Origin of the sequence: Citrobacter sp. S55_ASV_140, assembly GCF_018919505.1 — a bacterium.
In the GTDB taxonomy this organism is placed as follows: domain Bacteria; phylum Pseudomonadota; class Gammaproteobacteria; order Enterobacterales; family Enterobacteriaceae; genus Citrobacter; species Citrobacter werkmanii.
The window spans coordinates 1-41,684 of record NZ_JAHLQZ010000022.1 but is presented as its reverse complement, the minus strand read 5'-3'; the positions used below and the strand labels follow the sequence as shown (position 1 = coordinate 41,684).

Genomic DNA, 41,684 nt, shown 5'->3' with positions numbered 1-41,684 from the left:
GCTGGGCCTGGTTTCTGGCGCGTCTGGTGATTTCCGTCGTGGTGATGTCAGCGGTCCTGTTCGGGATGCTCTATATCATGCCGGACTGGTCGCAGGGAACGATGTTGTGGCGTTTACTGCGTCTGATGGCCGTCGTGGTGGCTGGGATTGCAGCTTACTTCGCCGCGCTTGCTGTGCTGGGCTTTAAAGTGAAAGAGTTTGTGCGCCGGACGGCGTAACCGATGATTGCCGGATGGCGGCGTTACGCCGGATCCGGCCTGCAGAACGCGCTGGCCTGAAAGCTGCGAGCGATCAGGCTGGCATTAAATAGAGAATTTTTTCCCGCCGCGGTGCGCAGCAGAGGTTTGACCGTTTGCGCCATACAGCGCCGGCTCCTGGTGCGGTTTCAGCACTTGAATCGCTTGTTGATTACGCTCAATTTGCCCTTCCAGCAGCCATCCGTTGTGCTGGTTGAGGTCGCGCAAATGCTGCGTTTTTTGAGTGATCGTCTGCCAGCGTTCAGCAATCTCATCGTTGGCGCTGCGCGTGGCGTCATGCTCCAGACGGCGCTGCTGCTCCAGATAATCAAGGGTTGCCAGCAAAGAGCTTTTTTCTTCTGTAATACGCTGTAGCTGGCTGCCGTTGATGTATCCGGCGGAAAGCTGCTGCTGCTCAGCATCCATTACCGTTTTCAGGTCATTGAGGACGGTTGTCATCTGATCAAGTATTTCTGACAAACGAGTCATACTTTATTTACTCTGTAAGTAGCTCTGTGCCTCGCGAATGAGCGAGTCGGCAATTTTTCCGGTATCCATTTTCAACTCACCGTTACGGATCGCGGTTTTTAATGCTTCGACGCGTTCCATATTGATGTCATTGGTGCCGGGCTGCATCAGTTTGGCCTGGGCGTCGCTCAGCATAACGCTGGTGCTGGTGGTCGCGGTGGTTTTTTCCTTCCGCGCTTTTTGTACCGGCGCATCGCTGGTTTCACGTGGCTGAACGGTACTGACTGGCTTCAATGGTGAGGTACGATCAATGCTCATTTTGTTTATCCTCATCGAGGGGGTACGCTATAGCGGCCCGCTGTAATCATTGGTTGTTTATCTATCGGCACACGCTAAAAAATCTTTAACCTATTATAGGTTAATAAGAATATTCCCATCAGAATCGACGATGCCGCTCACCACCTGGCCGGAAATCATCCGCACTCGCGCATTCTGTGCGACGGCGGCATTGTTCAGCGCTTTACCTTCGGCATTCACCCGAAAGCCATCGCCATTGGCGATAACCAGTACGCGTTGGCCAGCTTTGATCCGCCAGGCCTGGCGCAACATTGAAAGCTGTATCGGCTGACCGGGAACCAGATCGCGCAGACTCACCGCGTCCTGCACCTGATTCAAATCTAACACGGCGCGCGGCGGCAGTTGGTCCAGCCGGCCTCGCTTTAACGTCACGCTGGTCGGGGTTAGCGCGCTGCCCCGGGCGACGGGCGCGGCGGCAACCACGTAGTTTCCCGTGGCCTGCACATTCACCTGCAAATAACGTTTCTCGTTGGCGCAGCGGGCCAGCACGTTCACATTCCCCCACAGTTTCGCGTTGCCTGACACGCTTAATGCGGGTTGCTCGCAACTGGGCAGTAGGTTAGGCGACGTACGGATAGTGACGACCACCTCATCGCTAAACCCGGCCAGACGTTGGGAAAACCATGCCGTCAGCTGTGAATTCAGGTCTTGCGCCAGCGTCATAGGGCTGAACAGCAGTGCTGCCACAACTATTCCACGTTTAAACGTTTGCATCAAAACCTCGCGCTTTTTCAGGTAGTGGCAGGATTTTACCTGTGTGACGCAGTCATCAACGCAACAAATAGCGACGCATTTTGCGTTTATTCCGGCGATAACGCGCGCGTAATGGGATTTAAGCTGTCGGCTGAATTTTGTCATTTGCGGAGGAGATATGCTCGATAAGCTCGACGCCGCCTTACGTTTTCAACAGGAAGCGCTGAATTTGCGCGCCCAGCGCCAGGAAATATTGGCCGCCAACATTGCCAATGCCGACACGCCGGGGTATCAGGCGCGCGATCTGGATTTCGCCAGTGAATTGAAAAAAGTCATGGTGCGTGGACGGGAACAAACCGGCGGCGTCTCGTTGACGCTGACCTCTGCACAACATATTCCGGCCCAAACCGCTTCTGCTCCCGCTACGGAATTGCTCTATCGCATTCCTGACCAGCCGTCTCTGGATGGTAATACGGTGGATATGGACCGGGAACGTACGCAATTTGCAGACAACAGCCTCAAATATCAAATGGGGCTGACCGCGTTGGGCGGACAAATCAAAGGCATGATGAACGTGCTGCAAGGAGGGAACTAATTCGTGGCGCTGTTAAATATTTTTGATATCGCAGGCTCTGCGCTGACGGCGCAGTCTAAGCGTCTGAACGTGGCGGCCAGCAACATGGCGAATGCGGATAGCGTCACCGGACCCGACGGTCAGCCGTATCGCGCCAAGCAGGTTGTTTTTCAGGTTGATGCCGCGCCAGGGGCGGCTACAGGCGGCGTAAAAGTGGCTGACGTTATTGAAAGCCAGGCGCCGGATAAGCTGGTGTATGAGCCGGGTAATCCGCTGGCCGATGCGAACGGCTACGTAAAAATGCCGAATGTGGACGTCGTCGGCGAGATGGTCAACACCATGTCCGCTTCGCGTAGCTACCAGGCAAACGTCGAAGTGCTCAACACCGTGAAAAGCTTGATGCTCAAAACGCTTACGTTAGGCCAGTAAAGGAGACGCACATGTCTGTTGCTGTAACCATGAATGACCCGAGCAATGCAGGCGTTAAAGCCGCTACCGGGAATAGCTCCCTGACGGGCAGTAATGCCGCTGACCTGCAAAGCAGTTTTCTGACGCTGCTGGTCGCACAGTTGAAAAACCAGGACCCAACCAACCCGCTGCAAAACAACGAACTGACCACCCAACTGGCGCAAATCAGCACCGTGAGTGGGATTGAGAAACTGAACACCACGCTGGGGTCTATTTCCGGGCAGATCGACAACAGTCAGTCGCTGCAGGCCAGTACGTTGATTGGTCACGGCGTCATGATCCCAGGCACCACCATCCTGACCGGTAAAGGTACGGAAGAGGGCGCGAAAACCACCACCACGCCGTTTGGCGTTGAGCTGCAGCAGCCAGCAGATAAGGTCACTGCAACGATTACCGATAAAGACGGCAAAGTGATACGCACTATTGATATCGGCGGCTTGAAAGCAGGAGTTCATACCTTTACCTGGGACGGCACCATGACCGATGGCACGGATGCGCCAAGCGGTTCTTATAACGTCTCAATTGCTGCCAGCAATGGCGGAACGCAACTGGTGGCACAGCCGCTTCAGTTTGCGCTGGTGCAGGGTGTTATTCGCAGTAACGGCGGTAATACGCTGGACCTGGGCACCTATGGAACCACCACCCTCGACGAAGTACGGCAAATAATCTAAGCCCTCACACTTATCAGGAGTAAGTCATGGCCTTTTCTCAAGCGGTCAGCGGTCTGAACGCTGCAGCGACCAACCTCGATGTCATTGGTAATAACATCGCCAACTCCGCTACCTACGGTTTTAAATCTGGTACGGCTTCTTTTGCCGATATGTTCGCCGGTTCTAAAGTGGGCCTGGGGGTTAAAGTTGCGGGTATTACTCAGGACTTTACCGATGGTACTACCACCAATACCGGACGCGGACTGGATGTGGCTATCAGCCAGAACGGATTTTTCCGTATGGTAGACAGCAACGGCTCTGTATTCTACAGCCGTAACGGTCAGTTCAAGCTCGATGAAAACCGCAATATCGTTAACATGCAGGGGCTGCAACTGACAGGTTATCCTGCTACCGGTACACCGCCGACAATACAGCAAGGTGCTAACCCGGCACCGATCACTATTCCGAATACGCTGATGGCGGCGAAAACCACGACTACCGCGTCAATGCAGATCAACCTGAACTCCACTGACAAGGTGCCAAGCAAAACGCCGTTTAATCCAAACGATGCGGATTCCTACAACAAAAAAGGCACTGTTACCGTTTTCGATAGTCAGGGTAACGCCCATGACATGAATATTTTTTATGTCAAAAACGCGCAGAGCAACACCTGGGAAATTCACACTCAGGATGCCTCAACCGGCGACCCCGCAAAATCAGCCGGGTTTATGCAGTTTAACGAAAATGGTGCGTTTTTAGGGATTAGCGCTACGGCAACCGGTACGCCAGCAGGAACGGACATCAACATCGAAACAGGGCAAATTAACGGTGCAGATACCGCAAAATTCTCCCTGAGCTTCCTGAACTCCATGCAGCAGAACACCGGTGCCAACAACATCGTCGCCACGAATCAGAACGGCTACAAGCCGGGCGATCTGGTGAGCTACCAGATTAACAATGACGGTACCGTGGTCGGTAATTACTCCAACGAACAGCAACAGGTACTGGGCCAGATCGTGCTGGCAAACTTTGCCAACAATGAAGGTCTGGCGTCTCAGGGCGACAACGTCTGGGCGGCTACACAGGCTTCCGGCGTGGCGCTGCTGGGTACCGCAGGCGAAGGTAACTTCGGCAAACTGACCAACGGCGCGCTGGAAGCCTCAAACGTGGATTTGAGTAAAGAACTGGTGAATATGATCGTCGCTCAGCGTAACTATCAGTCGAACGCGCAGACCATCAAAACCCAGGATCAGATCCTCAACACGCTGGTCAACCTGCGCTAAGCGCCTGACGGGATGGCTTAATGGATCACGCAATTTATACCGCTATGGGCGCGGCCAGTCAGACGCTGAATCAACAGGCGGTGACGGCCAGCAACCTGGCAAACGCCTCCACGCCGGGCTTTCGTGCGCAGCTCAATGCGCTGCGTGCGGTTCCCGTTGAAGGTTTGTCTTTACCGACGCGTACGCTGGTGGTGGCCTCCACGCCGGGGGCCGACATGACGCCGGGCCAGATGGACTATACCTCACGCCCGCTGGACGTGGCGTTGCAACAGGACGGCTGGTTGGCTGTCCAGACCGCAGACGGTAGCGAAGGATATACCCGTAATGGCGCCATTCAGGTAAGCCCTACGGGTGAACTCACTATTCAGGGGCATCCGGTAATCGGTGAAGCCGGGCCGATAGCCGTACCGGAAGGTTCCGAAGTCACCATTGCGGCTGACGGGACGATCTCGGCGCTTAACCCAGGCGATCCTGCCAATACGGTTGCGCCCGTTGGGCGTCTGAAGCTGGTGAAGGCGACGGGGAATGAAGTGCAACGTGGTGATGACGGTATGTTTCGTCTGACTCAGGCCGCACAGGCTACCCGTGGCGCGACGTTACAGGCCGATCCGAGCATCCGCGTTATGTCGGGCGTGCTGGAAGGTAGTAACGTCAAGCCGGTTGCCGCGATGAGCGACATGATTGCCAACGCCCGCCGTTTTGAAATGCAGATGAAGATTATCAGTAGCGTGGATGATAACGCGGGCCGCGCTAACCAACTGCTGTCGATGAGTTAACACAGGACATTTTATGATCAGTTCATTATGGATCGCCAAAACCGGCCTGGATGCGCAGCAAACCAACATGGATGTGATTGCCAACAACCTGGCAAACGTCAGCACCAACGGATTTAAGCGTCAACGTGCGGTGTTTGAAGATCTGTTGTATCAGACGATTCGCCAGCCTGGCGCCCAGTCTTCTGAACAAACCACACTGCCGTCCGGTTTGCAGATTGGTACCGGTGTGCGTCCGGTTGCGACCGAGCGTTTACACAGCCAGGGTAACCTGTCGCAGACTAACAACAGTAAAGACGTGGCAATTAAAGGTCAGGGCTTTTTCCAGGTCATGCTGCCTGATGGTACGTCAGCTTATACCCGTGACGGTTCTTTCCAGGTGGATCAGAACGGTCAGTTAGTGACGGCGGGTGGTTTTCAGGTTCAGCCTGCCATTACCATCCCGGCTAACGCGCTCAGCATCACCATTGGACGTGACGGTATTGTCAGTGTGACCCAGCAGGGTCAGGCTGCGCCTGTTCAGGTCGGGCAGCTTAACCTGACCACCTTTATGAACGACACCGGCCTGGAAAGTATTGGTGAGAATCTGTACACCGAAACGCAGTCATCTGGCGCGCCGAATGAGAGCACGCCGGGGCTGAACGGCGCGGGTCTGCTGTACCAGGGTTATGTTGAAACCTCTAACGTCAATGTGGCGGAAGAACTGGTAAACATGATCCAGGTTCAGCGCGCTTACGAAATCAACAGTAAAGCGGTATCGACCACCGATCAGATGCTGCAAAAACTGACGCAACTCTAAAGTGGAGTCCGGTGGGGTGAGAACCTCACCGGCACACTGATTTTGAAGATGACCGCAATGCGAAAATACGCGCTTCACCCATACCCAATTTTAGCTCTGCTGGTGGTTTCACTGACAGGGTGCGCCTGGATCCCAGCCACGCCGCTCGTGCAGGGCGCGACGTCTGCTCAACCGGTTCCAGGCCCGACGCCGGTGGCGAATGGCTCAATCTTCCAGTCGGCACAGCCGATTAACTACGGTTATCAGCCGCTCTTCGAAGACCGCCGTCCGCGCAATATTGGCGATACGCTGACCATCGTATTGCAGGAAAACGTCAGCGCGAGCAAAAGCTCCTCGGCAAACGCCAGCCGCGACGGCAAGACCAACTTTGGTTTTGATACCGTACCGCGCTACCTGCAAGGGCTGTTTGGTAACGAACGTGCCGACGTAGAAGCCTCCGGTGGGAACACTTTTAACGGTAAAGGCGGCGCGAACGCCAGCAATACCTTCAGCGGTACGTTGACCGTAACGGTCGATCAGGTCCTGGTGAATGGCAATTTACATGTCGTGGGTGAAAAACAGATCGCCATTAATCAGGGCACTGAGTTCATTCGCTTCTCCGGGGTCGTTAACCCGCGCACCATCAGTGGCAGCAACTCCGTACCGTCAACTCAGGTTGCGGATGCGCGTATTGAGTACGTCGGCAACGGCTACATCAATGAAGCGCAAAATATGGGCTGGTTGCAGCGTTTCTTCCTTAACTTGTCGCCGATGTAAGCGAGGTACCCGGTGTTTAAATCTCTTGTTGGAATGGTACTGGTACTGGCAACCGCCTTTGCGCATGCCGACCGTATTCGTGACCTGACCAGCGTGCAGGGCGTGCGGGAAAACTCGTTGATAGGTTACGGGCTGGTGGTCGGGCTGGATGGTACCGGTGACCAGACCACACAGACGCCGTTTACGACGCAAACGCTCAATAACATGCTGTCGCAGTTGGGGATCACCGTACCAACCGGCACCAATATGCAGCTGAAAAACGTGGCGGCGGTGATGGTTACCGCGCAGTTCCCGGCTTTTGGTCGCCAGGGGCAAACCATTGACGTGGTGGTCTCTTCCATGGGGAACGCCAAAAGCCTGCGCGGCGGAACGCTGCTGATGACCCCGCTGAAAGGGGTCGATAGCCAGGTATATGCCTTGGCGCAGGGGAATATTCTGGTTGGCGGTGCGGGCGCGGCTGCGGGTGGCAGTAGCGTGCAAGTTAACCAGCTCAATGGCGGACGCATCACCAACGGCGCGACCATCGAACGTGAGTTGCCCAGCCAGTTCGGCGGCGGCAACACTATTAATCTGCAGCTCAATAATGAAGATTTCACTATGGCGCAGCAGATTACCGACACCATTAACCGCTCGCGTGGCTTTGGCAGCGCGACGGCGCTGGATGCCCGGACCATACAAGTGCGTGTGCCAAGCGGCAACAGTTCACAGGTACGCTTCCTTGCCGACATCCAGAATATGGAGGTGAACGTCACGCCGCAGGACGCGAAGGTCATTATCAACTCGCGTACGGGATCTGTAGTCATGAACCGTGAAGTCACGCTGGATAGCTGTGCCGTGGCGCAGGGTAACTTGTCGATTACGGTAAACCGCCAGGCAAACGTCAGCCAGCCGGATACGCCGTTTGGCGGCGGACAGACCGTAGTGACGCCACAAACGCAGATCGATCTGCGCCAGAGCGGCGGCTCGCTGCAAAGCGTACGTTCCAGCGCCAATCTGAACAACGTCGTGCGCGCGCTGAATGCGCTGGGGGCGACGCCGATGGATCTGATGTCCATTCTGCAATCGATGCAGAGCGCGGGTTGCTTACGCGCCAAACTGGAAATCATCTGATGATTGGCGACAGCAAACTGCTGACCAGCGCCGCCTGGGATGCGCAAGCACTGAACGAACTGAAAGCGAAAGCGGGTCAGGATCCGGCGGCGAATATTCGCCCCGTGGCCCGTCAGGTTGAAGGGATGTTCGTGCAGATGATGCTGAAAAGCATGCGTGAAGCGTTGCCGAAAGATGGCGTGTTTAGCAGCGATTCAACGCGTTTGTATACCAGCATGTATGACCAACAAATTGCGCAGCAGATGACCGCAGGCAAAGGTCTGGGACTGGCTGAAATGATGGTTAAGCAGATGACGCAAGGACAAGCGCAACCTGCTGATGATGCGCCACAGGTGCCGATGAAGTTTCCGCTGGAAACGGTGACCAGCTATCAAAACCAGGCGCTGACGCAACTGGTGCGCAAAGCCATCCCGAGGACGACGGAAAGTAATGATGAGCCGCTGTCGGGCGACAGTAAAGACTTCCTCGCCCAGCTGTCGCTGCCGGCAAAACTGGCGAGTCAGCAAAGCGGCGTTCCGCATCATCTCATTCTGGCGCAGGCGGCGCTGGAGTCCGGATGGGGCCAGCGGCAAATTCGCCGGGAAAACGGCGAACCGAGTTTCAACATTTTTGGCGTGAAGGCTTCGGGAGGCTGGAAGGGACCAACGACCGAAATCACCACCACCGAATATGAAAACGGCGAGGCGAAAAAGGTGAAAGCCAGATTCCGCGTCTATAGCTCTTACCTTGAGGCGCTGTCGGATTATGTCGGGCTGATTTCCCGTAACCCGCGCTATGCGGCGGTGACCGCAGCTGCAACCGCTGAGCAGGGCGCGCAGGCTCTGCAAAATGCCGGTTACGCTACCGACCCTAACTATGCGCGGAAATTAACCAGCATGATCCAGCAGTTGAAATCGATGAGTGAAAAGGTGAGCAAAACCTACAGCACGAACATCGATAATCTCTTTTAAATAGCTCAAGTCTACCGACCTGCTGCCGATAATAACGAGTATTGAAGGATTACAAGGAACCTCCATGTCCAGCTTGATTAATAACGCGATGAGTGGACTCAGCGCAGCGCAGGCCGCGTTGAACACTGCCAGTAATAACATCTCCAGCTATAACGTCGCCGGATATACCCGACAAACGACAATTATGGCGCAAGCGAACAGCACGCTGGGTGCGGGGGGCTGGGTAGGCAATGGCGTCTATGTTTCTGGTGTGCAGCGCGAGTATGACTCGTTTATCACCAATCAGCTGCGGGCAGCGCAAAACCAGAGCAGCGGTCTGACGACCCGTTATGAGCAAATGTCGAAAATCGACAACCTGTTGTCCAGCAAAACCAGTTCGATTTCGACCTCAATGCAGGACTTTTTTACCAGCCTGCAAACGCTGGTCAGTAACGCCGAAGATCCGGCGGCACGCCAGGCGCTGATCGGTAAAGCTGACGGTTTGGTGAATCAGTTTAAAACGACCGATCAGTATCTGCGCGATCAGGATAAGCAGGTTAATACCGCTATCAAAGCCAGCGTCGATCAGATCAACAACTACTCGAAACAAATCGCCAGCCTTAACGACCAGATTTCTCGTCTGACCGGTGTTGGGGCGGGGGCCTCCCCTAACGATCTGCTCGATCAGCGCGATCAACTGGTCAGTGAACTGAACCAGCTTGTCGGCGTGGAAGTCAGCGTTCAGGACGGCGGCACTTACAACGTAACCATGGCGAACGGTTATTCATTGGTGCAGGGCAGCAATGCGCGCCAACTGGCGGCAGTGCCTTCCAGTGACGATCCTTCGCGTACAACCGTTGCGTATGTGGATGGCGTTGCCGGAGCGGTTGAGATCCCTGAGAAACTGCTGAATACCGGTTCATTGGGTGGACTGCTCACCTTCCGTTCGCAGGAACTGGATCAAACGCGTAACACGCTGGGCCAACTGGCGCTGGCGTTTGCCGATGCGTTTAACACCCAGCATAAAGAAGGTTTTGATGCTAACGGCGATGCGGGTAAAGATTTCTTTGCTATCGGCAGCCCGTCCGTACTGAGTAACGCTAAAAATACCGGTAAAGCAGAATTAAGTGCTGAAGTTGATGACAGTTCGAAAGTGCAGGCTACCGACTATAAAGTTGTGTTTAGCGGCGGCAAATGGCAGGTGACGCGTCTGGCCGATAACACCACGTTTGAAGCTAAACCTGATGCGAACGGTAAACTGGATATTGATGGTCTGAAGGTAACGGTTAAGGCTAATCCAACCGGCGCTAACGATAACGACAGCTTTATTCTGAAACCCGTGAGCAACGCTATCGTTGATATGAAAGTCATGGTGACTGACGAGTCGAAAATCGCCATGGCGTCAGAGAAAAGCACTGATCCTGCTGCAGATACAGGTGCAAGCGATAACCGTAACGGTCAGAAACTGCTGGATCTGCAAACCAAGGCAACTGTTGGTAATAAAACCTTTAATGACGCTTACGCCACCCTGGTGAGTGACGTGGGCAACAAAACGGCGACGCTGAAAACCAGCAGTACCACGCAAAACAATGTGGTCAAGCAGCTTTATAACCAGCAGCAGTCGATTTCCGGGGTAAACCTCGACGAAGAATACGGTAATTTGCAGCGTTATCAGCAGTATTACCTGGCTAACGCACAGGTATTGCAAACTGCGAATGCGCTGTTTGATGCATTGATTAATATTCGCTAAGGGAGAGGGACACAATGCGTATCAGCACCCAGATGATGTACCAGCAGAACATGCGTGGCATCACTAACTCTCAGGCTGAATGGATGAAGTTCGGCGAGCAGATGTCGACCGGCAAACGTGTGATCAGCCCGTCTGACGATCCGATTGCCGCGTCGCAAGCCGTAGTGCTTTCTCAGGCTCAGGCGCAGAACAGCCAGTACACGCTGGCGCGCACCTTCGCGACGCAGAAAGTCTCGCTGGAAGAGAACGTACTGAGCCAGGTAACAACGGCTATTCAGGCTGCGCAGGAGAAAATTGTTTATGCCGGTAACGGTACATTAAGTGATGATGACCGTGCATCGTTGGCCACTGATTTGCAGGGTATCCGCGATCAACTGATGAACCTGGCGAACAGCACCGACGGTAATGGGCGCTACATTTTTGGCGGATATAAAACCGAATCGGCCCCGTTTGCCCAGGCTGATGGTTCCTATAGCGGTGGAACAACAAATGTGACCCAGCAGGTTGATGCTTCCCGTACCATGGTCATTGGTCACACGGGCGACAAAATCTTCGCCAGCCTGACCAGCAACGCCGTACCGGAACCACCGGGTAGCACCCAGGAAAAGAACCTGTTCAAAATGCTGGACAGCGCGATTGAAGAGCTAAAAATTCCTATTGCGGGTGATGATGTGGCAAAGGATAAGGCCGCAGCAGCTATCGATAAAACCAATCGTGGCTTGAAAAACTCACTGAATAACGTGCTTTCCGTTCGCGCAGAATTGGGTACCCAACTGAGTGAACTGAGCTCACTGGATTCACTGGGAGCCGATCGTGCGTTAGGCCAAACCCAACAGATGAGCAACCTGGTGGATGTCGACTGGAATGCGGCGATTTCGTCCTACGTCATGCAGCAGGCCGCACTTCAGGCTTCTTATAAAGCATTTACCGATATGCAGGGAATGTCGTTGTTCCAGCTTAATCGGTAATATCTCTTTTTGAACATATCTTGAAACTGGGTATGTTTGTCTGCCCGCTCCCTTAACACCCAGGAGCGGGCATTTTTTTAGGCTACTGTTGTTTTGCTAAGCGACAGATTTCCCGTCAGCCTTATTACCAGCGCAAGCGCACCGCTGATGGTTGCCAGCGTCACCACACCTTCCCAGTTTGCCAGCGCATAGACCTGACTCCCGAGAACGGAACCCAGCGCCATACCAATGAACACCATAGTAAACAGCAGCGCATTCAGACGGCCCCGGGCCTGAGGCTCCAGGCCATAAACCAGGTTCTGGTGGGCAACCAGGCTGGATTGCAATCCGAGATCAAAACCGACCGCCGAAACAGCAATCAGCAGCCACTGCCCCTGTACTGGCAGGGCGGGTAACAAGAACATCAGTGCGAAAGAGACGGTTACCAGCAAAGCACCTAACTGCGTCACTTTTGCTGCGCCCACTTTATCGGCCAGATGACCCGCCAACGGCGCGGCAAGCGCACCGGCGGCTCCCGCGATACCAAACGCGCCCGCCATCGCGCTACCCATGTGATAATGTTCAGATAACATCACCGCCAGCGTGGACCAGAAAGCGCTGAAGGCTATGGACAGAAAGCCCTGTGCCAGCGCCGCGCGGCGCAATGTGGGATACCGTTGCCAGAGCTGCGCCATAGAGAACATCAATGACGGGTAGCTCAGTGTGGAATGGGCCGTAAAACGAGGCAGCGCCTTCCACATAATTACGGTAATCATGGCAATACTGGCGGCGGCAAGTTGGTACATCTCACGCCAGCCAAACGCTTCACCCACCAGTCCGCTGACGGTACGCGAGAGTAAAATCCCCAACAGCAGACCAGTCATCACCGTGCCCACCGTTTTTCCCTGTTTGCCTTCCGGCGCCAGAATAGCCGCCGCGGGAACGATATCCTGCGCCATTGTTGCCGCCATGCCCATCAACAGGCTCACTATTAGCAGTGAATGTAACTGCCCGGTAAAGCTGCATGCCAGAAGCAGTACGGCAAGAGAGATACTTTTCAGCAGGATTAATGTCCGGCGGTCATAACGATCGCCCAATGGCAATAAAAACAGAATACCCAGCGCGTATCCCGCCTGGGTCAGCGTCGGAACCAGCCCCATGCCGGTAATACTTAAGTTCAGATCCTGACCCATTAAAGGCAGAAGGGGCTGGGCATAGTAGATAGCGGCAACGCTGAATCCGGCTCCTAATGCCAGAACGAAAATGACCCAACGGGAAAGTGCGGTGTGTGTGTTCACAAATGATTCCTCAATCACAGGATGTGCGGCTATTTTTATCCTTCTGCGGGTGGTGCGGTAGCGAGCGCAGTGGTAAAACAGTTATACGTCAGGCGTATGAAGAAACTGGTAATGATAAAAACTGAACGTATAGATAGGGTGGAATTGATGCGCACGTTTGTGCGCATCGTTGAAGCAGGATCGCTTTCGGCAGCGGCAAAACAGATGGGGACAACGCAAGCGACGGTAAGCCGACGGTTGCAATCCCTGGAAACTCTGCTGGGTGTGAAACTGATCATGCGTACCACGCATGCGATGAAATTAACCGACGATGGAGAGCGCGGTTACCAGCACGCCAAAAATATCATCGATGCCTGGCTGGCGCTGGAAGATGGACTTAATGTCACGGAAGATGAACCGGTGGGGACGTTGCGCGTACGGGCGCCGCATGCGTTTGGACAGCAACAGCTTCTTGAGCCGCTGTTGCAGTTTCTTTCGCGCTATCCACAGTTATCGGTGGAGTGGATGCTTAACGACAAAACCGTTGATTTCTTGAGCGATAATATTGATTGCGCGATTCGGGTTGGCGCGGAAGTCGATCCGGCCACGGTTTCGGTTTTACTGGCTGAAGTTCCCCGTAGCATGGTGGTGAGTCCTGTATTGCTGGAGCAATATGGCGAAATTTCGCACCCTGAGCAGTTATCCGCGCTGCCGTGGATTGCAGTGAACACGTTTTTTCAGCATAGCGTTTCGTTGCTACACCAGGCGCGTAATGAACCTGTCACGCTGACTATTTCACCCAGATTAAGTACTGACAGTATTTATGTGGCAAGAAATGCCGCGCTGGCCGGGCTGGGGGTGACGATTGTTTCCAGCTGGATGGTTGAAGAAGATATCGCCAACGGACGTTTAGTTATGCTGCTACCCGAGTGGCGGGCAGCCTCGTTGCCGGTGCATCTGGTTTATCCCTGGGCGCGTTACTATCCGACACGGTTGCGCAAATTTTTAGCGTTAATGAAGGATGTGATGCCGCAATTAACCGGGATGAAACGCGTAGAGCCGATATAAAAAAGCCGACCCTAAGGTCGGCTTTGAGGTTGATTATGACTTATTCAACCGGCTGCGGGCGTGTTGCCGGCGCAGTGGCCTGATGCGTGGCGCTGTGTCCACCGGCGGCGCCTTTGCCTTCAAAGGCGAATGGCGGGCGCTGCCAGTCGCTATGACGCGGCGCTTCTGGCACATAATCCGGCGCGGGAGCGCGGGTCATCGGCGCAGTCGCATGGCTGTGAAGGTGCTCGGCGTCAACGCTTGTTGCGACAACGTCAGACTTAACGACTTCAGCTTCTACAACCGGCGCAGCAACAACTTCCTGCGGCGCAGCGACTTCTTCCACAACAGGTGCTGCTTGCGCGACTTCTTCAACCACCTCCGGCTTGGAGACGATGATTTCCGCAGGCTCTTCAGCCGGGGTTTCAGCGACCGGTTGAGCTTCAGCGGCGATCTCTTCAGCTACAGGTGCGTCAGATTCAGCGATAATTTGCGGTTGTTCTTCAACCGGGGTCGCAATGACTTCCGGATGCGTGGTTTCAACAACGGCAATCTGAGGTTCCGCTACAACTTCCTCTGGCTGCACGGCTTCAACCGGCGCAGGAGTGTCCGCAATGTGCTCAACGGCAGCCGCAGCAACCTGAGGCTCTACTGCGACAGAGGCAGTTTGCTCCTGGTGAATTTCCTGCTCGCGTTGTTCTTCAACCTGCTGATCCTGCGGACGAACGACAGGGTAGCTGATCCATACTTTACCGGACGCCAATTCAGGAGAAGCACAGGCGACGGTCAGCGGCATTGGCGACTGAGCCGGATAACGCTCGTCACGATAACGACGACGACGCTGTCCACTTACGCGCAGATGGCGAGGGGAACGGCGGGAACGACGTGGCATACCGTTGGAGTCACGCGCTTCGCTGTTGTCTTCCTGCTCAGGTGCGACAACGGCTGGCAGATCAACTTTCGCCAGTTCGGTACGCGGAGTCGGTACGGACTGCTCAACGGCTTGAGCGACAACGACCTCAGCTGCCGCAGCGGTAGTTGCCACTTCGGCTTCAACCGCCGTGCTGTCTGTATAACGCACTTTCTGGTTCAACTGACGCTGTTTACGACGGGTCTGAGGCTGACGTACGCGCTCTTCCTGCTCGGTATCCTGCGCTTGTTGTTCAGCCAGGTTCAGCTCTTTAACTTCCTGCTGCGCCTGACGCTTGTCATCGTTGCGGCGGCGGTTGCGCTCGCGACGCGGGGTCTGCTGCTCATCACCTGATTTCGCTTTGTCAGCGACATCACTGGATTGCTGGCGATTATCGCGCGCTTCCGCATTTTGCTGCTGGGCCTGACGACGGTTACGACGATTGTCATCGCGATTTTCGCCGTTTTCCGCACGTTCGTTACGGTTGTCACGATCGCCACGGTTATCGCGGTTATCACGACGATCGTTACGATCGCGACGATTATTTTGACGTGGTTTACGGCGGTCCTGCTGACGTTCCGTCTTCTCTTCAGCTTTCGGTGCAGGTTGTTCAACCGGCTTCGCTTCTTCGTTACCGCCGAAGATAGACTTCAGTGCGCTGAAGAAACGGCTAATCAAACCAGGCTGAGAGGCTGTTGCTGCGGTGGCAGCAGCAGCTTTAGGCGCTACGGCTTTAACAGCGGGTTCTTGCACGGTTGGTGCTGGCGGCACGTCTGGCATAGCAAAGGTCGCGAGTGCCGGTTGCTCTGGCTGTTTACGCTCGACATACTCTTGTTCTGACGGCAGTTCCATTGCTTCTTCGTGCAGCTTCGGCAGCAAGTAGCTCAGGGTTGGCGTTTCTTCGCCTTTGCGGACGCGCAGCACGGAATAGTGCGGGGTTTCCATCTGATCGTTTGGCACGATTACACAGCGCACGCCATTCTGACGCGTCTCGATGGCGTTGACCGCAGTACGCTTTTCGTTGAGCAGATAAGAGGCAATCGGCACAGGAACGATAGCGTGAACTTCCTGGGTATTCTCTTTCAGCGCTTCTTCTTCAATCAGACGCAGAATAGACAGCGACAGAGATTCGTTGTCACGCACGGTACCGGTGCCGGAGCAGCGCGGGCAGACGTGATGGCTGGACTCACCCAGAGACGGGCTCAGACGCTGGCGGGACATCTCCAGCAGGCCGAAGCGAGAAATATGGCTGATCTGAATACGCGCTCGGTCCTGACGCACGGCTTCACGCAGGCGGTTTTCAACCGCACGCTGGTGGCGAACCGGCGTCATATCGATAAAGTCGATGACAATCAGGCCGCCGAGGTCGCGCAGACGCAGCTGACGCGCAATTTCATCGGCTGCTTCCAGGTTGGTGTTGAATGCGGTTTCTTCGATGTCGCCGCCGCGGGTCGCGCGTGCGGAGTTGATATCGATAGCGGTAAGGGCTTCAGTGCTGTCGATGACGATGGAGCCGCCGGACGGCAGACGCACTTCGCGCTGGAATGCAGACTCAATCTGAGATTCAATTTGATAGTGGCTGAACAGCGGAATTTCACCGGTGTACAGTTTGATTTTGCTGCTGAAATCCGGACGACCCAGCGCGGCGATGTGCTGACGCGCCATCTCCATGACTTTCGGGTTATCAATGAGGATTTCGCCAATATCCTGACGTAAATAGTCACGGAATGCGCGGACGATGACGTTGCTTTCCTGGTGAATCAGGAACGGAGCAGGGCGGCTGTCGGCGGCTTTTTGAATGGCTTCCCAGTGTTTCAGGCGGAAGCTCAGGTCCCATTGCAGCGCTTCGGCGGATTTGCCGACACCTGCGGTACGCACAATAAGCCCCATACCATCAGGCAGTTCCAGGCTTGCCAGCGCTTCTTTTAATTCGGTGCGGTCGTCGCCTTCAATACGACGGGAGATGCCGCCCGCGCGCGGGTTGTTCGGCATCAGAACCAGATAACTACCCGCCAGGCTGATAAAGGTGGTCAGCGCAGCGCCTTTATTGCCGCGTTCTTCTTTATCGATCTGAACAATGACTTCCTGACCTTCACGCAACACATCTTTAATGTTGGGACGACCATGGGAGTTGTAGTTAGCGGGGAAGTATTCGCGGGCAATTTCTTTTAACGGAAGGAAACCGTGACGTTCAGCGCCGTAATCAACAAAAGCAGCTTCCAGACTCGGTTCAATACGGGTAATTTTCCCTTTATAGATGTTGGCTTTTTTCTGTTCGTGTCCAGGACTTTCGATATCCAGATCGTACAGACGTTGCCCATCTACAAGGGCGACACGCAACTCTTCCTGCTGAGTCGCGTTAATTAACATTCTTTTCATCGTAACTTACTCATTATTCTTACATTGACGACTAAGCTGCGGGCAGAGTAATGCCTTTCCGGGTGTGAACCGATGGCCTCGTGTCTATTCGCGTCGCCAACCTCACGGTTATCGTCAGCTCAAAGAGGCGCAGAGTGTCGGTTGCCTGTATTTCATACGGAAACACAGCGCAATTATCAGGGGAACAGTCTGGGTGTTACTCTCCAGAAAAGCTTCCTTATTACCGGTAAGGACTGCAACCCGCAGCCCGCTAACTGCCTGAAAGATCAATACGTCTTACGCCATTGCTGCGTTGATGATCGGTCGGGCAAAATTGGGTCATTCCGGAAAAGGTCTTGTTTTAACAAGATTCAACACGGAGACAACCTCATTATTCCACTGCTAACCTTGTTATAGCAAGATGACTTTTGCCATTTATCACCCGGTTACTCACAGTTTTTTCACTTCCGCGTAGTGATTGGTTTAATAACCACCAAATCGGTTATGTCAAACTTAAGTAATAGGGTATAGCAGTTAATATAAGCATAGAAAAATGTGTGGCGCGAATCTTGATGGCTATTTAAAATCGGCCCCCATGAAAACAGAGACTCCAGCCGTAAAAACAGTTGCTATCACTGCCGACGAAGCAGGGCAACGCATCGACAACTTTTTACGCACTCAACTCAAGGGTGTGCCGAAAAGTATGATTTATCGCATTTTGCGTAAAGGCGAAGTGCGGGTGAATAAAAAGCGCATTAAACCCGAGTACAAACTCGAAGATGGGGACATCGTGCGTATTCCACCTGTGCGTGTCGCTGAACGTGAAGAAGAGACTATTTCCCCAAATCTGCAGAAGGTTGCGGCGCTGACTGATGTCATTTTATATGAAGATGATCATATTCTGGTGCTTAACAAACCTTCAGGAACGGCCGTACATGGCGGAAGCGGATTAAGCTTTGGTGTTATTGAAGGTTTACGCGCGTTACGTCCGGAAGCGCGTTTCCTCGAACTGGTGCATCGCCTGGACCGCGATACCTCCGGTGTGCTGCTGGTTGCTAAAAAACGCTCAGCCTTACGTTCGTTGCATGAACAGCTGCGTGAAAAAGGGATGCAAAAAGACTACCTGGCGCTGGTGAGAGGCCAGTGGCAGTCGCATGTCAAAACCGTGCAGGCGCCGCTGTTGAAGAACATTTTGCAAAGCGGCGAGCGTATCGTGCGGGTGAATCAGGAAGGCAAACCGTCGGAAACACGCTTTAAGGTGGAAGAGCGCTATGCGTTTGCCACGCTTGTGCGCTGTAGCCCGGTCACAGGGCGCACGCACCAGATCCGTGTGCATACCCAATATGCCGGGCATCCGATAGCCTTTGACGATCGCTATGGCGACCGTGAGTTCGATAAACAACTCGCGGATACCGGACTGAACAGGCTGTTCCTTCATGCCGCGGCGTTGAAATTCACCCATCCGGGGACGGGCGAAGTGATGCGTGTTGAAGCGCCGATGGATAAACAGTTGAAGCGCTGCCTTGAGGTGTTACGTAGTAAAGCCTGATGCGCGTTGCTTATCAGGCCTGCAATCGCGTTATGCGCCGTAGGCCTGATAAGACGCATCGCGTCGCCATCAGGTGGATTAACTAGGCGTTCAGCGGGTTCATCTCTTCCCGGCGCAGCATTTGACACAATGCGATCAGCGGCAGGCCGATCAGCGTATTGGGGTCGCGACCCTCGAGACGCTCAAAGAGAGCAATACCTAACCCCTCACTTTTAAAACTGCCGGCACAATGTAGCGGGCGTTCTTTGCGCAGGTAATCATCAATTTCCGTTTCGCTTAAATGCCGAAAATGAACGTCGAACGGCTCGACCTCAGTTTGTAAATGTCCGGTAGCTGAATTATAAAGCGCCAGTCCGGTGTAAAACGTCACAATATTGCCACGGGCTTTGAGTAATTGTTGGCGCGCATTTTCTTCTGTTAATGGTTTGCCGGTTATTTCACCATCAAGAACACAAATTTGATCGGAGCCAATAATCAGATGCGCTGGATAACGTTGGGCGAGAGATTGCGCTTTTTGTTGCGCCAGTCGCGAGACTAAATGGCGTGGCGCTTCGCCGGGTAACGGCGTTTCATCCACCTCAGGAGCCGCGCATTCAAACGGAATTGCCAGTTTTTCAAGTAAAGCGCGACGCCAGGGAGAGGTCGAGGCAAGTATAAGTTGAGGCATATTTTTCCCCTCGCATATAGCGTATTGATGAGAGCCATTTTAAACTATGGACTTCGTCCTACAAGCTGGCTGTATTGGCTTGTCTTGAGCGATTTTAAGTCGATGACCCGCAATGTGTGCGAATTATTGGCAAAAGGCAACCTCAGGCTGCCTTTTTCTTTGACTATATGACGTTACAAAGTTAATATGCGCGCCCTATGCAAAAGGTAAAATTACCCCTGACTCTTGATCCGGTTCGTACGGCTCAAAAACGCCTCGATTATGAAGGTATCTATACTTCTGATCTGGTTGAGCGCGTCGCCGATTCTGTGGTCAGTGTGGACAGTGATGTGGAATGCTCCATGTCGTTCGCTATCGATAACCAGCGCCTTGCCGTGATAACCGGTGATGCGAAAGTGTCGGTTACGCTCGAATGTCAGCGTTGCGGGAAACCGTTCCCACTTCATGTTCACACAACATATTGTTTTAGTCCTGTCCGTTCTGACGAACAGGCTGAAGCACTCCCGGAAGCGTATGAGCCGATTGAGGTTAACGAATTCGGTGAAATCGATCTGCTTGCAATGGTTGAAGATGAGATTATCCTCTCCTTGCCGGTAGTTCCGGTGCATGATTCTGAACACTGTGAAGTGTCCGAGGCGGACATGGTCTTTGGCGAATTGCCTGATGAAGCGCAAAAACCAAACCCATTTGCCGTATTAGCCAGCTTAAAGCGTAAGTAATTGAGGAGTAAGGTCCATGGCCGTACAACAGAATAAACCAACCCGTTCCAAACGTGGCATGCGTCGTTCTCATGACGCTCTGACCGCAGTCACCAGCCTGTCTGTAGACAAAACTTCTGGTGAACAACACCTGCGTCACCACATCACTGCCGACGGTTTCTACCGTGGCCGTAAGGTAATCGCTAAGTAATCACGCATGACTCAATGGATTTCCCGCTTCGGTGAGAAAGACAGAGAGCGCACGCGTGATGAAGCTTAGTGAGGCTTTCCCCGGGTAACTGGGGAAACACCTAACCGGGCAGCGACGATACCTTGACACATCTAACCCTGGCGTTAGATGTCATGGGGGGAGATTTTGGCCCTACCGTGACAGTGCCTGCAGCATTGCAGGCACTGAATTCTAATTCGCAACTCACACTTCTTTTAGTCGGGGATCCCGATACAATCACGCCATTACTTGCCAAAGCTGACTTCGAACAACGTTCACGTCTGCAGATTGTCCCTGCTCAGTCAGTTATTGCCAGTGATGCCCGGCCCTCGCAGGCTATTCGCGCCAGTCGTGGAAGCTCAATGCGTGTTGCCCTGGAGCTCGTGAAAGAAGGTCGAGCGCAAGCCTGTGTGAGTGCTGGTAATACCGGCGCGCTAATGGGACTTGCGAAGTTATTGCTCAAACCCCTTGAGGGTATTGAGCGTCCTGCGTTGGTGACGGTTTTACCGCATCAGCAAAAGGGCAAAACGGTGGTGCTGGATTTAGGCGCCAACGTGGATTGTGATAGCACGATGTTGGTGCAATTTGCCGTTATGGGTTCCGTGCTGGCAGAAGAAGTCGTTGGGATTGCTAATCCTCGCGTTGCGTTGCTCAACATCGGCGAAGAAGAAACTAAAGGTCTCGACAGTATTCGGGATGCTTCTGCGGTGCTAAAAACAATCCCTTCCATTAACTATATAGGCTATCTTGAAGCCAATGAGTTATTGACTGGTAAAACTGATGTACTGGTCTGTGACGGCTTTACAGGTAATGTCACATTAAAGACGATGGAAGGTGTTGTCAGAATGTTCCTTTCACTGCTGAAATCTCAGGGTGAGGGCAAAAAACGGTCGTGGTGGCTGCTTTTATTAAAACGTTGGTTACAAAAAAGCCTGACAAGGCGATTTAGTCACCTCAACCCCGACCAGTATAATGGCGCCTGTCTGTTAGGATTGCGCGGCACGGTGATTAAGAGTCATGGTGCGGCTAATCAGCGAGCATTTGAGGTCGCGATTGAACAGGCAGTGCAGGCGGTGCAGCGACAAGTTCCTCAGCGAATTGCCGCTCGCCTGGAATCTGTATACCCAGCTGGATTCGAACTGCTGGACGGTGGCGAAAGCGCAAACTCACGACCGCACAGATAATAGCGCGTTTGTGAAAGCTGTCAGCGTACCAGCGTTTTGCTCGTGGCGGTATATAACCAAAAAGTGACTGAGCGTACATGTATACGAAGATTATTGGTACCGGCAGCTATCTGCCTGAACAAGTGCGTACTAACGCCGATTTGGAAAAAATGGTCGAGACATCTGATGAGTGGATCGTCACTCGCACAGGTATCCGTGAACGCCACATCGCAGCGCCAAATGAAACAGTTGCGACGATGGGCTTTGCCGCCGCAAACCGTGCGCTGGAAATGGCGGGCATCGACAAAGAAGAAATTGGTCTGATTGTGGTTGCCACCACATCATCCACACACGCATTTCCAAGCGCGGCATGCCAGATCCAAAGTATGCTGGGGATCAAAGGCTGTCCGGCGTTTGACGTTGCGGCCGCTTGTGCCGGTTTTACCTATGCCCTGAGCGTTGCCGATCAGTACGTTAAGTCTGGCGCAGTGAAGCATGCGCTGGTCGTTGGATCTGATGTTCTTGCTCGTACTTGTGATCCAACCGATCGTGGAACGATCATTATCTTTGGTGACGGCGCGGGCGCGGTGGTACTGAGCGCATCCGAAGAGCCGGGTATTCTCTCCACGCATCTGCATGCTGATGGTCGTTACGGTGAGTTGTTGACGCTGCCTAACGCCGATCGCGTAAATCCGGATAACCCGATCCACCTGACGATGGCGGGTAACGAAGTATTTAAAGTCGCGGTGACCGAGCTTGCCCACATCGTTGATGAAACGCTGGAAGCCAATAATCTCGACCGTTCTGCGCTGGACTGGCTGGTGCCGCATCAGGCAAACCTGCGCATTATCAGCGCGACAGCGAAAAAGCTGGGCATGTCGATGGATAATGTCGTCGTTACACTGGACAGACATGGCAATACGTCCGCGGCTTCCGTACCGTGCGCACTGGACGAAGCCGTCCGCGACGGGCGTATCAAAGCCGGGCAGTTGATATTGCTTGAAGCCTTCGGGGGTGGATTCACCTGGGGCTCCGCGCTGGTTCGTTTCTAGTATAAGGATTTTAACATGACGCAATTTGCATTTGTGTTTCCGGGGCAGGGTTCCCAGACCGTTGGGATGTTGTCTGAAATGGCAGCAAGCTACCCAATTGTTGAAGAAACTTTTGCTGAAGCATCAGCTGCGCTGGGCTATGATCTGTGGGCGCTGACTCAGCAAGGTCCGGCAGAAGAACTGAATAAAACCTGGCAGACGCAGCCAGCGCTATTGGCTGCATCTGTCGCGCTGTATCGCGTATGGCAGCAGCAGGGGGGTAAAACACCTGCGCTGATGGCAGGTCATAGCCTGGGCGAATATTCTGCGCTGGTATGTGCGGGTGTAATTGATTTTGCCGATGCCGTCCGTCTGGTTGAACTGCGCGGCAAATTCATGCAGGAAGCCGTACCGGAAGGTACTGGCGGCATGTCTGCGATTATTGGTCTGGACGATGCCTCTATCGCTAAAGCGTGTGAAGAGTCTGCTGAAGGGCAGGTCGTTTCTCCGGTTAACTTCAACTCGCCGGGTCAGGTGGTTATCGCCGGGCATAAAGAAGCCGTAGAACGTGCAGGTGCTGCTTGTAAAGCCGCTGGCGCCAAGCGTGCGCTGCCGTTGCCGGTCAGCGTGCCTTCTCACTGCGCGCTGATGAAGCCTGCCGCTGAGAAATTGGCCGTTGAATTGCAAAAAATCACTTTCAACGCGCCGACTGTTCCAGTTGTGAACAACGTCGACGTGAAGTGTGAAACTACCGCAGACGCGATTCGCGATGCGCTGGTTCGTCAACTGTACAGCCCGGTTCAGTGGACCAAAACCGTTGAATTTATGGCATCTCAGGGCGTAGAGCACCTGTATGAAGTGGGGCCAGGTAAAGTTCTCACCGGTTTGACGAAACGTATTGTTGACACCCTGACCGCTTCGGCACTGAATGAGCCGGCGGCGCTGTCTGCGGCGCTAGAGCAATAAAAGAGGAAGCCCATGAATTTTGAAGGAAAAATCGCGCTGGTAACCGGTGCAAGCCGTGGAATTGGCCGCGCAATTGCTGAAACACTCGTTGCCCGTGGCGCGAAAGTTATCGGGACTGCAACCAGTGAAAGTGGTGCGCAGGCCATTAGCGATTACTTAGGTGCAAATGGTAAAGGTCTGATGTTGAATGTGACCGATCCGGCATCTATCGAATCTGTTCTGGAAAATATTCGCGCAGAATTTGGTGAAGTCGATATTCTGGTCAATAATGCCGGGATTACTCGTGATAACCTGTTAATGCGCATGAAAGATGACGAGTGGAACGATATTATCGAAACCAACCTGTCATCTGTTTTCCGTCTGTCAAAAGCGGTAATGCGAGCTATGATGAAAAAGCGTCATGGGCGTATTATCACTATCGGTTCTGTGGTTGGTACCATGGGAAATGCGGGTCAGGCTAACTACGCTGCGGCGAAAGCAGGTCTGATCGGCTTCAGTAAATCACTGGCGCGCGAAGTTGCGTCCCGTGGTATTACTGTAAACGTTGTTGCTCCGGGCTTTATTGAAACGGACATGACGCGTGCGCTGTCTGATGATCAGCGTGCGGGTATACTGGCGCAGGTTCCTGCGGGTCGCCTTGGTGGCGCTCAGGAAATCGCCAGTGCGGTTGCATTTTTAGCTTCTGACGAAGCAAGTTACATCACAGGTGAGACTTTGCACGTCAACGGCGGGATGTACATGGTTTAACCACGATTGAAAAATATTTGCGTTATTAGGGGGAATGGCCTCAAAATAACGTAAAATCGTGGTAAGACCTGCCGGGATTTAGTTGCAAATTTTTCAACATTTTATACACTACGAAAACCATCGCGAAAGCGAGTTTTGATAGGAAATTTAAGAGTATGAGCACTATCGAAGAACGCGTTAAGAAAATTATCGGCGAACAGCTGGGCGTTAAGCAGGAAGAAGTTACCAACAATGCTTCCTTCGTTGAAGACCTGGGCGCAGATTCTCTTGACACCGTTGAGCTGGTAATGGCTCTGGAAGAAGAGTTTGATACTGAGATTCCGGACGAAGAAGCTGAGAAAATCACTACCGTTCAGGCTGCCATTGATTACATCAACGGCCACCAGGCGTAAGTGAACATCTCCAGGCGGTCATTCGACCGCCTGAGTTTTATCTTTTTATCCCACTTGAATTATTTTCCCTCCCTGGAGGACAACCGTGTCTAAGCGTCGTGTAGTTGTGACCGGACTGGGCATGTTGTCTCCTGTCGGCAATACCGTAGAGTCTACCTGGAAAGCTCTCCTTGCCGGTCAGAGTGGCATCAGCCTGATCGACCATTTCGATACTAGCGCCTATGCAACGAAATTTGCTGGCTTAGTAAAGGATTTTAACTGTGAAGACATTATCTCGCGCAAAGAACAGCGCAAGATGGATGCCTTCATTCAATATGGAATTGTCGCTGGCGTTCAGGCCATGCAGGATTCTGGCCTCGAAATTACGGAAGAGAACGCTCACCGTATTGGCGCCGCTATTGGCTCCGGTATTGGCGGTCTCGGTCTGATCGAAGAAAACCATACCTCTTTGGTAAACGGTGGACCGCGTAAGATCAGCCCGTTCTTCGTTCCGTCGACGATTGTTAACATGGTGGCTGGTCACCTGACCATCATGTACGGCCTGCAAGGGCCCAGCATCTCCATCGCGACCGCCTGTACTTCAGGCGTACATAACATCGGTCATGCCGCACGTATCATTGCATACGGTGATGCAGACGCGATGGTTGCGGGTGGTGCTGAAAAAGCCAGTACACCGCTTGGCGTGGGTGGTTTTGGCGCGGCACGCGCGCTGTCTACGCGTAATGATAACCCGCAAGCGGCAAGCCGCCCGTGGGATAAAGAGCGTGATGGCTTCGTGTTGGGCGACGGCGCAGGCATGGTGGTACTGGAAGAGTACGAGCATGCGAAAGCGCGCGGCGCGAAAATCTATGCTGAAGTCGTTGGTTTTGGCATGAGCAGTGATGCTTACCACATGACGTCACCACCGGAAAACGGTGCAGGCGCTGCGCTGGCAATGGTCAACGCACTACGCGATGCGGCTATCGAAGCGGGTCAGATCGGCTATGTCAACGCGCATGGTACGTCTACGCCTGCAGGCGATAAAGCTGAAACCCAGGCAGTGAAATCTGTCTTTGGCGATGCGGCGAGCCGTGTGATGGTAAGCTCAACCAAATCCATGACCGGTCACCTGTTAGGCGCTGCGGGCGCGGTAGAGTCTATTTTCTCTATCCTGGCGCTGCGCGACCAGGCTATTCCGCCAACCATCAACCTGGATAACCCGGATGAAGGTTGCGACCTGGACTTCGTTCCTCACGAAGCGCGTCAGGTGAGTGGTTTGGAATATACTCTGTGTAACTCCTTCGGCTTCGGTGGTACCAACGGTTCTTTGATCTTTAAAAAGATTTAAGTCTCGTCAGGTGATGCGTTAGCATCGAAATAAAACTGAAAAGGTCCGCTTGTCGGGCCTTTTTTTATTCGGTTTTTCGCCCTTGTCCTGTGTTACTCATCCTGCCAAACTAGCGGACCAGATATAAGGAGCCTCCATGTTCTTAATTAATGGCTGCGAGCAAAATCTGCTGGCCGTAAGCGATCGAGCGACCCAATTTGGCGATGGTTGTTTTACTACCGCGCGAATTATCGACGGCGAAATTTGCCTCTTTGCAGCGCATCTTGCGCGTTTACAAGACGCTTGCCAAAAGTTGCTGATCGCTTTTGAACAGTGGTCAGAACTGCAAGATGAAATGAAAATGCTGGCTCAAGGACACGCGCGTGGCGTATTGAAAGTCATTATTAGCCGCGGTAGCGGCGGTCGGGGATACAGCGGCGCAAATTGTCACAACGCCACCCGTATTCTCTCTGTTTCAGCCTGGCCCGAACATTACGATCGTTGGCGCCATGAAGGGATTACGCTGGCGTTAAGCCCAGTGCGTCTGGGGCGTAACCCTATGCTTGCCGGACTTAAGCATCTGAATCGCCTGGAGCAGGTATTGATTCGCTCTCATCTTGAGCAGACGGATGCCGATGAAGCGCTGGTTCTTGACAGCGAGGGATGGGTTACGGAATGCTGTGCGGCTAATTTGTTCTGGCGTAAAGGTAATGTGGTTTACACTCCCCGGTTGGATCAGGCCGGAGTGAACGGCATTATGCGACAATTCTGTATCCGTATGCTGGCACAATCACCGTTCAGTCTTGTCGAAGTGTATGCCGGGTTGGAGGAGATTATGCAAGCCGATGAAATCGTCGTCTGTAACGCATTAATGCCGGTTATTCCCGTGCGTACCTGTGGCGACACGATGTTGTCTTCACGTTTGTTATTCGATTTTTTAGCCCCACTTTGTGAGCACCCGAATTAGTCATGAAAAAACTGTTACTCGTTGTCCTGTTATTGCTGGTTGTGCTGGGCATTGCCGCGGGCGTAGGCATGTGGAAAGTTCGCCATCTGGCGGACAGTAAGTTATTGATTAAAGAAGAGACCATTTTTACGCTGAAAGCGGGTACAGGCCGCCTGGCCCTCGGTGAACAGCTGTATGCGGATAAGGTTATCAATCGTCCGCGTGTCTTCCAGTGGCTGCTGCGTGTGGAGCCTGACCTGTCGCATTTTAAGGCGGGTACCTATCGCCTGACGCCCGACATGACGGTGCGAGAAATGCTGCTATTGCTGGAAAGCGGTAAAGAGGCCCAGTTCCCGTTACGTCTGGTGGAAGGGATGCGCCTGAGTGATTACCTCAAACAACTGCGCGATGCGCCCTATATCAAACATACGCTGAGCGACGATAACTACGAGACTGTCGCTCAGGCGCTGAAGCTGGAAAACCCGCAGTGGGTGGAAGGCTGGTTCTGGCCCGATACCTGGATGTATACCGCCAATACGACCGACGTAGCACTGCTAAAACGTGCGCATCAAAAGATGGTTAAAGCGGTGGATACTGTCTGGGAAGGGCGCGCTGATGGTTTGCCTTATCAGGATAAAAATCAGCTAGTGACAATGGCCTCGATTATTGAAAAAGAAACTGCGGTTGCCAGCGAGCGCGACCAGGTGGCCTCGGTCTTTATTAACCGCTTACGTATTGGCATGCGTTTACAAACCGATCCGACGGTGATTTACGGCATGGGGACACGGTATAATGGCAAATTGTCGCGTGTGGATTTAGAAACGCCAACCGCCTATAACACCTACACCATCACCGGGCTGCCGCCTGGCCCGATTGCCATGCCGGGAGAGGCCTCGTTGCAGGCTGCCGCACATCCGGCAAAAACGCCGTATCTCTATTTCGTGGCAGATGGTAAAGGCGGCCACACATTTAACACCAATCTTGTCAGCCATAACCGGTCAGTACAGGATTACCTGAAAGTGCTTAAGGAAAAAAATGGGCAGTAACTATATCGTCATCGAGGGCCTGGAAGGCGCCGGAAAAACCACTGCGCGTAATGTGGTGGTAGAGACACTTGAGCAACTCGGTATTCGTGACATGGTTTTTACCCGCGAGCCTGGTGGAACGCAGCTCGCTGAGAAACTAAGAAGTCTGGTGCTGGACATTAAGTCGGTAGGTGACGAGGTCATTACCGACAAAGCCGAAGTCCTGATGTTTTACGCCGCGCGCGTACAGTTGGTCGAAACCGTTATTAAACCTGCTCTGGCGAGAGGCGCATGGGTCATTGGCGATCGTCACGACCTGTCGACCCAGGCGTATCAGGGCGGTGGCCGCGGTATCGATCAAAACATGCTGGCAACGCTGCGTGATGCGGTACTCGGAGATTTTCGCCCGGACCTGACGCTCTATCTGGATGTCACTCCAGAAGTCGGATTGAAGCGTGCGCGTGCGCGTGGCGAACTGGACCGTATTGAACAGGAATCTTTCGATTTCTTTAATCGTACCCGAGCGCGCTATCTTGAACTGGCTGCCAAAGATGCCAGCATTCGTACTATTGACGCTACGCAGCCGCTGGAGGCAGTGATGGCTGATATTCGCAATACCATTACTCAGTGGGTGAAGGAGCAGGGCGCATGAAATGGTACCCATGGTTACGACCTGATTTTGAAAAACTGGTAGCGAGCTACCAGACGGGTCGTGGTCACCATGCGTTACTGATTCAGGCGTTACCCGGCATGGGCGACGATGCGCTGATTTACGCGCTCAGTCGCTATTTAATGTGTCAGCAGCCGGAAGGACATAAAAGCTGCGGACACTGCCGCGGATGTCAGCTGATGCAGGCGGGGACCCATCCGGACTACTATTCGCTGCTGCCGGAAAAAGGCAAAAGCACGCTGGGCGTTGATGCGGTACGTGAAGTCAGTGAGAAACTGTACGAGCATTCACGCCTGGGCGGGGCGAAAGTGGTGTGGATCCCGGATGCCGCCCAGTTAACCGATGCCGCCGCTAATGCGTTACTGAAAACGCTGGAAGAGCCTCCGGCGCAGACCTGGTTCTTCCTCGCCAGTCGCGAACCTGCGCGTTTATTGGCCACACTGCGTAGCCGCTGTCGGTTACATCACCTTGCACCACCGGCAGAGTCATACGCTATCTCCTGGCTTACCCGTGAAGTGACGGCGTCACCGGAAGCATTGTTGAGCGCATTACGTCTGAGTGCGGGGTCGCCTGGCGCGGCATTAACGTTGCTACAGGCTGAAAGCTGGACGCACCGCACAGATTTCCTCGCCGCGCTGGCGAACACCCTGCAATCAGGCGACTGGTATATCCTGTTAGCGGCGCTCAACCACGATCAGGCTGCCGCTCGTTTACACTGGCTGGCCACGCTGTTGACGGATGCCTTAAAGCGTTCTTATGGGATTTCCCATTTAACCAATCCTGATGCTCAGGATCTCATCTCTTCTATCGCCGAGCGGTTATCCGTCGCCCAGATACAGGCGATACTCGGTGATGTTTGTCATTGTCGTCAGCAGTTGCTGAACGTGACGGGCATAAACCGTGAACTGGTCTTAACCGATCTTATTCTCCGTATTGAGCATTACCTGCAACCAGGCACCGTACTGCCTGTTCCTCATCTTTGAGAGAGACATTATGTTTTTAGTCGACTCACACTGCCATCTTGATGGCCTGGATTATCAATCTCTGCATAAGGACGTGGACGACGTGTTGGCGAAAGCGGCCGCACGCGATGTAAAATTTTGTCTTGCCGTCGCGACCACCCTGCCGGGATACCGCAGTATGCGTGAACTGGTTGGCCAACGTGACAACGTGGTTTTCTCCTGCGGTGTGCATCCGTTAAATCAGGATGAAACCTATGATGTTGAAGACCTGCGTCGTTTGGCCGCCGAAGACGGTGTGGTAGCGATGGGAGAAACCGGGCTGGATTATTTTTACACGCCGGAAACGAAGGTGCGCCAGCAGGAATCTTTCATCCACCATATTCAGATTGGCCGCGAGTTACAGAAACCGGTTATCGTGCATACCCGTGATGCCCGAGCCGATACATTATCAATTCTGCGCGAAGAAAAGGTGACGGATTGCGGCGGCGTACTACACTGTTTTACAGAGGACAGAGAAACGGCGGGCAAATTGCTGGATCTCGGCTTTTATATCTCGTTTTCCGGCATCGTCACGTTCCGTAATGCTGACCAACTGCGTGATGCTGCTCGTTATGTTCCTCTGGATCGTTTGTTAGTTGAGACGGATTCTCCGTACCTTGCGCCGGTGCCGCATCGTGGAAAAGAGAACCAACCTGCCATGACGCGTGACGTTGCGGAGTATATGGCCGTAGTGAAAGGTGTTGCCGTGGAAGAACTGGCGCAGGCAACCACTGATAACTTTGCCCGCCTGTTTCACATCGATGCTTCTCGCCTGCAATCAGTCCGTTAACTGACTTTTTTTAAAGCTCGTAATTAATAACTAAAGCGAGTAAAGTTCATCGCCACAAAATGGGCGGTGAATAACCACTTAGACACATTCAGAAACTCATTTTATCGGAATGTGCGAATTTTGCGGCCATTCACAACTGAATTGTGATAGCCGTCAAACAAATACAGACTGAATTATTTTACTCTGTGTAATAAATAAAGAGCACTTAGATGCTCTGTCCACGGCGAGGCTCTCCCCCCTTGCCAATGCGTGAGAACGTAGAATACACAAAATCATTCAAGCGGCATCAAGGCGGCAAGTGAGTGAATGACAGGAGCTTACTCGAGTAAGTGACTGGAGTGAATGAGCGCAGCCAACGCTGAGGCGGTATGAAGGATGAAGTGTATAAGCACAAATACTCAGGAGCACTCCTAATTATGTTTAAGAATGCATTTGCTAACCTGCAAAAGGTCGGTAAATCGCTGATGCTGCCGGTATCCGTACTCCCGATTGCAGGTATCCTGCTGGGTGTCGGTTCCGCTAACTTCAGCTGGCTGCCAGCCGTTGTATCGCACGTAATGGCAGAAGCAGGCGGTTCTGTTTTTGCGAACATGCCGCTGATCTTTGCCATCGGTGTTGCGTTAGGCTTCACCAACAATGACGGCGTATCTGCACTGGCATCCGTTGTTGCCTACGGCATCATGGTTAAAACCATGGCTGTTGTTGCGCCGCTGGTTCTGCATTTACCTGCTGAAGAGATCGCCGCTAAACACCTTGCTGATACGGGTGTTCTCGGGGGGATTATCTCCGGTGCGATTGCAGCGTATATGTTCAACCGTTTCTACCGTATCAAATTGCCTGAGTATCTCGGCTTCTTTGCGGGTAAGCGCTTCGTTCCTATTATTTCTGGTCTGGCTGCCATCTTCACAGGCGTGGTTCTGTCCTTCATTTGGCCGCCGATCGGTACTGCTATTCAGACGTTCTCCCAGTGGGCTGCATACCAGAACCCGGTAGTGGCGTTCGGTATCTATGGCTTCATTGAACGCTGCCTGGTGCCGTTTGGTCTGCACCATATCTGGAACGTTCCTTTCCAGATGCAGATCGGTGAGTACACCAACGCTGCAGGCCAGGTGTTCCACGGCGATATCCCTCGCTATATGGCGGGCGACCCGACTGCGGGCAAACTGTCCGGTGGTTTCCTGTTCAAAATGTACGGTCTGCCAGCTGCCGCTATCGCTATCTGGCACTCTGCTAAACCAGAAAACCGCGCGAAAGTGGGCGGTATTATGATCTCCGCGGCGCTGACCTCGTTCCTGACCGGTATTACCGAGCCGATCGAGTTCTCCTTCATGTTCGTGGCGCCGATCCTGTACATCATCCACGCGATTCTGGCTGGTCTGGCATTCCCGATCTGTATCCTGCTGGGTATGCGCGACGGGACATCGTTCTCTCACGGTCTGATCGACTTTATCGTTCTGTCCGGTAACAGCAGCAAACTGTGGCTGTTCCCGATTGTCGGTATCGGTTATGCGATTGTTTACTACACCATCTTCCGTGTGCTGATCAAAGCGCTGGATCTGAAAACGCCAGGTCGCGAAGATGCGACCGAAGACAGCAAAGCGGGTGCGTCCGGCGAAATGGCTCCGGCTCTGGTTGCTGCATTCGGTGGTAAAGAAAACATCACTAACCTCGATGCGTGCATTACTCGTCTGCGCGTTAGCGTGGCTGACGTTGCCAAAGTGGATCAGGCTGGCCTGAAGAAACTGGGTGCGGCGGGCGTCGTGGTTGCTGGTTCCGGTGTTCAGGCGATCTTCGGTACCAAGTCCGATAACCTGAAAACTGAAATGGATGAGTACATCCGTAACAGCTAAGCAGTAAGACGTTGGGGAGAACTAAGGCAGCCTGCGGGCTGCCTTTTTTATTGTCTTAATTGGCCTGAACGCGAATAGGCGCAGTGGCGGCGAACAGCCATGGACGGGCTTCTGCGTTTACGCGTGGGGACAATGTCTCTCTGACCTGCTGGTGGTAATCATCAATCCACTGTTTCTCAGCATCGCTCAGCAGATGCAGTTCCACAAGGTTCAAATCAATCGGCACCAGCGTCAGCGTTGAGAAACGGCAGAAGCCCGGACGGCTGTTGATAATCTCCACCTGATTCTCAATGCGGATCCCATATTGCCCGGCCAGATAATAACCCGGTTCGATGGTGATGATATTGCCCGCCACCAGAGGCCAGGGGTTAACTTTTTTGGCAATGCGATGAGGTTGTTCATGGATAAGCAACTGATGGCCTACGCCGTGCCCGGTTCCATGATCAAAATCCAGTCCCAAATCCCACAACGCCCGCCGACTAAAGGCATCCAGTTGATGGCCCTGAGTACCGCTGGGGAACTGCAGTGAAATAAGTGACAAGAAGCCTTTCAACACGGCGGTGTAGTGCAAGCGTCGCTGCGGATCCTGTGGGCCAAATGCCAGGGTGCGCGTCGTATCCGTTGTACCATTATGATACTGACCACCGGAATCATTCAGGTACATGGCCTGCGAGGTAATTGGCGTATTGGTTTTTTCGCTGGAGTGGTAATGACACATCGCCGCATTGCTGGCAGAGGCTGAAATCGTGCTGAAACTCTGCTCGATAAATCCCGGCTGCTGCTGGCGAAACTCCAGCTGTTTAGCCTGTGCTTCCAGTTCGGTGATTGGATTGCCCGCCGCTTCGCGTAAAGGGACCTCATGCGCCAGCCATGCGAGGAAGTTAACCCAGGCTGCGCCATCCTGTTCATGGCATTCCCGATAGCCTGCCAGTTCAACGTCATTTTTGTGCGCTTTCATTAACGTAATAGGGTCGGGGGCCCACAGGACGTGGCCGCCATGTTCTTCTATGGCAAAACGCAATGCCACCGGAGCGTAGTCTTTATCGACCAGAAAGCGCTTCCCATTTGCCAACTGCTGGCAGCGAGCCAGGAAGCTCTCTTGCGGGGCCAGCGTAAGCGTATCCAACAGCGATGCGGGGAGTTGCTGTGTTTTATTACTATCGACAAACCATTCCAGTTCGCCGCTGCGATGGAGCAGGGCAAATGAGAACGGCACCGGAACCATAGCAAGATCCGAACCACGGACATTAAGCAGCCAGGCAATGTTGTCCGGCAGCGTAATCGCCAGCACATCGGCCTGATGTTGAGTGAGTTGCTCCACGACGCGGGCACGTTTCTGTGCGCAACTCTCACCGCTGATTTCGAGGGGCATTTCGCGAATGATGCCGCAAGGCGCTGCCGGACGATCTAACCATATCTGGTCGAAGGGATCCTGCTCCAGAGGTACCAGCTCGCAGTGGGTAGCCGACAGCGCTTCAAACTGGCTGTTAACCATCAGCAGCGGCTCAAAGCCGATACGTGTACCCGCTGCAACGTGAGACTGCAAATAGTCTGCCAGCGGTTCGTCGTGTAAATGGTGAATTTCAAAATCATCCAGCGAGACTTCATTGCGCACCTGGACCTGATAGCGCCCATCGACAAATATTAATGCGCGGTCGCGCAGGACCAGCGCGAGTCCCGCTGAACCGCTAAAACCAGTCAGCCAGGCCAACTTATTATCATGCGGCGTACAATCTTCACTTTGGTGAGCGTCGGCGCGCGGGACAATCATACCATCCAGCCCCTGCGCTATCAGCAGGTTACGCAGGGCGGAAAGAGGGGTTGAGTTGTGCATAGTTACCTCAGGCCTTAACGGAACGGCGGTTCGTTGAACGTACGTAATTTACGGGAGTGCAGTCGATCGCCTTCGGCGCGAAGACGATCGATAGCCCGGATACCTATTTGCAGATGCTCGGAAATGGCGCCTTCATAAAAACGGTTGGCCTGACCAGGCAGTTTAATCTCGCCGTGCAGCGGTTTGTCGGAAACGCAAAGCAATGTGCCGTAGGGGACGCGGAAGCGGTAGCCCTGGGCGGCGATAGTGGCGCTTTCCATATCGATAGCTACCGCACGGCTGAGGTTAAAGCGCAGCGCAGAGGCGGAGTAACGTAATTCCCAGTTTCGATCGTCGGTGGTGACAACGGTACCGGTACGCAGGCGCTGTTTGACCTCTTCGCCGGGCATGCCGCTGACCTCTTTGGTCGCGTCATACAGCGCGCGTTGCACTTCAGCGATGCTCGGAATCGGAATATCCGGTGGGAGTACAGCATCCAGCACGTGGTCATCACGCAAATAAGCGTGGGCCAGAACATAATCGCCAATTGCCTGACTTTCACGCAGGCCGCCACAGTGCCCAATCATCAGCCAGACATCAGGGCGCAATACGGCGAGATGATCGCAAATAGTTTTGGCGTTAGACGGGCCGACGCCGATATTCACCAGCGTGATCCCCTGACCATCAGCGGTAATTAAATGCCAGGCGGGCATCTGGTGTTTCTTCCAGGCGAGATCGGAGATGGCTTCTTCTGGCGCTTCGGTTTCGGCGGTGATCCAGATCCCGCCCGCGCATGACAGCGCGATATACGGACTGTCCGGGTCGAGGATCTGGCTGCAGCCCCAGCGTACGAACTCATCGACATAGCGGGTGTAGTTGGTGAACAGCACAAAGGGCTGGAAATGTTCAACCGGCGTGCCCGTGTAATGACGCAGTCGCGCCAGCGAAAAATCCACGCGTCGGGCATCGAAGTGAGACAGCGGAGAAAATTCCGCCGGATGAAAAATCCCGTCCGCCGTTTCGTCACCAATCTGCGACAATTCAGTGGTGGGGAAATGGCGCGTTAATCCGGCGCTCATCGAGCGATCCAACGTCAGTTCTGAACCGTCAATCACATAGGGATAGGGGATTTCATGCTGCGATGGCTCAACGGAGATATGCGCATCATAATCCTGATACAGCAGCGTGAGCTGTTCTTCAAGATAAGGACGAAAGAGCGACGGACGGGTAATGGTGGTGGTATAGCAACCCGCATGGGTAAAACGGCCATAGGCGCGCGTTTTTGGCGGATTAGTGGCGCTGCCATCCCAGGTGACACGAAGTGACGGGTAGACAAAAAGACCGTTCTGGCGGGCGATTACGTCAGGGAGGGTCCCTGTTTCAATATACTTACCAATGGCGCTACGCAGTGATTTAACCGACTGTTCGTACAGCGCGTCCAGTTTATCCAGTGCCTGAGCCGGGGTCAGGCTGGCGCCCTTATTGTTCATGTCTGTCTCCTTGTTCCACAGATATACCGCTCTCCCGATAGTATGTCACAGGAATGTGAAACAAAAGTCAGACGTTAAGGAAGATGGTGCGAAGACCGGATGGCCCTCGCACCGGGGGTTTAACCGTGCTGCTTATCCCGCATCAACAGCGCGGTAGTGGCGGAGATAAGACAACCCGCCATCAGATAAATAGCTACGCTGTGCCAGTCTCCGCCTGAAAATGTCACCAGTGCCGCCGCAATAAAGGGGGTAAAACCGCCGCCAACCACGCTGGCCACCTGATAACCAACGCCTGCGCCGCTATAGCGATAGCTTGCGCCAAATAAACCGGTAAACATAGGCTGCTGTACGCAGACCACCATATCGTGTGCGATGTTGGCCAGCATAATCGCGAAGAACACGATCCAAAAAATAGACTGGGCCTCCAGCGCCATAAAGAATGGGAAGGCGCTTAGCGTCCCGACCAGTGCCCCGGTAATGTAGACGCGACGACGACCAAAGCGGTCGGCAAGCCACGCAAAGCAGGGGATGGTCAGACAGCTCAGCCCGCCGACCAGCAATCCGATATTCAGAAACAGCTCGCGTGGCAGGCCGAGGTTTTGTGTCGAGTAGTTAAGAGCAAATGCGGTGACGATATACATCGTCAGCAGTTCACACAGGCGCAGGGCGATAATTTTTAAGAATGCGCCCGGATGTCGGATTAAAGCCTCAATGACCGGAAGCCGCTTTTTCTCGGGCTGTGGCGCCTGTTGCTGCTGTTCGAACTCGGCCGATTCATCCATTCTGTTACGCATCCACAATGCGCCTAATACCAGCACGATGCTGAACAAGAACGGAATACGCCAGCCCCAACTGAGGAACTGCTCATCGGTAGTTTGAGAGCTAATCAGCGAGACCAGGCCGGTAGAAAGCAGCAGACCGACGCCGTACCCGACCTGTACACCGCTGCTATAAAAGGCTTTTTTATTTTTCGGCGCACTTTCGACGGAGAGCAACGCGGCTCCGCCCCATTCACCACCCACGGCGAAGCCCTGAATGGCGCGCAGCGTCACCAGTAGAACAGGGGCCCACCAGCCAATGGTGTCAAAGGAAGGAATAATGCCAATCAGCGCCGTGGCGATCCCCATCATCCAGACGGTGAGCATCAGCATACGTTTACGCCCAAGACGATCGCCGAAGTGGCCGAAGATGACCCCGCCTAGCGGGCGGAACAGAAATCCGACGCCAAAGGTAGCGAAGGCGGCAAGTGTTCCCATCGCCGGACTGACCTGCGGAAAGAACTCGCGGTTAAAGACTAACGCAGCGGTGATGCCATAGAGCAGAAAATCATACCAGTCGACCACGGCGCCCGCGGAGCTACCAAGCGCAGCGCGTCGGGCACGGTTGAGCGAAGAGGCGTCCTGTTGGGGACCCGTGGAGGTGAGGGTGGAATCCATAGTTATCCTGTCTGTACTGTCTTTTAATTATTAGTATTTGAGTTGGGTTACACACATTGCAGCCGATAGATTACCGGACGTTATGAGATTACCGCGACAGGCATGAAGAGGAAACGATTATATCCCTCGCAGAGGGCAACATGAATAATTAGACGAATGAGAAAATTGAAAAGCAAAAAGCCTGCTCGAAAGCAGGCTTTTCAAATTTGGCTCCTCTGACTGGACTCGAACCAGTGACATACGGATTAACAGTCCGCCGTTCTACCGACTGAACTACAGAGGAATCGTGTGAACGAGGCGCATATTAGCGAGGGTGATGAGGGTTGTCAAAGGACGAAATACAATTGTGCGTTCGTTTGCTGACAAAATCAGCAAAGCGGCGAACTTTCCGCCTTTTTATGCTTTTGCCCCATTCTGGTGCGTATCTACCTTTTCCAGGGCAGCCACAGTCATCTGTATAAGCGTACAAAAAATGTCGTGCTTCACTTTGCTCCTTACCTGACGCGGCGTCAGCGTAAAACGCCGCTGCAGACGAAACTGGCAAGTATCTTGCAATCCTGATTACATGACTGCCAGCACGGGTTCTGGTATTCCGACAGGAGGCAAAATGAACTTCAGACGACTGAAATATTTCGTAAAAATCGTCGATATTGGTAGCCTGACCCAGGCAGCGGAAGTGTTGCACATCGCGCAACCCGCGCTGAGCCAGCAGGTCGCCACGCTGGAAGGCGAACTGGATCAGCAATTGCTGATTCGTACCAAGCGCGGCGTCACGCCCACGGAAGCGGGGAAAGTGCTGTATACCCATGCCCGAACGATTTTACGTCAGTGTGAACAGGCGCAACTTGCGGTCAATAATGTTGGTCAGACTCTGAGTGGTCAGGTTTCCATTGGCCTGGCACCGGGTACGGCGGCATCATCCATCACTATGCCACTGTTACAAACAGTACGTGCCGAACTGCCCGATGTACTGGTCTATTTGCATGAAAACAGTGGGGCAGTGCTAAATGACAAGCTTCTCAGCGGACAATTAGACATGGCAGTGCTCTATGAGCGCTCGCCCGTGGCGGGCATAAGTTGTCAGCCGTTGCTGAAGGAGGATCTTTTCCTGGTGGGGACGCGTGATTGTCCAGGCCAAAGCGTCGATTTAGCCGCAGTGGCGCAGATGAATCTGTTTTTGCCGCGGGATTACAGTGCGGTGCGTTTGCGGGTGGATGAGGCTTTTTCGCTACGTCGCTTAACGGCCAAAGTCATTGGTGAAATCGAGTCTATCTCGACCTTAACGGCTGCCATTGCCAGCGGTATGGGCGTCACCGTGTTACCCGAATCGGCAGCCCGCGCATTGTGCAATGCAGCAAATGGCTGGATGGCGCGGATTACCACCCCATCAATGAATCTGCCGCTCTCGTTGAATGTGTCGGCCATGGGGAGCTTGTCGCCACAAGCGCAGGCAGTTAAGGAGATCCTGTTGTCGCTGGTTAGCCGACCGATGCTGGAAAACCGTGAGCTGCAGCTGGTGAGCTAAAGCTTATTCCCAAGAGGAATAAGATGCAGGTTTTTATTATTTGTTATGCCGGGCATCAGACTTTAACAATAGCGTAATGTCTGATGTGCCCGGAGCGAAAAGTGAATTTCCAGCAACTTAAAATAATCCGCGAGGCGGCCCGTCAGGATTACAACCTGACGGAAGTCGCGAATATATTGTATACCTCGCAGTCGGGTGTCAGCCGACATATTCGTGAACTTGAAGATGAACTTGGCATCGAAATATTTATTCGTCGCGGGAAACGCCTGCTGGGCATGACCGAACCGGGTAAAGCCTTACTGGGCATTGCCGAACGTATTCTGAATGAGGCCAGCAACGTCCGCCGTCTGGCGGATCTGTTTACCAATGACACGTCAGGTGTTCTGACGATAGCCACCACGCATACCCAGGCGCGCTATAGCCTTCCCGCAGTGATTAAAGCTTTTCGTGAGCTTTTCCCGGAAGTGCGTCTGGAACTGATTCAGGGCACGCCACAGGAGATCGAAGCGTTGTTGCAAAATGGCGGAGCAGATATTGGGATTGCCAGTGAACGTCTGAGTAGCGATCCACTGCTGGTGGCTTTTCCCTGGTTTCGTTGGCACCACAGTCTGCTCGTTCCGCACGACCATCCACTCGTCAAGACATCGCCTTTAACGCTGGAATCCATCGCCCATTGGCCGTTAATTACTTATCGACAGGGAATTACGGGACGTTCGCGTATTGATGAAGCGTTTGCCCGAAAAGGGTTAGTGCCGGATATCATACTCAGCGCCCAGGATTCGGATGTGATTAAAACTTATGTGGCGTTGGGACTGGGTATTGGGCTGGTGGCAGAGCAATCCAGTGGCGAGCAGGAGGAGGGCAGTTTGACCCGTCTGGATACCCGGCATTTATTTGATGCCAACACCGTCTGGCTGGGGTTGAAAAGAGGACAACTACAGCGCAACTATGTTTGGCGATTCATCGAACTCTGTAATGCTGGATTATCAGTGGATGAAATTAAGCGCCAGGCAATGGAGCCCGATGAAACGGTGATTGATTATCAGATATAAAGCGGGCTTTTCATTATCAATTACGTTGCCACTGGCGCTCTTTTGAGTGCGCCAGTCTTCCACTGACTCTGCGGCCTGCATTGCGCCGTTGTCGGTAGCGAAAAATTAAGCCTCGGTAATAAATGAGACAAAGCGATTAAGCACCCGGCTGACTTCTCGGTTTTTAAGCCATATCATCATAGTGTTCACGTTACCTATCTTTGGGGTAATCGTATGGCTACGGATAGGGAAATTATGTTCATACTGTCTGACTACGCTCTCTGGCAACAGGGCAATCCCCATTCCGGCACTCACGCAGCCAAGGATCGCCTGAAAAGAGCCGAACTCCAGGGGATCGGCATAATCGACTCCCTGCAGCCGCAGCCATTGTCCCAGACGGGAGCGATAGTTACACCCCTTAACAAAGACCAGCGGTCTTGTCACTTTGAGGTCCGCGCCGGTAATGACATTCCGGTGCTCTGCCGCCGTCACCAGTACCAGCGTTTCCTGACATAAAATGTGCAATTGCAGAGGCGAATTTTCTGTGTGCAGTGCCTGATGATCGGCAACGAAAGCGATTTCCAGTTCATTGTTCAGGATGTGCTGCACCAGTACCTCCGTGGGGGAGGTTTTCAGGTTTAGCTCAACGGAAGGCATTTCGCGGTGGAAATTCGCCAGTATCGAGGGCAGACGTACCGCTGCGGTCGTTTCCATTGCGCCGATGCGTAACGGTCCCGCCACTTTTGTTCCATGCATGGACAATTCCGCTTCGTGTAACAGGGCCAGAATTTTGTTGGCATAGCGAAGAAGAAGCTCGCCTTCAGGGGTGATGTAGAGCCGATTTTTCTCACGGACAAACAGAGATACGTCAAGGCTGGCTTCCAGCTGTTTGAGACGGGTTGTGACATTCGATGAAACGCAGTGCAGACTACGCGCAGCAGCAGATATGGAACCCGTTTCCGCAACCGTTTTAAACAAGTTAAGCGAGGTACTGTTCATAGAAGGCATTACCTAAAGTGAATGTTTTCGTCATTTTTATTAACTTTTTATTATCATTTCCTTATGTAAGATAACAATCAAACTTAATTCGTCTTTTGAGGCCAAAAAATGGATATCGATCACAGTGCTGTTGGCCATCGTCAGCTGAGTACTGCTGTATTTGGTATGATCGTCTTGACCTTAGGAATGGGAATTGGGCGTTTTTTATATACCCCTATGCTTCCCGTTATGCTTCATGAAGGGCTTTTTACTTTTTCGCAATTATCCTTAATTGCCAGCGCAAACTATGCAGGTTACCTCGTCGGCAGTCTCCTTTTCTCCTTTGGTATTTTCAACGCAGTCAATAAGTTAAGAATGCTGTTACTGGCTTCAGCGTTACTCACAGCCCTGCTGATTTTTTTGATGGCACAAGTGACTCAGCCTGAAATTATTCTGTTAATCAGATTCCTTGCGGGTGTGGCAAGCGCGGGAATGATGATATTTGGTTCAATGCTGGTGCTCCAGCATACCCATAATCCTTTTGTTATCGCCTCACTGTTTTCAGGCGTAGGAATAGGCATTTTTATCGGTAATGAATATGTCATTGCTGGCGTGTCTTACGCGTTAGATTCACGCTTGTTGTGGATTGGTGCTTCCATACTTTCAACGATATTTTTCGTCATCCTGGTAATTTTATTGCCGAAAGATAAGCATATGATCCCGCCGGTAAAAGCAGTCGTAAGTGCGGAACCTGAAATCCAGTGGTGGAATTTAGCCTTACTGTATGGTCTGGCCGGATTCGGCTATATCATTGTCGCTACATATTTACCGTTAATGGCCAGGGGGGTTGGCAACACCTTTTTAGCCGACCATATCTGGTCCATTGTCGGTCTTGCCGTTATTCCTGGATGCTATGGCTGGTTATGGGCCGCGCGCAAGTGGAATATATTATCCTGCCTAAGTGTTAACTTAATTGTTCAGGCGATTTGCGTAGTC

40 protein-coding genes, 1 tRNA gene and 1 pseudogene are annotated in these 41,684 nt (G+C 53.2%); 31 read left to right on the top strand and 11 right to left on the bottom strand.

Annotation, left to right across the window (positions count from 1 at the left end; genetic code table 11):
* Positions 1 to 218, top strand: a pseudogene (locus KQJ18_RS06155) (lipid II flippase MurJ); the annotation flags it as partial.
* An 84-nt stretch (positions 219 to 302) separates the two neighbouring features.
* Here the strand turns inward: KQJ18_RS06155 and flgN are convergent.
* From flgN to flgA, 3 genes are all read right to left on the bottom strand, one after another.
* Positions 303 to 725 carry a flagella biosynthesis chaperone FlgN gene (gene flgN, locus KQJ18_RS06150; protein WP_069323314.1) on the bottom strand — a complete coding sequence of 141 codons (423 nt, stop codon included), beginning with the start codon at positions 723 to 725 and terminating at the stop codon, positions 303 to 305.
* 3 nt (positions 726 to 728) lie between these two features.
* Complete coding sequence (gene flgM / locus KQJ18_RS06145; RefSeq protein ID WP_003832153.1) at positions 729 to 1,022, bottom strand: flagellar biosynthesis anti-sigma factor FlgM; 294 nt, start codon at positions 1,020 to 1,022, stop codon at positions 729 to 731.
* 93 nt (positions 1,023 to 1,115) lie between these two features.
* A complete protein-coding gene (gene flgA / locus KQJ18_RS06140) occupies positions 1,116 to 1,775 on the bottom strand; it encodes a flagellar basal body P-ring formation chaperone FlgA (protein ID WP_038643111.1) in 660 nt (219 codons plus the stop codon).
* Between the two features lie 157 nt (positions 1,776 to 1,932).
* On the opposite strand from flgA, the gene flgB reads away from it, so the two are divergent.
* The 11 genes from flgB to flgL all read left to right on the top strand — a co-directional run bounded on the left by flgB (position 1,933) and on the right by flgL (position 11,814).
* Positions 1,933 to 2,349: a flagellar basal body rod protein FlgB gene (flgB, locus tag KQJ18_RS06135; protein WP_038639692.1), complete on the top strand. Its 417-nt coding sequence runs from the start codon at positions 1,933 to 1,935 to the stop codon at positions 2,347 to 2,349.
* 3 nt (positions 2,350 to 2,352) lie between these two features.
* A complete protein-coding gene (gene flgC / locus KQJ18_RS06130) occupies positions 2,353 to 2,757 on the top strand; it encodes a flagellar basal body rod protein FlgC (RefSeq protein WP_006685091.1) in 405 nt (134 codons plus the stop codon).
* An 11-nt stretch (positions 2,758 to 2,768) separates the two neighbouring features.
* A complete protein-coding gene (flgD, locus tag KQJ18_RS06125; RefSeq protein WP_038639698.1) occupies positions 2,769 to 3,467 on the top strand; it encodes a flagellar hook assembly protein FlgD in 699 nt (232 codons plus the stop codon).
* A 26-nt stretch (positions 3,468 to 3,493) separates the two neighbouring features.
* Positions 3,494 to 4,729 (top strand): flagellar hook protein FlgE, encoded by a 1,236-nt coding sequence (flgE, locus tag KQJ18_RS06120; protein WP_085048530.1) that lies wholly within the window; start codon positions 3,494 to 3,496, stop codon positions 4,727 to 4,729.
* A gap of 20 nt (positions 4,730 to 4,749) precedes the next feature.
* Positions 4,750 to 5,505 carry a flagellar basal body rod protein FlgF gene (locus tag KQJ18_RS06115; RefSeq protein ID WP_038639704.1) on the top strand — a complete coding sequence of 252 codons (756 nt, stop codon included), beginning with the start codon at positions 4,750 to 4,752 and terminating at the stop codon, positions 5,503 to 5,505.
* 13 nt (positions 5,506 to 5,518) lie between these two features.
* Complete coding sequence (flgG, locus tag KQJ18_RS06110) at positions 5,519 to 6,301, top strand: flagellar basal-body rod protein FlgG (RefSeq protein WP_006685087.1); 783 nt, start codon at positions 5,519 to 5,521, stop codon at positions 6,299 to 6,301.
* A gap of 57 nt (positions 6,302 to 6,358) precedes the next feature.
* The gene (flgH, locus tag KQJ18_RS06105; protein ID WP_016152630.1) at positions 6,359 to 7,057 is read left to right on the top strand and encodes a flagellar basal body L-ring protein FlgH; all 699 of its coding nucleotides are present in this window, start codon (positions 6,359 to 6,361) and stop codon (positions 7,055 to 7,057) included.
* Positions 7,058 to 7,090: 33 nt separating this feature from the next.
* The gene (locus tag KQJ18_RS06100; protein ID WP_087857787.1) at positions 7,091 to 8,167 is read left to right on the top strand and encodes a flagellar basal body P-ring protein FlgI; all 1,077 of its coding nucleotides are present in this window, start codon (positions 7,091 to 7,093) and stop codon (positions 8,165 to 8,167) included.
* Entirely contained in the window at positions 8,167 to 9,117 is a 951-nt protein-coding gene (flgJ, locus tag KQJ18_RS06095; RefSeq protein WP_085048529.1) for a flagellar assembly peptidoglycan hydrolase FlgJ, read from the top strand. The genes KQJ18_RS06100 and flgJ overlap by 1 nt, the downstream gene beginning before the upstream one ends.
* A 64-nt stretch (positions 9,118 to 9,181) precedes the next feature.
* A complete protein-coding gene (gene flgK / locus KQJ18_RS06090) occupies positions 9,182 to 10,846 on the top strand; it encodes a flagellar hook-associated protein FlgK (RefSeq protein WP_069323316.1) in 1,665 nt (554 codons plus the stop codon).
* Positions 10,847 to 10,860: 14 nt separating this feature from the next.
* Positions 10,861 to 11,814 carry a flagellar hook-associated protein FlgL gene (flgL, locus tag KQJ18_RS06085; RefSeq protein WP_110498365.1) on the top strand — a complete coding sequence of 318 codons (954 nt, stop codon included), beginning with the start codon at positions 10,861 to 10,863 and terminating at the stop codon, positions 11,812 to 11,814.
* Between the two features lie 77 nt (positions 11,815 to 11,891).
* Here the strand turns inward: flgL and KQJ18_RS06080 are convergent, their stop codons facing one another.
* Positions 11,892 to 13,091: an MFS transporter gene (locus KQJ18_RS06080; RefSeq protein ID WP_216421652.1), complete on the bottom strand. Its 1,200-nt coding sequence runs from the start codon at positions 13,089 to 13,091 to the stop codon at positions 11,892 to 11,894.
* 21 nt (positions 13,092 to 13,112) lie between these two features.
* Between KQJ18_RS06080 and KQJ18_RS06075 the strand changes: the two genes are divergently transcribed.
* Entirely contained in the window at positions 13,113 to 14,138 is a 1,026-nt protein-coding gene (locus KQJ18_RS06075) for a LysR family transcriptional regulator (RefSeq protein WP_085048527.1), read from the top strand.
* Positions 14,139 to 14,178: 40 nt separating this feature from the next.
* On the opposite strand, the gene rne is transcribed toward KQJ18_RS06075, so the two are convergent.
* Complete coding sequence (gene rne / locus KQJ18_RS06070; protein WP_216421651.1) at positions 14,179 to 17,406, bottom strand: ribonuclease E; 3,228 nt, start codon at positions 17,404 to 17,406, stop codon at positions 14,179 to 14,181.
* A gap of 574 nt (positions 17,407 to 17,980) precedes the next feature.
* Here rne and rluC point away from each other — a divergent pair.
* Positions 17,981 to 18,934: a 23S rRNA pseudouridine(955/2504/2580) synthase RluC gene (rluC, locus tag KQJ18_RS06065; protein WP_167371252.1), complete on the top strand. Its 954-nt coding sequence runs from the start codon at positions 17,981 to 17,983 to the stop codon at positions 18,932 to 18,934.
* Between the two features lie 82 nt (positions 18,935 to 19,016).
* On the opposite strand, the gene KQJ18_RS06060 is transcribed toward rluC, so the two are convergent.
* On the bottom strand, positions 19,017 to 19,601 hold the full coding sequence (locus tag KQJ18_RS06060; protein WP_038639734.1) for a nucleoside triphosphate pyrophosphatase: 585 nt from the start codon (positions 19,599 to 19,601) through the stop codon (positions 19,017 to 19,019).
* A 197-nt stretch (positions 19,602 to 19,798) separates the two neighbouring features.
* Between KQJ18_RS06060 and yceD the strand changes: the two genes are divergently transcribed.
* The 14 genes from yceD (at position 19,799) to ptsG (ending at position 32,415) form a co-directional block, all read left to right on the top strand.
* Positions 19,799 to 20,320: a 23S rRNA accumulation protein YceD gene (gene yceD / locus KQJ18_RS06055; RefSeq protein ID WP_003036239.1), complete on the top strand. Its 522-nt coding sequence runs from the start codon at positions 19,799 to 19,801 to the stop codon at positions 20,318 to 20,320.
* A 16-nt stretch (positions 20,321 to 20,336) separates the two neighbouring features.
* On the top strand, positions 20,337 to 20,510 hold the full coding sequence (gene rpmF, locus KQJ18_RS06050; RefSeq protein WP_003036242.1) for a 50S ribosomal protein L32: 174 nt from the start codon (positions 20,337 to 20,339) through the stop codon (positions 20,508 to 20,510).
* 122 nt (positions 20,511 to 20,632) lie between these two features.
* Complete coding sequence (gene plsX / locus KQJ18_RS06045; RefSeq protein WP_074458481.1) at positions 20,633 to 21,712, top strand: phosphate acyltransferase PlsX; 1,080 nt, start codon at positions 20,633 to 20,635, stop codon at positions 21,710 to 21,712.
* A gap of 77 nt (positions 21,713 to 21,789) precedes the next feature.
* Positions 21,790 to 22,743: a beta-ketoacyl-ACP synthase III gene (locus KQJ18_RS06040; RefSeq protein WP_006685075.1), complete on the top strand. Its 954-nt coding sequence runs from the start codon at positions 21,790 to 21,792 to the stop codon at positions 22,741 to 22,743.
* 15 nt (positions 22,744 to 22,758) lie between these two features.
* Positions 22,759 to 23,688 (top strand): ACP S-malonyltransferase, encoded by a 930-nt coding sequence (fabD, locus tag KQJ18_RS06035; protein WP_087857783.1) that lies wholly within the window; start codon positions 22,759 to 22,761, stop codon positions 23,686 to 23,688.
* 12 nt (positions 23,689 to 23,700) lie between these two features.
* The gene (fabG, locus tag KQJ18_RS06030) at positions 23,701 to 24,435 is read left to right on the top strand and encodes a 3-oxoacyl-ACP reductase FabG (RefSeq protein WP_006685074.1); all 735 of its coding nucleotides are present in this window, start codon (positions 23,701 to 23,703) and stop codon (positions 24,433 to 24,435) included.
* A 155-nt stretch (positions 24,436 to 24,590) separates the two neighbouring features.
* Positions 24,591 to 24,827: an acyl carrier protein gene (gene acpP, locus KQJ18_RS06025; protein WP_000103754.1), complete on the top strand. Its 237-nt coding sequence runs from the start codon at positions 24,591 to 24,593 to the stop codon at positions 24,825 to 24,827.
* Positions 24,828 to 24,912: 85 nt separating this feature from the next.
* Positions 24,913 to 26,154: a beta-ketoacyl-ACP synthase II gene (fabF, locus tag KQJ18_RS06020; protein ID WP_038639753.1), complete on the top strand. Its 1,242-nt coding sequence runs from the start codon at positions 24,913 to 24,915 to the stop codon at positions 26,152 to 26,154.
* Between the two features lie 136 nt (positions 26,155 to 26,290).
* Positions 26,291 to 27,100 carry an aminodeoxychorismate lyase gene (gene pabC, locus KQJ18_RS06015; RefSeq protein WP_069323326.1) on the top strand — a complete coding sequence of 270 codons (810 nt, stop codon included), beginning with the start codon at positions 26,291 to 26,293 and terminating at the stop codon, positions 27,098 to 27,100.
* 2 nt (positions 27,101 to 27,102) lie between these two features.
* Positions 27,103 to 28,125: a cell division protein YceG gene (gene yceG / locus KQJ18_RS06010; RefSeq protein WP_038639759.1), complete on the top strand. Its 1,023-nt coding sequence runs from the start codon at positions 27,103 to 27,105 to the stop codon at positions 28,123 to 28,125.
* Positions 28,115 to 28,756, top strand: coding sequence for a dTMP kinase (tmk, locus tag KQJ18_RS06005; protein ID WP_038639762.1), 642 nt, complete (start codon positions 28,115 to 28,117; stop codon positions 28,754 to 28,756). The genes yceG and tmk overlap by 11 nt, the downstream gene beginning before the upstream one ends.
* Positions 28,753 to 29,757: a DNA polymerase III subunit delta' gene (gene holB / locus KQJ18_RS06000; protein ID WP_110498357.1), complete on the top strand. Its 1,005-nt coding sequence runs from the start codon at positions 28,753 to 28,755 to the stop codon at positions 29,755 to 29,757. Before tmk ends, holB begins: the two co-directional genes overlap by 4 nt.
* 10 nt (positions 29,758 to 29,767) lie before the next feature.
* Positions 29,768 to 30,565 (top strand): metal-dependent hydrolase, encoded by a 798-nt coding sequence (locus KQJ18_RS05995; RefSeq protein ID WP_085048521.1) that lies wholly within the window; start codon positions 29,768 to 29,770, stop codon positions 30,563 to 30,565.
* Between the two features lie 416 nt (positions 30,566 to 30,981).
* Positions 30,982 to 32,415, top strand: a complete 1,434-nt coding sequence (gene ptsG / locus KQJ18_RS05990; RefSeq protein ID WP_003036277.1) for a PTS glucose transporter subunit IIBC — start codon at positions 30,982 to 30,984, stop codon at positions 32,413 to 32,415.
* A 55-nt stretch (positions 32,416 to 32,470) separates the two neighbouring features.
* On the opposite strand, the gene KQJ18_RS05985 is transcribed toward ptsG, so the two are convergent.
* From KQJ18_RS05985 to KQJ18_RS05970, 4 genes are all read right to left on the bottom strand, one after another.
* Complete coding sequence (locus KQJ18_RS05985) at positions 32,471 to 34,249, bottom strand: aminopeptidase P family protein (protein ID WP_216421650.1); 1,779 nt, start codon at positions 34,247 to 34,249, stop codon at positions 32,471 to 32,473.
* A gap of 14 nt (positions 34,250 to 34,263) precedes the next feature.
* Positions 34,264 to 35,718 (bottom strand): AMP nucleosidase, encoded by a 1,455-nt coding sequence (locus KQJ18_RS05980; protein WP_038639774.1) that lies wholly within the window; start codon positions 35,716 to 35,718, stop codon positions 34,264 to 34,266.
* Positions 35,719 to 35,837: 119 nt separating this feature from the next.
* Positions 35,838 to 37,154 (bottom strand): shikimate transporter, encoded by a 1,317-nt coding sequence (shiA, locus tag KQJ18_RS05975; protein WP_216421648.1) that lies wholly within the window; start codon positions 37,152 to 37,154, stop codon positions 35,838 to 35,840.
* A gap of 207 nt (positions 37,155 to 37,361) precedes the next feature.
* A tRNA-Asn gene (locus KQJ18_RS05970) sits at positions 37,362 to 37,437 on the bottom strand.
* Between the two features lie 324 nt (positions 37,438 to 37,761).
* Between KQJ18_RS05970 and nac the strand changes: the two genes are divergently transcribed.
* The gene (gene nac, locus KQJ18_RS05965) at positions 37,762 to 38,679 is read left to right on the top strand and encodes a nitrogen assimilation transcriptional regulator NAC (protein ID WP_069323332.1); all 918 of its coding nucleotides are present in this window, start codon (positions 37,762 to 37,764) and stop codon (positions 38,677 to 38,679) included.
* A 101-nt stretch (positions 38,680 to 38,780) separates the two neighbouring features.
* The gene (gene cbl / locus KQJ18_RS05960; RefSeq protein ID WP_038639784.1) at positions 38,781 to 39,731 is read left to right on the top strand and encodes an HTH-type transcriptional regulator Cbl; all 951 of its coding nucleotides are present in this window, start codon (positions 38,781 to 38,783) and stop codon (positions 39,729 to 39,731) included.
* Positions 39,732 to 39,836: 105 nt separating this feature from the next.
* Here cbl and KQJ18_RS05955 read toward each other — a convergent pair whose 3' ends face one another.
* Positions 39,837 to 40,709 carry a LysR family transcriptional regulator gene (locus KQJ18_RS05955; RefSeq protein ID WP_216421646.1) on the bottom strand — a complete coding sequence of 291 codons (873 nt, stop codon included), beginning with the start codon at positions 40,707 to 40,709 and terminating at the stop codon, positions 39,837 to 39,839.
* Between the two features lie 108 nt (positions 40,710 to 40,817).
* Here KQJ18_RS05955 and KQJ18_RS05950 point away from each other — a divergent pair.
* The coding region (locus KQJ18_RS05950) for a YbfB/YjiJ family MFS transporter (protein WP_216421645.1) at positions 40,818 to 41,684 on the top strand (867 nt) is incomplete at its 3' end.

Coding starts and splice junctions, on each gene's coding strand:
- yceG (WP_038639759.1), top strand. CDS start 27,103: ATGAAAAAACTGTTACTCGTTGTCCTGTTATTGCTGGTTGTGCTGGGC.
- yceD (WP_003036239.1), top strand. CDS start 19,799: ATGCAAAAGGTAAAATTACCCCTGACTCTTGATCCGGTTCGTACGGCT.
- fabG (WP_006685074.1), top strand. CDS start 23,701: ATGAATTTTGAAGGAAAAATCGCGCTGGTAACCGGTGCAAGCCGTGGA.
- flgE (WP_085048530.1), top strand. CDS start 3,494: ATGGCCTTTTCTCAAGCGGTCAGCGGTCTGAACGCTGCAGCGACCAAC.
- tmk (WP_038639762.1), top strand. CDS start 28,115: ATGGGCAGTAACTATATCGTCATCGAGGGCCTGGAAGGCGCCGGAAAA.
- rne (WP_216421651.1), bottom strand. CDS start 17,406: ATGAAAAGAATGTTAATTAACGCGACTCAGCAGGAAGAGTTGCGTGTC.
- KQJ18_RS05980 (WP_038639774.1), bottom strand. CDS start 35,718: ATGAACAATAAGGGCGCCAGCCTGACCCCGGCTCAGGCACTGGATAAA.
- flgA (WP_038643111.1), bottom strand. CDS start 1,775: ATGCAAACGTTTAAACGTGGAATAGTTGTGGCAGCACTGCTGTTCAGC.
- rluC (WP_167371252.1), top strand. CDS start 17,981: ATGAAAACAGAGACTCCAGCCGTAAAAACAGTTGCTATCACTGCCGAC.
- flgD (WP_038639698.1), top strand. CDS start 2,769: ATGTCTGTTGCTGTAACCATGAATGACCCGAGCAATGCAGGCGTTAAA.
- flgH (WP_016152630.1), top strand. CDS start 6,359: ATGCGAAAATACGCGCTTCACCCATACCCAATTTTAGCTCTGCTGGTG.
- pabC (WP_069323326.1), top strand. CDS start 26,291: ATGTTCTTAATTAATGGCTGCGAGCAAAATCTGCTGGCCGTAAGCGAT.
- KQJ18_RS05995 (WP_085048521.1), top strand. CDS start 29,768: ATGTTTTTAGTCGACTCACACTGCCATCTTGATGGCCTGGATTATCAA.
- flgN (WP_069323314.1), bottom strand. CDS start 725: ATGACTCGTTTGTCAGAAATACTTGATCAGATGACAACCGTCCTCAAT.
- flgJ (WP_085048529.1), top strand. CDS start 8,167: ATGATTGGCGACAGCAAACTGCTGACCAGCGCCGCCTGGGATGCGCAA.
- KQJ18_RS06040 (WP_006685075.1), top strand. CDS start 21,790: ATGTATACGAAGATTATTGGTACCGGCAGCTATCTGCCTGAACAAGTG.
- KQJ18_RS06060 (WP_038639734.1), bottom strand. CDS start 19,601: ATGCCTCAACTTATACTTGCCTCGACCTCTCCCTGGCGTCGCGCTTTA.
- KQJ18_RS05985 (WP_216421650.1), bottom strand. CDS start 34,249: ATGCACAACTCAACCCCTCTTTCCGCCCTGCGTAACCTGCTGATAGCG.
- KQJ18_RS06100 (WP_087857787.1), top strand. CDS start 7,091: ATGGTACTGGTACTGGCAACCGCCTTTGCGCATGCCGACCGTATTCGT.
- rpmF (WP_003036242.1), top strand. CDS start 20,337: ATGGCCGTACAACAGAATAAACCAACCCGTTCCAAACGTGGCATGCGT.
- KQJ18_RS06075 (WP_085048527.1), top strand. CDS start 13,113: ATGTGCGGCTATTTTTATCCTTCTGCGGGTGGTGCGGTAGCGAGCGCA.
- KQJ18_RS05955 (WP_216421646.1), bottom strand. CDS start 40,709: ATGAACAGTACCTCGCTTAACTTGTTTAAAACGGTTGCGGAAACGGGT.
- fabD (WP_087857783.1), top strand. CDS start 22,759: ATGACGCAATTTGCATTTGTGTTTCCGGGGCAGGGTTCCCAGACCGTT.
- flgM (WP_003832153.1), bottom strand. CDS start 1,022: ATGAGCATTGATCGTACCTCACCATTGAAGCCAGTCAGTACCGTTCAG.
- flgB (WP_038639692.1), top strand. CDS start 1,933: ATGCTCGATAAGCTCGACGCCGCCTTACGTTTTCAACAGGAAGCGCTG.
- holB (WP_110498357.1), top strand. CDS start 28,753: ATGAAATGGTACCCATGGTTACGACCTGATTTTGAAAAACTGGTAGCG.
- flgG (WP_006685087.1), top strand. CDS start 5,519: ATGATCAGTTCATTATGGATCGCCAAAACCGGCCTGGATGCGCAGCAA.
- flgK (WP_069323316.1), top strand. CDS start 9,182: ATGTCCAGCTTGATTAATAACGCGATGAGTGGACTCAGCGCAGCGCAG.
- nac (WP_069323332.1), top strand. CDS start 37,762: ATGAACTTCAGACGACTGAAATATTTCGTAAAAATCGTCGATATTGGT.
- flgL (WP_110498365.1), top strand. CDS start 10,861: ATGCGTATCAGCACCCAGATGATGTACCAGCAGAACATGCGTGGCATC.
- ptsG (WP_003036277.1), top strand. CDS start 30,982: ATGTTTAAGAATGCATTTGCTAACCTGCAAAAGGTCGGTAAATCGCTG.
- acpP (WP_000103754.1), top strand. CDS start 24,591: ATGAGCACTATCGAAGAACGCGTTAAGAAAATTATCGGCGAACAGCTG.
- shiA (WP_216421648.1), bottom strand. CDS start 37,154: ATGGATTCCACCCTCACCTCCACGGGTCCCCAACAGGACGCCTCTTCG.
- KQJ18_RS06115 (WP_038639704.1), top strand. CDS start 4,750: ATGGATCACGCAATTTATACCGCTATGGGCGCGGCCAGTCAGACGCTG.